At 32.9% G+C, this 57,671-nt stretch carries 55 protein-coding genes (1 of these 55 running past the window's edge); 42 read left to right on the top strand and 13 right to left on the bottom strand.

What is annotated here, in order from left to right; all coding sequences use genetic code 11:
* A protein-coding gene (locus EDB96_RS19090; RefSeq protein ID WP_057115094.1) for a TerB family tellurite resistance protein crosses the window boundary here: on the bottom strand, window positions 1–173 show its start. 259 nt of this gene lie to the left of the window's left edge; 173 of the gene's 432 nt are visible here — the first part of the coding sequence; its start codon is at window positions 171–173; the stop codon falls past the left edge of the window.
* Between the two features lie 169 nt (window positions 174–342).
* Here EDB96_RS19090 and EDB96_RS19085 point away from each other — a divergent pair, with 169 nt between their 5' ends.
* From EDB96_RS19085 to EDB96_RS19065, 5 genes are all read left to right on the top strand, one after another.
* On the top strand, window positions 343–936 hold the full coding sequence (locus tag EDB96_RS19085) for a HupE/UreJ family protein (RefSeq protein ID WP_057115093.1): 594 nt from the start codon (window positions 343–345) through the stop codon (window positions 934–936).
* A gap of 5 nt (window positions 937–941) precedes the next feature.
* The gene (locus EDB96_RS19080) at window positions 942–1,373 is read left to right on the top strand and encodes a deoxycytidylate deaminase (protein WP_008465062.1); all 432 of its coding nucleotides are present in this window, start codon (window positions 942–944) and stop codon (window positions 1,371–1,373) included.
* The gene (locus EDB96_RS19075; protein WP_134142610.1) at window positions 1,373–2,950 is read left to right on the top strand and encodes a S41 family peptidase; all 1,578 of its coding nucleotides are present in this window, start codon (window positions 1,373–1,375) and stop codon (window positions 2,948–2,950) included. The genes EDB96_RS19080 and EDB96_RS19075 overlap by 1 nt, the downstream gene beginning before the upstream one ends.
* Window positions 2,951–2,967: 17 nt before the next feature.
* Window positions 2,968–3,333 carry a nuclear transport factor 2 family protein gene (locus EDB96_RS19070; RefSeq protein WP_134142608.1) on the top strand — a complete coding sequence of 122 codons (366 nt, stop codon included), beginning with the start codon at window positions 2,968–2,970 and terminating at the stop codon, window positions 3,331–3,333.
* Window positions 3,334–3,410: 77 nt separating this feature from the next.
* Window positions 3,411–3,728, top strand: coding sequence for a hypothetical protein (locus tag EDB96_RS19065; protein WP_134142607.1), 318 nt, complete (start codon window positions 3,411–3,413; stop codon window positions 3,726–3,728).
* Window positions 3,729–3,829: 101 nt separating this feature from the next.
* Here the strand turns inward: EDB96_RS19065 and EDB96_RS19060 are convergent, their stop codons facing one another.
* The 3 genes from EDB96_RS19060 to EDB96_RS19050 form a co-directional block, all read right to left on the bottom strand.
* Window positions 3,830–4,435 carry an FAD-dependent oxidoreductase gene (locus tag EDB96_RS19060; RefSeq protein WP_134142791.1) on the bottom strand — a complete coding sequence of 202 codons (606 nt, stop codon included), beginning with the start codon at window positions 4,433–4,435 and terminating at the stop codon, window positions 3,830–3,832.
* A 1-nt stretch (window position 4,436) separates the two neighbouring features.
* A complete protein-coding gene (locus EDB96_RS19055) occupies window positions 4,437–4,640 on the bottom strand; it encodes a hypothetical protein (RefSeq protein WP_057115089.1) in 204 nt (67 codons plus the stop codon).
* A gap of 106 nt (window positions 4,641–4,746) precedes the next feature.
* The gene (locus EDB96_RS19050; protein WP_057115088.1) at window positions 4,747–5,325 is read right to left on the bottom strand and encodes a MarC family protein; all 579 of its coding nucleotides are present in this window, start codon (window positions 5,323–5,325) and stop codon (window positions 4,747–4,749) included.
* A 371-nt stretch (window positions 5,326–5,696) separates the two neighbouring features.
* Between EDB96_RS19050 and EDB96_RS19045 the strand changes: the two genes are divergently transcribed.
* The 25 genes from EDB96_RS19045 to EDB96_RS18925 all read left to right on the top strand — a co-directional run bounded on the left by EDB96_RS19045 (window position 5,697) and on the right by EDB96_RS18925 (window position 32,891).
* The gene (locus EDB96_RS19045) at window positions 5,697–6,266 is read left to right on the top strand and encodes a DUF3109 family protein (RefSeq protein WP_057115087.1); all 570 of its coding nucleotides are present in this window, start codon (window positions 5,697–5,699) and stop codon (window positions 6,264–6,266) included.
* Between the two features lie 336 nt (window positions 6,267–6,602).
* Complete coding sequence (locus EDB96_RS19040) at window positions 6,603–7,580, top strand: ribonucleotide-diphosphate reductase subunit beta (protein WP_057115086.1); 978 nt, start codon at window positions 6,603–6,605, stop codon at window positions 7,578–7,580.
* Between the two features lie 265 nt (window positions 7,581–7,845).
* Window positions 7,846–10,239 carry a ribonucleoside-diphosphate reductase subunit alpha gene (locus EDB96_RS19035; protein ID WP_057115085.1) on the top strand — a complete coding sequence of 798 codons (2,394 nt, stop codon included), beginning with the start codon at window positions 7,846–7,848 and terminating at the stop codon, window positions 10,237–10,239.
* Window positions 10,240–10,369: 130 nt separating this feature from the next.
* A complete protein-coding gene (locus tag EDB96_RS19030) occupies window positions 10,370–10,630 on the top strand; it encodes a histidine kinase (protein WP_134142606.1) in 261 nt (86 codons plus the stop codon).
* A gap of 62 nt (window positions 10,631–10,692) precedes the next feature.
* Window positions 10,693–11,040 (top strand): type II toxin-antitoxin system RelE/ParE family toxin, encoded by a 348-nt coding sequence (locus tag EDB96_RS19025; protein WP_134142604.1) that lies wholly within the window; start codon window positions 10,693–10,695, stop codon window positions 11,038–11,040.
* Window positions 11,024–11,329, top strand: coding sequence for a helix-turn-helix domain-containing protein (locus EDB96_RS19020; protein ID WP_134142602.1), 306 nt, complete (start codon window positions 11,024–11,026; stop codon window positions 11,327–11,329). Before EDB96_RS19025 ends, EDB96_RS19020 begins: the two co-directional genes overlap by 17 nt.
* Before the next feature lie 10 nt (window positions 11,330–11,339).
* Complete coding sequence (locus EDB96_RS19015; RefSeq protein ID WP_134142601.1) at window positions 11,340–11,612, top strand: hypothetical protein; 273 nt, start codon at window positions 11,340–11,342, stop codon at window positions 11,610–11,612.
* 188 nt (window positions 11,613–11,800) lie between these two features.
* The gene (locus EDB96_RS19010; protein ID WP_134142600.1) at window positions 11,801–13,198 is read left to right on the top strand and encodes a DUF1800 domain-containing protein; all 1,398 of its coding nucleotides are present in this window, start codon (window positions 11,801–11,803) and stop codon (window positions 13,196–13,198) included.
* A 12-nt stretch (window positions 13,199–13,210) separates the two neighbouring features.
* Window positions 13,211–14,374 carry a DUF1501 domain-containing protein gene (locus EDB96_RS19005; protein ID WP_134142599.1) on the top strand — a complete coding sequence of 388 codons (1,164 nt, stop codon included), beginning with the start codon at window positions 13,211–13,213 and terminating at the stop codon, window positions 14,372–14,374.
* 60 nt (window positions 14,375–14,434) lie between these two features.
* Window positions 14,435–14,641: an addiction module protein gene (locus EDB96_RS19000; RefSeq protein ID WP_134142790.1), complete on the top strand. Its 207-nt coding sequence runs from the start codon at window positions 14,435–14,437 to the stop codon at window positions 14,639–14,641.
* Window positions 14,641–14,940 (top strand): type II toxin-antitoxin system RelE/ParE family toxin, encoded by a 300-nt coding sequence (locus EDB96_RS18995; protein WP_134142598.1) that lies wholly within the window; start codon window positions 14,641–14,643, stop codon window positions 14,938–14,940. The genes EDB96_RS19000 and EDB96_RS18995 overlap by 1 nt, the downstream gene beginning before the upstream one ends.
* A gap of 371 nt (window positions 14,941–15,311) precedes the next feature.
* Window positions 15,312–16,148, top strand: coding sequence for a prephenate dehydratase (locus EDB96_RS18990; protein ID WP_134142596.1), 837 nt, complete (start codon window positions 15,312–15,314; stop codon window positions 16,146–16,148).
* 72 nt (window positions 16,149–16,220) lie between these two features.
* On the top strand, window positions 16,221–17,366 hold the full coding sequence (locus EDB96_RS18985; protein ID WP_134142595.1) for a pyridoxal phosphate-dependent aminotransferase: 1,146 nt from the start codon (window positions 16,221–16,223) through the stop codon (window positions 17,364–17,366).
* Between the two features lie 118 nt (window positions 17,367–17,484).
* Window positions 17,485–18,345 carry a prephenate dehydrogenase gene (locus tag EDB96_RS18980; protein WP_134142594.1) on the top strand — a complete coding sequence of 287 codons (861 nt, stop codon included), beginning with the start codon at window positions 17,485–17,487 and terminating at the stop codon, window positions 18,343–18,345.
* Window positions 18,346–18,357: 12 nt separating this feature from the next.
* Complete coding sequence (locus tag EDB96_RS18975; RefSeq protein ID WP_029270594.1) at window positions 18,358–19,440, top strand: bifunctional 3-deoxy-7-phosphoheptulonate synthase/chorismate mutase type II; 1,083 nt, start codon at window positions 18,358–18,360, stop codon at window positions 19,438–19,440.
* Between the two features lie 312 nt (window positions 19,441–19,752).
* Complete coding sequence (gene rsgA, locus EDB96_RS18970; RefSeq protein ID WP_057115076.1) at window positions 19,753–20,730, top strand: ribosome small subunit-dependent GTPase A; 978 nt, start codon at window positions 19,753–19,755, stop codon at window positions 20,728–20,730.
* A 120-nt stretch (window positions 20,731–20,850) separates the two neighbouring features.
* Window positions 20,851–21,303 carry a D-aminoacyl-tRNA deacylase gene (dtd, locus tag EDB96_RS18965; protein WP_057115075.1) on the top strand — a complete coding sequence of 151 codons (453 nt, stop codon included), beginning with the start codon at window positions 20,851–20,853 and terminating at the stop codon, window positions 21,301–21,303.
* A 64-nt stretch (window positions 21,304–21,367) separates the two neighbouring features.
* Complete coding sequence (locus tag EDB96_RS18960) at window positions 21,368–23,275, top strand: DUF3857 domain-containing protein (RefSeq protein ID WP_134142592.1); 1,908 nt, start codon at window positions 21,368–21,370, stop codon at window positions 23,273–23,275.
* Between the two features lie 21 nt (window positions 23,276–23,296).
* Window positions 23,297–25,312: a DUF3857 domain-containing protein gene (locus tag EDB96_RS18955; RefSeq protein WP_134142591.1), complete on the top strand. Its 2,016-nt coding sequence runs from the start codon at window positions 23,297–23,299 to the stop codon at window positions 25,310–25,312.
* A gap of 1 nt (window position 25,313) precedes the next feature.
* Window positions 25,314–27,302 carry a DUF3857 domain-containing protein gene (locus EDB96_RS18950; protein ID WP_134142590.1) on the top strand — a complete coding sequence of 663 codons (1,989 nt, stop codon included), beginning with the start codon at window positions 25,314–25,316 and terminating at the stop codon, window positions 27,300–27,302.
* A 2-nt stretch (window positions 27,303–27,304) separates the two neighbouring features.
* Window positions 27,305–27,631, top strand: coding sequence for a nucleotide pyrophosphohydrolase (locus EDB96_RS18945; RefSeq protein ID WP_012022600.1), 327 nt, complete (start codon window positions 27,305–27,307; stop codon window positions 27,629–27,631).
* A 134-nt stretch (window positions 27,632–27,765) separates the two neighbouring features.
* Window positions 27,766–28,995 carry a 3-phosphoshikimate 1-carboxyvinyltransferase gene (gene aroA, locus EDB96_RS18940; RefSeq protein ID WP_134142589.1) on the top strand — a complete coding sequence of 410 codons (1,230 nt, stop codon included), beginning with the start codon at window positions 27,766–27,768 and terminating at the stop codon, window positions 28,993–28,995.
* Between the two features lie 410 nt (window positions 28,996–29,405).
* Window positions 29,406–30,455: a tRNA preQ1(34) S-adenosylmethionine ribosyltransferase-isomerase QueA gene (queA, locus tag EDB96_RS18935; RefSeq protein WP_057115071.1), complete on the top strand. Its 1,050-nt coding sequence runs from the start codon at window positions 29,406–29,408 to the stop codon at window positions 30,453–30,455.
* Window positions 30,456–30,836: 381 nt separating this feature from the next.
* On the top strand, window positions 30,837–32,114 hold the full coding sequence (kynU, locus tag EDB96_RS18930; protein ID WP_134142588.1) for a kynureninase: 1,278 nt from the start codon (window positions 30,837–30,839) through the stop codon (window positions 32,112–32,114).
* Window positions 32,115–32,450: 336 nt separating this feature from the next.
* Window positions 32,451–32,891 (top strand): YMGG-like glycine zipper-containing protein, encoded by a 441-nt coding sequence (locus tag EDB96_RS18925; RefSeq protein WP_057115069.1) that lies wholly within the window; start codon window positions 32,451–32,453, stop codon window positions 32,889–32,891.
* A gap of 56 nt (window positions 32,892–32,947) precedes the next feature.
* Here EDB96_RS18925 and EDB96_RS18920 read toward each other — a convergent pair whose 3' ends face one another.
* Both EDB96_RS18920 and EDB96_RS18915 read right to left on the bottom strand, forming a co-directional pair.
* Window positions 32,948–34,759: a hypothetical protein gene (locus EDB96_RS18920; RefSeq protein ID WP_134142587.1), complete on the bottom strand. Its 1,812-nt coding sequence runs from the start codon at window positions 34,757–34,759 to the stop codon at window positions 32,948–32,950.
* A 165-nt stretch (window positions 34,760–34,924) separates the two neighbouring features.
* The gene (locus EDB96_RS18915; protein ID WP_134142586.1) at window positions 34,925–36,481 is read right to left on the bottom strand and encodes a hypothetical protein; all 1,557 of its coding nucleotides are present in this window, start codon (window positions 36,479–36,481) and stop codon (window positions 34,925–34,927) included.
* Window positions 36,482–36,597: 116 nt separating this feature from the next.
* On the opposite strand from EDB96_RS18915, the gene EDB96_RS18910 reads away from it, so the two are divergent.
* Window positions 36,598–38,988: a penicillin acylase family protein gene (locus tag EDB96_RS18910; RefSeq protein WP_134142584.1), complete on the top strand. Its 2,391-nt coding sequence runs from the start codon at window positions 36,598–36,600 to the stop codon at window positions 38,986–38,988.
* Window positions 38,989–39,318: 330 nt separating this feature from the next.
* Here EDB96_RS18910 and EDB96_RS18905 read toward each other — a convergent pair whose 3' ends face one another.
* The 4 genes from EDB96_RS18905 to EDB96_RS18890 all read right to left on the bottom strand — a co-directional run bounded on the left by EDB96_RS18905 (window position 39,319) and on the right by EDB96_RS18890 (window position 44,004).
* On the bottom strand, window positions 39,319–39,768 hold the full coding sequence (locus tag EDB96_RS18905) for a hypothetical protein (protein ID WP_134142583.1): 450 nt from the start codon (window positions 39,766–39,768) through the stop codon (window positions 39,319–39,321).
* Between the two features lie 150 nt (window positions 39,769–39,918).
* Complete coding sequence (locus EDB96_RS18900; protein WP_134142581.1) at window positions 39,919–41,379, bottom strand: serine hydrolase; 1,461 nt, start codon at window positions 41,377–41,379, stop codon at window positions 39,919–39,921.
* Between the two features lie 246 nt (window positions 41,380–41,625).
* Window positions 41,626–43,134, bottom strand: a complete 1,509-nt coding sequence (locus EDB96_RS18895) for a serine hydrolase (RefSeq protein WP_134142580.1) — start codon at window positions 43,132–43,134, stop codon at window positions 41,626–41,628.
* A gap of 75 nt (window positions 43,135–43,209) precedes the next feature.
* The gene (locus tag EDB96_RS18890) at window positions 43,210–44,004 is read right to left on the bottom strand and encodes a helix-turn-helix domain-containing protein (RefSeq protein ID WP_057115062.1); all 795 of its coding nucleotides are present in this window, start codon (window positions 44,002–44,004) and stop codon (window positions 43,210–43,212) included.
* A 314-nt stretch (window positions 44,005–44,318) separates the two neighbouring features.
* Here EDB96_RS18890 and EDB96_RS18885 point away from each other — a divergent pair, with 314 nt between their 5' ends.
* Entirely contained in the window at window positions 44,319–45,659 is a 1,341-nt protein-coding gene (locus tag EDB96_RS18885; RefSeq protein WP_134142579.1) for an FAD-dependent oxidoreductase, read from the top strand.
* Between the two features lie 76 nt (window positions 45,660–45,735).
* Here EDB96_RS18885 and EDB96_RS18880 read toward each other — a convergent pair whose 3' ends face one another.
* Window positions 45,736–47,253 (bottom strand): helicase HerA-like domain-containing protein, encoded by a 1,518-nt coding sequence (locus EDB96_RS18880; RefSeq protein ID WP_134142577.1) that lies wholly within the window; start codon window positions 47,251–47,253, stop codon window positions 45,736–45,738.
* A 381-nt stretch (window positions 47,254–47,634) separates the two neighbouring features.
* Between EDB96_RS18880 and EDB96_RS18875 the strand changes: the two genes are divergently transcribed.
* The 8 genes from EDB96_RS18875 to EDB96_RS18840 all read left to right on the top strand — a co-directional run bounded on the left by EDB96_RS18875 (window position 47,635) and on the right by EDB96_RS18840 (window position 54,111).
* Window positions 47,635–48,459: a MotA/TolQ/ExbB proton channel family protein gene (locus EDB96_RS18875; RefSeq protein WP_008464979.1), complete on the top strand. Its 825-nt coding sequence runs from the start codon at window positions 47,635–47,637 to the stop codon at window positions 48,457–48,459.
* A 43-nt stretch (window positions 48,460–48,502) separates the two neighbouring features.
* On the top strand, window positions 48,503–49,114 hold the full coding sequence (locus EDB96_RS18870) for an ExbD/TolR family protein (protein WP_134142576.1): 612 nt from the start codon (window positions 48,503–48,505) through the stop codon (window positions 49,112–49,114).
* Between the two features lie 19 nt (window positions 49,115–49,133).
* Entirely contained in the window at window positions 49,134–49,694 is a 561-nt protein-coding gene (locus tag EDB96_RS18865; protein WP_134142574.1) for an ExbD/TolR family protein, read from the top strand.
* 39 nt (window positions 49,695–49,733) lie between these two features.
* Entirely contained in the window at window positions 49,734–50,537 is an 804-nt protein-coding gene (locus tag EDB96_RS18860; RefSeq protein ID WP_057115057.1) for an energy transducer TonB, read from the top strand.
* Entirely contained in the window at window positions 50,537–50,767 is a 231-nt protein-coding gene (locus EDB96_RS21230; RefSeq protein WP_057115056.1) for a hypothetical protein, read from the top strand. Before EDB96_RS18860 ends, EDB96_RS21230 begins: the two co-directional genes overlap by 1 nt.
* Window positions 50,768–50,769: 2 nt before the next feature.
* Entirely contained in the window at window positions 50,770–51,693 is a 924-nt protein-coding gene (locus EDB96_RS18850; RefSeq protein ID WP_134142573.1) for a PstS family phosphate ABC transporter substrate-binding protein, read from the top strand.
* Window positions 51,694–51,709: 16 nt separating this feature from the next.
* Window positions 51,710–53,377 (top strand): tetratricopeptide repeat protein, encoded by a 1,668-nt coding sequence (locus tag EDB96_RS18845; RefSeq protein ID WP_134142572.1) that lies wholly within the window; start codon window positions 51,710–51,712, stop codon window positions 53,375–53,377.
* Window positions 53,378–53,478: 101 nt separating this feature from the next.
* Window positions 53,479–54,111 (top strand): 7-carboxy-7-deazaguanine synthase QueE, encoded by a 633-nt coding sequence (locus EDB96_RS18840; protein WP_057115053.1) that lies wholly within the window; start codon window positions 53,479–53,481, stop codon window positions 54,109–54,111.
* A 75-nt stretch (window positions 54,112–54,186) separates the two neighbouring features.
* Here EDB96_RS18840 and EDB96_RS18835 read toward each other — a convergent pair whose 3' ends face one another.
* Both EDB96_RS18835 and EDB96_RS18830 read right to left on the bottom strand, forming a co-directional pair.
* Entirely contained in the window at window positions 54,187–54,732 is a 546-nt protein-coding gene (locus EDB96_RS18835) for a YfiT family bacillithiol transferase (protein ID WP_134142571.1), read from the bottom strand.
* Window positions 54,733–54,751: 19 nt separating this feature from the next.
* Entirely contained in the window at window positions 54,752–55,459 is a 708-nt protein-coding gene (locus tag EDB96_RS18830) for a class I SAM-dependent methyltransferase (RefSeq protein WP_134142569.1), read from the bottom strand.
* A gap of 73 nt (window positions 55,460–55,532) precedes the next feature.
* Here EDB96_RS18830 and EDB96_RS18825 point away from each other — a divergent pair, with 73 nt between their 5' ends.
* Together EDB96_RS18825 and EDB96_RS18820 are read left to right on the top strand one after the other, a co-directional pair.
* The gene (locus EDB96_RS18825; RefSeq protein ID WP_057115050.1) at window positions 55,533–56,027 is read left to right on the top strand and encodes a YkgJ family cysteine cluster protein; all 495 of its coding nucleotides are present in this window, start codon (window positions 55,533–55,535) and stop codon (window positions 56,025–56,027) included.
* Between the two features lie 107 nt (window positions 56,028–56,134).
* Window positions 56,135–57,370 (top strand): ABC transporter permease, encoded by a 1,236-nt coding sequence (locus EDB96_RS18820; RefSeq protein ID WP_057115049.1) that lies wholly within the window; start codon window positions 56,135–56,137, stop codon window positions 57,368–57,370.
* The last annotated feature ends 301 nt before the right edge of the window (window positions 57,371–57,671 follow it).

The following is a 57,671-nucleotide window of genomic DNA, read 5'->3' as shown; positions in this document are numbered from 1 at the left end:
AGAATTTCTGTATATTCTTCTGCTGAAATTTCTAATCTTGAAGCTAATTTGTCCAAAAAGTCTTTTTCTTCTGGACTTACATGTCCGTCAGCGAAAGCTACACGCACAATTGCAGAGAAATGACCTCTGTTTCTTTGTTTGAATTCGTTATCAAATAATTCTGAAAATGGCATAATTAAATCGGTTTTTATGCAACAAATATAATCCTATTTTTAAATTATTGTTTTTAAATTTCTCATAAAATTTAACTTATTTTTATTGAAGGAATTAAGTGCTTAGATCTTTAATTTTGAAAATTAATCGTAAGTTTACAACCCCTAATTATTTAATTATAGAATACCTATGTCACAATTTTGGATTTATTTTCAAATAGGATTAAAACACGTTTTGGATATTAATGCCTACGATCACGTTCTTTTTTTAATCGCCTTAACCGTTCCGTATTTATTTAAGGACTGGAAAAGAATTTTTCTCTTAGTTTCCTTGTTTACAATTGGACACACATTAGCTTTAATTCTTTCCGTTTACGGCATAATAGCGATAAAAGTAAATATTGTAGAATTTCTTATTCCAATAACAATTTTAGTAACCGCTCTGTATCATTTGTTTACAGCAGGAAAGACTTCTAAAAATGATGGCGTGAATCTGGTATTTTTCATAACTTTATTCTTTGGTATTATTCATGGTTTAGGTTTCTCTAATTATTTCAAAACAATATTAGGAGGGTCTGCAACATCAAAATTGTTACCTTTGGGAGAGTTTGCTTTAGGAATCGAAGCGGCTCAGCTGGTAGTGGTTTTTGTTGTGCTGGTAATTTCATATATAGTGCAGACTGTTTTCCGTTTTTCAAAACGCGACTGGGCACTAGTAATGTCGGCTTTTATTATTGGAGTTGTAATTCCGATGATTATTGAAAGTCCGATTTGGAACAGATAATATAAATGGAAGTAAAAAAACTGAATAAATACGATAAAGCTTATCTGCGAATTGCAAAAGAGTGGAGTCTGCTTTCGTATTGTAAACGAAAACAAGTTGGTGCCATTATAGTAAAAGACAGAATGATTATTTCTGATGGTTACAATGGTACGCCATCTGGATTTGAAAATTGCTGTGAAGATGAAAATGGTCTGACTCGCTGGGACGTTTTACACGCCGAAGCAAACGCAATTCTAAAAGTAGCAAGATCGACACAATCTTGCGAAGGTGCAACCTTATACATTACACTTTCACCTTGCAAAGAATGCAGTAAATTAATACATCAATCGGGAATAAAAAGAGTGGTGTACAAAGACGGATATCGTGACGATTCTGGAATTCAATTTTTAATAAAAGCAGGTGTTGAAGTAGAACATATTCCTGTTTTAGAAGAGTAATGAAATTTAACTCAAAATATTTACCAATAGTTATAGGAGCGACTTTTGCTCTTGGGACAATTGCCGGAAGCCTTATGAATGCTCCTGCAAGCGACCAGCTTTTGGCTAAAAATTACTCTAAAACTAAGCTTAACAAATTAATTGATTTTATCAATACAGAATATGTTGATAGTGTCAATACAGATTCGATTGTAAATCTTACAGTCGATAATATTCTTTCTAAATTAGATCCGCATTCTGTTTATATTCCGCCAAGCGAACAAGCTGAAGTTGCTGAAAGTATGAAAGGAGATTTCGTCGGAATCGGGATCAATTTTTATATGTATAAAGATTCTGTTGCGATTATAAAACCAATCGAAAACGGACCTTCAGCGAAAGCGGGACTAAAATCTGGAGACCGAATTTTATTTGCCGGGAAAACCAAATTATACGGTAGAAAATTACCTTCAGACAGCTTATTCTCAAAATTAAAAGGTTTGCAGGGTTCGGAAATCGAATTAACAGTTTTTAGAAAATCAGAACAAAAGAAATTAAAGTTTAAAGTAAAACGAGATATTATTCCAATTAAAAGCGTTGATGCTTCTTTGATGATTGGAAATAATGTTGGATACATCAAAATCAATCGTTTTGCCGAAACCACTTTTAATGAATTTAAAACTGGTTTAACAAGACTCAAACAAAAAGGAATCCAATCACTTGTAATTGATCTTCGTGACAATGGAGGCGGTTACATGGAAGAAGCAATAGCAATCGCAGATGAATTTCTAAAAGACAAACAGCTGATTGTTTTTACGAAAAGTAAAAATGGTACGACTGAAAAAACGTATGCAACAAAAGCAGGTAGTTTTGAAACTGGAAAAGTATATGTTTTAATTAATGAAAACAGTGCTTCTGCCAGCGAAATTTTAGCTGGAGCAATTCAAGATAATGACCGAGGTACAATTGTAGGCCGACGTTCATTCGGAAAAGGTCTAGTACAGCGTGAAATGGATTTTAACGACGGATCGGCTGTAAGGTTGACTGTTGCGCGTTATTATACTCCAACTGGAAGATCAATTCAGAAACCCTATAAAAAAGGAAACGAAGAATATTTCAAAGAATCCGAATCTAGAATTGCTACAGGTGAATTATATGCAAGAGACAGTATAAAAGTTGCTGATTCTTTAAAATTCAAAACTCCTAAAGGTAAAATCGTTTACGGCGGCGGCGGAATTGTTCCCGATGTTTTTGTTCCGATGGAAGCTGAACATGGAAATGAAAATGTTGGTTATCTATTGCAAACTGGAATTGTAGGCCATTTTGTTTTTGAAGAATTAGATAAAAATAGAGATGCTTTTGCAGGACTTAGTTTTGCTGCGTTTTTAAACAAAATGAAAACCTCTGATGTGTATTTCAAAAAATTCAAAAACTATATCCTTATGACAGGTTTGGATTTAAAATTAGATAAAACCAAATCGCTTGTAAACCGATATATTACTGCCGAATTTGCGAGACAGTTGTATGGAGAATTGTATTATTATGATGTGATCTTAAAAGATGACGCGATGATTAAAACAATTCTGAATCCTAAGAAGTAACTTCAATTTTTTATACGATGAAAATAGAAACCGTTATTAATGCAGAAATAGAACTTCTAACTGCTATTAAAAATTCGGATGTTTCTGCTTTGGAGACAATCCTGCACGATGATTTATTATTCAATCTTCCAGATGGACAAACAATCAATAAAGAATTTGATTTGAATTCCTATCGTTCGGGGAAAATGAAAATTGATTTTTTAGAAGCTTCAGATCAAATTATAAATGTGATAGATGATTCTGCCGTGGTTGCAGTTACTATTTCATTAAAAGGAAGTTATGATAGTAATCCAATAAATGGTGTTCTAAAATATATCAGGGTTTGGAAACAATTTGAAAGTAATTTAAAAGTCATTGCAGGAAGCTGTATCCAGCTGGCATAAATTTTGAAAAGAAATTTAATAATAACATAAAAACAAAGCTTCGTAAACTTGACTTACTTTGTGACTAAAACTCAAATATGAAAAATTTAAAAAGAATAAGCCTTCTAGTGCTTCTAATGGCTTTTGTAATCTCTTGCACAACTATGAAAAATGATACAAATGGTGCAGTTTCAGGAAAAGTAGAATCTATAGAATCTGGAAAAGACGGTTATACAGCAAAAATTACTACTGACAAAAAAGAAGTATATTTTGCAACAATCAGTATCGTAAACGTGGGCGGACCGCAAAACTATAAGCAAGTAAAAATTGGCGACGTAGTTTCTGTAAAGGGAGAAAAATGGAAAACCGATGATGAAAATCACATTAAAGTCACAGAAATCGTTTCGGTTAAATAAAAAGATAAACCATATAAGTTATATAAGTTCATTTAATATAGATGCGTAAAGCATTATATTTACTTATATAACTTATGTGGTTTATAATTTTGTAAATGTTTTTATCGAATACTATCGTGCGCATGAGTCTGCACGCCGTTATTCCATAAAGTTAGAATATCAGTTGCAACAGCAGCACCGCTTCCGGCAGCAATTGCCAATTGGCTTCTCCAGCCGGCTAAAGTTCCAATCACATAAATGCCGTCGGCAACTTTATGGTCGTCGTTTTTAAGCTGAATGCGCTGTTTTTCTGGAAGTGCTTTTTTATGGGGTTCAACATATTGCATTAAACCTTCAATAGCAAATGTATTAGCAGAGCCAATTCCGACAACTATATTTTTTGTCTTATAAGAATTTTTGTTGGTAACTACAGTAAATTCAGGATAACTGCCTTCAAGTCGAATTACTTTCTCATTCGGAATTTGAGTAATATGCGGATAAGTTATCGCCAAATCCTGTGTGCTTTCAATCAGCAATTCAGAGCCTAATTTGCCTGGTGAAATACCATAAGCATTGTAAAAGATTGCCTCTTGTAAAGAAGAATTTTTCTGATGAGTAAAAATCCCGATTTTTTTGTCAGTAACAAAAGTTTTGTTTTTTGCGGATCCTAAGACAAGAGCACAAGATATACCTGAAACTCCACCGCCAATAATTAAAACGTCAAACATGTTATCTGTTTTCATTCATTTTTTCCTCAATTCTTTTTGAAATCCTAAAGATCAAAAGAATAAGAACAGCGCAAAATGAAGCTGCGATTCCAATAAAAGCTACAATACTGTCTCCTTGAAAAGGATTTTTAAAGTCTAGCAGCGTAATATTAAAAACAATTAGAGCTAATGCTAAAAGCACTAAGATTGAAGTGAAAATTTTCATATGATTGTTTTTGTTTGTCTAAAATAATAAAGTAGAACTTAAAGTGAAAATGAACTCCAAGTTGTATTTTAGAATATTTTACGGGGTAAATTTATAAAAATAAAATTTAGACAAACAAACCTTTAACATTAGCAGCGAATAATTTAACAGCAATTGCTAAAAGTATCACGCCAAACGTCTTACGAACTACTCCAAGTCCGTTTTCTCCTAACAAAGTTTCAATCTTTTTAGACGATTTTAGAACAACATAAACCAAGATTATATTCAATAAAATCGCAATGATAATATTAATAGTATGAAATTGAGATCGAAGTGATAATAAAGTCGTCATAGTTCCTGCACCAGCAATTAGAGGAAAGGCTAGGGGAACAATAGAAGCAGAACCGGGTTCTTCGTCACGATAAATTCTAATTCCTAAAATCATTTCTAATGCCAGAAAGAATAAAACAAAAGAACCTGCCACTGCAAACGAATGCACGTCGATACCTATAAGGTTCAATAAGCCTTCTCCAACAAAAAGAAAAACAATCATAATAGCACCAGCTACAATAGAAGCTTTTTCAGATTCGATGTGTCCCACTTTTGCGCGTAGATTGACAATAATAGGAATTGAACCCACAATATCAATTACGGCAAAAAGCACCATACTAACTGTAATGATTTCTTTGAAGTCTATATCTAACATATCGCTTTGATTTTAAGGGATTAAAAACTGCTGCAAAAGTAGATAATAAAGTTAGGAGTTTTTTCAATACGATTCACTTTTGTTATAAAAACACGTTTTAGTTGTTAAAAAAGTGATATTTATAACAAATGATTCTTTTTACCACAGAGATTCGCAAAGATTTTCCACAGAGTTACATAAAGATTTTAAAGTTAGATCTTGAAACCTTGTGTACTTAAAAAGTTCTGCTCCATAAAACTTTGTGTAACTCTGTGAGAACCTTTGCGTCCTCTGCGTTAAATTTTCCTTCAAACCTGTAGAAAAATTTGAACGTATTTTATCTGCTTTCTTTGACTATCTTTGCACTTTATAAATTAGAGTATTTTAATATCATGTTTCAGTTAGGTAAAACTATTATTTCAGAAGATATTCTGGAGAAAGAATTTGTGTGCAACTTGTCTGCTTGTAAAGGGGCTTGTTGTGTTGATGGAGATGCGGGCGCGCCTTTAAATGAGGCTGAAACGAAAATCTTAGAAGAAATCTATCCAAAAGTAAAACCCTTTTTACGAAAAGAAGGAATCGCAGCAATCGAAGCACAAGGAACTTGGGTAACCGGAACCGATGGTGATCTTGAAACACCGCTTATTGATAATAAAGATTGTGCTTATGTGATTTTTGATGGAAAAACTGCGCTTTGCGGCATCGAGCAGGCTTACAACCAAGGAATTGTAGATTGGAAAAAACCGGTTTCTTGTCATTTATATCCAATTCGTGTCAAAGACTTCACAGAATTTGCTGCGGTGAATTATGACAAATGGGATATTTGCGATGATGCTTGTTCGTTAGGAAAAGAATTGGAAGTTCCTGTTTATAAATTTGTCAAAGAAGCGTTGATAAGACGTTTTGGAGAAGACTGGTATTTGGAGCTTGAAAAAGTTGCTGAAGAACATAAAAATTCTTAAAAAATCGGCTATTCTTAGATAGTCTTTTTGACTATATATTTTGACTCAAAAAAATAAAGTTTTGACTCAAAAAAAACTTTTTAAAACTATTTTAAATCTCTTGCTTTTTATATTAAAAAGTCTATATTTTACGGGGCTTCACGAGATAACTCTTGTGTTTAAATAATTCATTTACAGTAAATTAATTATTTGTATGAAAATGTTTCGAAAATTTAACGTTGTTAAAAACTACGTCAAATTGTGAATAAGTTTGGCTTTCATTTTTGACGTTAAATGACAATCTTTGTAGTCTACTGAATCAGTAAAAATTCAATAAAAAAATTAACAGAATCTGTCATGTCACAAATCGAACCAATATTACAAGAAAATAAAAACCGCTTCGTTATTTTTCCGATTAAACATCATGATATTTGGGAATGGTATAAGAAAATGGAAGCAAGTTTTTGGACTGCTGAAGAAATCGACTTACACCAAGATTTGACAGACTGGAATAACAAGCTAAATGACGATGAAAGATATTTCATTAAGCATATTTTAGCATTCTTTGCTGCTTCTGACGGAATCGTAAATGAAAATCTTGCTGAGAATTTTGTAAATGAAGTTCAATATGCAGAAGCGAAGTTTTTCTACGGATTCCAAATTATGATGGAGAATATTCACAGCGAAACTTATTCTTTATTAATTGATACTTACGTTAAAGACGAAGCAGAAAAAGCAGAATTATTTAATGCTTTGGAAGTTTTCCCTGCAATTGGTAAAAAAGCAGAATGGGCTTTAAAATGGATCGAGTCTGATTCGTTTGCTGAAAGACTTATTGCTTTTGCTGCTGTTGAAGGAATCTTTTTCTCAGGTGCTTTCTGTTCAATTTATTGGTTGAAAAAACGTGGCTTAATGCCAGGTTTAACTTTCTCTAATGAATTGATTTCGCGTGACGAAGGCGTACATTGTGATTTTGCAGTTCACCTTCACAATCACCATTTGGTAAACAAAGTGCCAAAAGAAAGAATTAAAGAAATTATTGTTGATGCACTAGATATCGAAAGACAGTTTGTAACTGAATCTCTTCCGGTAAGTTTAATAGGTATGAATGCTGGTTTAATGACACAGTATTTAGAGTTTGTTGCCGATAGACTTTTGGTTGAATTAGGATGCGAGCGCGTTTACGGATCAGCGAATCCATTCGATTTCATGGACATGATTTCTCTTCAAGGAAAAACTAATTTCTTTGAAAAACGCGTTGCCGAGTATCAAAAATCAGGTGTCATGAACACAGACAGCGATGCTCAGAAAATTTCATTTGATGCAGATTTTTAGACAACAAAAATACTTTTAGCATCTACTCTTCTAGAGGTGCTGAAAAAAAAGATTAACAGAATATTTTAAGGTTGAATCTCTTTCCCAAATCGCAGATTCAATGACAATTTTTGACGTATTTAAATTCGATTTTCGAATTTGAAACGAGTAACTATTGAGAATTCGGTAATTCTCAAAAAATAATTTAAAAACACGCAATGTTTAAGTGCTAGAAGCCGTTTTTCTAGTGTCTTTCATTTTTTCAATAACTAAATTTAGTAAGCTTATGTATGTAGTAAAAAGAGATGGTCACAGAGAGCCCGTAATGTTTGATAAGATTACAGAAAGAATCAAAAAATTGTGCTACGGCTTGAATGAGCTTGTAGATCCGGTAAAGGTAGCGATGAGAGTTATCGAAGGATTGTATGACGGAGTTTCTACTTCTGAATTAGATAACCTTGCGGCAGAAACTGCAGCATCTATGACTATTGCTCACCCGGATTATGCACAATTGGCAGCTCGTGTGGCAATTTCAAATCTACATTCTAATACAAAAAAATCTTTCTCAGAAACGATGAAAGATATGTATCACTACGTAAACCCAAGAAACGGTCAAGACGCGCCGTTAATTGCTGATGACGTATATAAAGTGATTCAGGAAAATGCTGCTTTTTTAGATTCTCACATCATTTACACAAGAGATTTTAATTACGATTACTTTGGTTTCAAAACCTTAGAGCGTTCTTATCTTCTTAAAATAAACGGAAAAATCGTAGAGCGTCCACAGCACATGTTAATGCGTGTTTCTGTTGGAATTCACTTAGACGATTTAAAATCGGTAATTGAAACTTACGATTTAATGTCTAAAAAGTTCTTTACGCATGCAACGCCAACGTTGTTCAATGCAGGAACTCCAAAACCACAAATGTCTTCTTGTTTCCTTTTGGCAATGCAGGATGATAGTATTGATGGTATTTACGATACATTAAAACAAACAGCAAAAATCTCGCAGTCAGCGGGAGGAATTGGCCTTTCTATTCATAACGTTCGTGCAACTGGATCTTACATTCGCGGGACAAACGGAACTTCAAACGGAATTGTTCCGATGTTGAGAGTTTTCAATGACACAGCTCGTTATGTAGATCAAGGTGGAGGAAAACGTAAAGGAAGTTTTGCAATTTATATCGAAACTTGGCATGCTGATATCTTCGATTTCTTGGATTTAAAGAAAAATACAGGAAAAGAAGAAATGCGTGCGAGAGATTTATTCTTCGCGATGTGGACTTCAGATTTATTCATGAAACGTGTTCAGGAAGATTCAACTTGGACTTTAATGTGCCCTAACGAATGTCCAGGATTATATGATGTTTATGGAGATGAATTCGAAGCTTTATATACAGACTATGAATTTAGAGGAAAAGGTAGAAAAACAATCCGCGCCCGTGAATTATGGGAGAAAATCCTAGAATCTCAAATCGAGACTGGAACACCATATATGTTGTATAAAGATGCAGCAAACCGTAAATCGAATCACAAGAATTTAGGAACAATTCGTTCTTCTAACTTGTGTACAGAGATTATGGAGTTTACATCTAAAGATGAAATTGCAGTTTGTAACTTAGCTTCAATCTCATTGCCAATGTTTATTGAAAACGGAAAATTCGATCACGAAGCGCTTTACAATGTTACAAAACGTGTAACTCGTAACTTGAACAAAGTAATCGATAGAAACTACTATCCAGTAAAAGAAGCTGAAAACTCAAACATGCGTCACCGTCCAGTTGGATTAGGAGTGCAAGGTTTAGCAGATGCTTTCATTATGTTGCGTATGCCTTTTACAAGCGATGAGGCTAAAAAATTAAACCAAGAGATTTTCGAAACTTTATACTTCGCTGCTGTAACTGCTTCTATGGAAATGGCAAAAGAAGAAGGCCCATATTCTACATTTGAAGGTTCTCCAATGTCTAAAGGAGAATTTCAATACAATATGTGGGGAATGAAAGATGAAGAATTATCTGGTCGTTGGGACTGGGCTTCATTAAGAAAAGAAGTGGTTGAACACGGAGTTCGTAACTCATTATTGGTTGCGCCAATGCCAACAGCATCAACTTCTCAAATTCTTGGAAACAACGAAGCTTTCGAACCATATACATCAAACATTTACACACGTCGTGTATTGTCTGGAGAGTTCATCGTAGTAAACAAACATTTACTAGAAGATTTAGTAAAATTAGGTTTATGGAACGAAGATTTGAAACAAGAAATTATGCGTCATAACGGATCTGTTCAAAATATAGACAAGATTCCTCAAGACTTAAAAGATCTTTACAAAACAGTTTGGGAAATGTCGATGAAAGATATTATCGATATGTCTCGTCAAAGAGGTTATTTTATTGACCAGTCTCAATCATTGAACTTGTTCATGCAGGATGCCAACTATTCTAAACTAACGTCAATGCACTTCTACGCTTGGCAGTCAGGTTTAAAAACAGGAATGTATTACTTAAGAACAAAAGCGGCTGTAGATGCGATTAAATTCACATTAAACAATGATAAAAAAGAAGAAACAGCTCCATCATTAGTGGCAGAAACTGAAGCAATAAGTGTTGAGGATTACAAAGCTATGCTTTTAAAAGCTCAAGCAGCAGATCCTGAAGATTGTGAAATGTGTGGGTCTTAATTTTTTTTAGAAGAAAGAAAACAGAATAAAGAGGAAAGATTTTATTCTTAATTATAGAAAGCAGTTATTGTAACGATAGCTGCTTTTTTTATTTTATATTTGTTATTTTAATAGTAAAAATAATACAAATATGAAAATGCAAATTGATACGTATAATAGAATTGCAAAACAATTAAAAGAAGAATATTCAAAACTATCCGATTTTGAAATTTTATCATTAGCAATTCAAATACAGAGAAATCAAATTTTAGAAAATGGATTGGTAGTCAGCTCATCGGATAAATATCCCAGTGCGCTAGAGGCAATAGCTATTGCACTAGGATATGAAGAAAGTAATGCCGTTACTATTACTGATGTTTTACGAAATATTGTAAATAGGGAAGAAGCTTAATTATTTTAAATGTTAGGATCAATTAGTTGCACTTTGGTGCAACTTTTATACATTTGTACTTTATGAGTTATAATCAAAAGATTAGAACTGTCATTTTTTTTAAAAATTATTTCAATGAATTTTTTGTCAAACAAAAAGAAAAAGTTCAACAAAAAATAGTTTGGACGATTAATTTAATTGAAGAGCTCGATAGAATTCCTGAAACGTATTTGAAATTTATTGAAAACACAGATGGACTTTATGAAATTCGAATACAACAAGGAAATGATATTTTTAGAATTTTTTGTTTTTTTGATGAGGGAAAATTAGTTGTGTTAGCTAATGGATTTCAAAAGAAAACTCAGAAAACACCAAATAAAGAAATTAAAAAAGCTTTAAAAATCAAAAAGGAGTATGAAAACGAAAAATAAGAACATTACAACTTTAGAAGAGTTTAAAGAGCAACATTATGGAAAAATTGGAACACCAAAACGAGACGAACTAGAATCGGGATATGAAAATTTTAAAATTGGGGTATTGCTTCAGGAAGCCAGACTTCAAAAAGGAATGACTCAAGAAGAACTTGCATTAAAAGCGGGAACAACAAAATCGTATATTTCTAAGATTGAGAATAACGTAAAAGAAGTTAAATTTTCGACCCTGCAGAAAATTGTAGAGCTTGGTTTGGGAGGTCATTTAGAGCTGTCAATTAAATTATAATTTGAAATAAATGAATTTATTAGAAAGAATATTTCAGAATAAAAAAGAGTTTTACAATCTCGCTTTGGAATATTTTTACAATATAAATTCAGCAATATATGAAGATACTAAATTCGATATGATTGTTTCAAAATCAATCTCTATTTTGATTGACCACGATTTTATTCCAACTCCTTGTATTGAGATCAAATTAGAACTTCGCAAGAATCAGATTAAGAGAGGTAATTATTTTCTTTATGTTAGTGAAAATAAAGAATTCATAGATGAGCTTCTAATAACATAACTCGTGGTTGAAACCACAGGCTGATTATGATTGCTCAATATTAAATAAACAATATCCCCAAAAATTCCCCGTTCTAATTATTACCAAAGACTTTAAAAACTTAGCACCTCAGAATCTTAGCGACTTAGCTTCTTTTAAAATTAAACCTTTAAAAGAAAACGAAGTCTTATTGTAATAATTTCTGAATTATGAAAAAAAGCAGTCTTTGGTCCTTACGATTAGGTTTTTCAGGAAAACAAGCCGATAAAATTGAAAAACTCGGATTAGAAAAATTTCTAAAACATTCCTACGATTCAAAATTTGATACAGAATTTCCAGTGTTTCTGCAAGATCAGCCTAAAACTGCTTTAGAGCTCAAGCAAGTTCGGGAATTAGTCAAAACTTCAGATCCTGAAACCAAAAAGGAAATTCAGAAAAAAGAAAATCAAGCAACCGCTGCACTTAAAAAGTGGTGGATTGCCAAAATGCGTAATGATGAATTTCCATTACGCGAAAATATGGTTTGTTTTTGGCACAATCATTTCGTTTCCACTTCTCAAAAAGTAAAAATCAATTACTGGATTTATCAGCACAATATGATTTTACGCGAAAATGCTTTTGGAAATTTTAAAGATTTAACCAAGCAGATTCTGAAATCGAATGCAATGGTGCGCTATCTCGATAATGGCGATAATAAAAAAGGTAAAATCAACGAAAACCTAAGCCGTGAATTGTTGGAATTATTTACCATCGGAATTGGAAATTATACCGAAGATGATATTAAAAATGGAGCTAAAGCTTTAGCCGGTTTGAATATTGGTGATGATGGCGCCGTCTACAGGAAAAATATCGAAGATAATAGCGATAAAACCTATTTCGGTAAAACCGGAAACTGGAAAGCAGACGACTTAGTCGATATTATTTTCGAACAGAAAAACATTCCGTACCTCATTACCAGAAAAATCCTGAAATGGTTTATTTATGATAATCCGCCGGAAGATTTGGTAGTTTATTACGGAGATTATTTTCGGAAGCAAAAGTTTGAAATCGAGCCTTTGCTGACAAAGATTTTTACAGAAGAATTTAAAAAAGAGAATTCGGGAAATAAGATTAAAGACCCGTTGGTCTATATTTTACAGCTTTGCGATGAATTGCAGATTGAGAATGTTGATGATGCCGCAATTATGGCATTTATAAAACAGCAGGGAATGGATTTGTATAATCAGATCAATGTAAAAGGCTGGGATGGCGGAAATTCATGGCTGACTTCGCAGATTTATCTCCAAAGAAACAATACATCCGATTTATTATGCAGTGGCAAAAGCCTAAACAGAAAGGTTTTAAAAACTATGGTAAACGGCGTCGAAAAAGAAAAATCAGAATATGAAAAAACTGCGGTAAAAGTCGTTTTTGATTCAAATGGAAATAACAAAACCATTATCTCTGAATTGTCAGACCGATTGTTGTTTTCTGTCAGCAATTCGGCTCAAAAAGACATGGAAAATCTTTTGAAATATGATTTCGACCCAAAAGATCCTCATGCTGATTTTGCTGTAGTCAGAGTTTTCAATTACATCACAAAATTGCCCGAATATCAATTAATCTAGAAAATAAGAATCATGAACAGAAGAGATTTTCTAACATTAACAGGAACATTTACAGGCGGGATGCTTGTTCTTCCTGATTTTTTACACGCTTTTGGTTCACAGCCCAATTTAGTAATTGGCGAGCAATGTATTGTTTTTGTGCAGTTGAATGGAGGAAATGATGGTTTGAATACTTTTATTCCGTATGATGATCCATTGTATTATGAGCTGAGAACAAAAATCGCATTGAATAAAGATGCAGTTGTGGGAAAAAATAAAGGAATGGCATTTCATCCGTCGCTAAAAGATTTTGCTCAAATGCAGCAAAATGGAGATTTGACTGTAATTCAGAATGTCGGATATCCGGAACCTATTCGTTCGCATTTTAGAAGTCAGGAAATTTGGCAGACAGCAACCGATTCTAATAAATATAGAAATGAAGGCTGGCTGGGAAGATTTTTAGATCTGCAATGTAACGGACATCAGGCGACTGCGGGAATAAATTTAGATTCGATTGATAATTTGGCTTTAAAAGGAGTAGAACCCAATTTTATCACAGTAAAAGATCCGGATCGTTTTAAAGTAAAATCAAAAGAAGAAAATGTGACTTTGTCTAAAAATCCGCATTTAGATTTTGTTCGAAAAATCGCTAATTCGGTTACCGAGGGATCAGATGAAATTCAGAAAGCTTTGGCAAAATCTAAAACAGAAATCAGTTATCCAAAAACTGAATTATCCAAAAACCTGGAATGGATTGCGCGATTGATAAAAGGAAATTTAAATTCAAAAGTATATTACACTTCGCTTAACGGATTTGATACGCATGATAATCAATTATCAATTCACGAACGAAAATTGACAGATTTAAACGATTCCATATATAGTTTTTATTCAGATCTAAAAGAAGCGCAGTTATTGCAGAATGTCACCGTTGTAGTTTTTTCTGAATTTGGAAGACGTGTTAAAGACAACGGAAACGGAACGGATCACGGAACTGCAGCACCAATGTTTATCATAGGAGGAAATAATAAAGGAACGATTTTAGGCAATAATCCAAACTTAGCCGACTTAGATAATGGCGACTTAAAACACGAAATTGATTTTAGGAGTGTGTATGCTTCTTTACTAAAAGAAAAAATGAATTTCGATTATTCCAAGATTGGGATTTCTAATAAGCCGGTTTCGGGATTGTTTTGAATTAAGTTATAACGTAATTTAATTTGTTTAAATTTGTATATTGATAATAATACTTATAAGATGGAAATCAAAAATTTATCTAGATATAGTAATGCTGAAAAAATTATTTTAGCAGAGCAACTGTGGGATAGCGTTTCTAAAGATGATTTAGAAATTTCTGATGATGTTAAAAGAGAATTGGATATTCGAATTCAGAATCTGGAAGAAGGTAAAACTGAATTGTATTCTTGGGATGAAGTTAAAGCGCATTTAAAATCGATAAGATAATGTACAAAATTCGTTTTGTAAAAGAAGCTTTATTTGATATTGAAGATGCTGTTTTATGGTATGAAAAACAAAGAATTGGACTTTCTTATGATTTTGAACTCTGTCTCGAAGCTGGAATTGATTCTGTTTTAAGAAATCCAGATTTATTTCAAAAGAAATATAAAAAAATAAGAATACATTTTATTTCCCGATTTCCTTATGGAATTCATTACTTGGTAGAGAAAGATGAAATTGTTGTAATTGGGGTTTTTCATACTTCTCGCTCTCCGAAAAATTGGTCTAAAAGACTAAGTCTGTAAAAAAAACTTAGAACCTTAGCACGTTAGTCCCGAAGTTTCGGGATAGTATCTCAGAAAAACCAATTGTAAATATCTCATTTCAAGCCGATATTTTTATATTATCCTACAAAACCTCCTAAATTTGTTAAGAAATCCTTTTTTGTTTCATAAAAAGCATTATTTTTTTTGGTGCGGTGAAAATAATTTATACATTCGCAGAGAATTTATTGAAAAACACAAACAAAATGTCTAATAACCGTTTTTATTTTAGCAACTCTTTTTATTTCTTCTTTAGTAGAAGTAAGGATTGTGCTATGGTTATTTGAGAAATATAAAATACAAATAAAACTAATATACAATCCTGATGCAAATCAGGATTTTTTTTTGAATATATGACAACGAAAATTGCAATACAAGGTATAAAAGGTTCTTTTCATCATCAGGTTGTAAAGGAGTATTTCTCTGAAAATGTGGCTATTGATGAATGTTTGTCTTTTGAAGAATTGGTCGACAGCCTTCTTTCTGGAAAATCAGACCAGGCAGTTATGGCGATTGAAAATTCGATTGCAGGGCCAATTATTCCGAATTATGCTTTGATTGACAAGAATAATTTACACATTATTGGAGAGCATTATTTGAGCATCCACCAAAATTTAATGACTTTAAAAGGTCAGAAAATTGAAGACATAAAAGAAGTTCATTCGCACCCAATGGCACTTTTGCAATGTATGGATTTCCTGAAACAATATCCAAACATCAAATTGGTTGAAGATAAAGATACAGCCGAAACAGCAAGAAGAATTCAGGAAAAACAATTAACCGGAATTGCGGCAATAGGAAGTAAAGTAGCTTCAGAAATGTATGATTTAGAAATCATTGCGCCGGAAATTCAAACGATCAAAAATAATATGACCCGTTTTGTGATTATCAAAAAGCAAAATTCATTTTTGCCAGAAAACGAAATCAACAGAGCTTCAATCAAATTTGAACTAGATCATAAAAGAGGAAGCTTAGCAGCAGTTTTAAACGTAATGAGTGACTGCAAATTGAATTTGACAAAAATTCAGTCATTACCAAAAATTGAAACACCTTGGAAATATTCATTTTTCGTAGATGTAACATTCGAGAAATATGAAGATTTCGCCAAAGCCAAAGCATTATTGAATATAATGGCAGAATATTTAAAAGTTCTGGGAGAATACAAGAATACAAAACCTTTTATAGGTTAGATGTTATTAGTTAAAAGTTAGAAGTAAAAAAGAGCCTAAAGCCTAAAGCTTACGGCCTAAAGCAAATAAAAAATGATTACAACAGCAAAAAGATTAGACACAGTTGAAGAATACTACTTCTCATCAAAATTGAGAGAAGTTCGTCAATTGCAGTCTGAAGGAAAATCGATCATCAATATGGGAATTGGAAGCCCTGATTTGAGTCCGTCAAAAGCAGTAATTGAAGCAGTCGCTGCAGCAATTCAAGACGAAAACGGGCATGGTTATCAAAGCTATCAGGGATTACCAGAAATGAGACAAGCGATGGCCGATTTTTATCGTGATCAGTTTGGTGTTGAAGTGAATCCGAATAATGAGATTTTACCTCTTATGGGTTCGAAAGAAGGAATTATGCACATTTCGTTAGCATTTTTAAATGAAGGCGATCACGTTTTAATTCCGAATCCAGGTTATCCGACTTATACTTCGGTAACCAATTTGGTTCAGGCAGTTCCTGTTTATTATGATTTGAAAGAAGAAAATGGCTGGGAACCTGATTTCGAAGCTTTAGAAAAATTGGATCTTTCGAAAGTAAAAATTATGTGGTTGGGTTATCCGCACATGCCAACAGGAGCGAGAGGAAGTTTAGCGTTATTTGAAAAATTGGTTGCCTTTGCTAAAAAACACAATATATTATTGATCAACGACAATCCGTATAGTTTTGTTTTGAATGATAATCCGATGAGTTTATTGCAGGTTGAAGGCGCAAAAGAGGTGGCTTTAGAATTGAATTCACTTAGTAAAACCTTCAATATGGCAGGCTGGAGAGTCGGAATGGTTTTAGGAAATCCTGAAATTATTGATGCAGTTCTAAAAGTAAAAAGCAACATGGACAGCGGAATGTACTACGGAATTCAGAAAGGTGCGATTGCGGCTTTAAAATGTGATAAATCGTGGTTTGAAGACCAAAATAAAATCTACAGACGCCGAAGAGAATTAACAGAAAAACTAGCAGAAAAATTAGGCTGCGAAGTTTATAAAGAAGGAGTTGGATTATTTGTTTGGGCAAAACTTCCGGAAGGAATCGAATCATCAGAAAAGTTCATTGACGAAATATTATATGAAAAACATATTTTCATCACGCCGGGAACAATCTTCGGAAGCAATGGTGAAGGATATATTAGATTCTCATTGTGTGTGAAAGAGGAAAAAGTACAGGAAGCGATAGATCGATTTTAGTAATTGTAGATATCAGATTTTAGATTTTAGATTTTCAGGCTGAGCGTCTCGAAGCTTCGGGAAAAGCCTTTTTTAATTGGAATTTGGAATTTAAAATTTTGGAATTTAAAGAAATAGTATGAAAGTATACGTAATAGGAATAGGGTTAATAGGCGGTTCGATGGTGCTGGACATCAAAGACCAACATCCTGATTCGACAATTTTTGGAATTGATAATAACGAAAAACATTTGCAGGAAGCAATTGATTTAGGAGTTATCGACGAAGCAGGAAGTTTTGAAGATTTGGCTGAAGCCGATTTTGTAATTGTTTCCGTGCCGGTTGATGTCGCATTGACGGTTTTGCCTAAAGTTCTGGATTCGGTTGGAGATAAAACGATTGTTTTTGAAGTAGGTTCAACGAAAAAGCCAATTTGTGAAGCAGTAGCCGCTCATCCGAAAAGAAGAAATTTTATCGCTACACATCCGATAGCAGGAACGGAGTTTTCGGGACCTTCGGCAGCGATAAGAGGTTTGTTTAAAGGAAAAACAAATATTATCTGCGAAGTGGAAAAAACCACTTTTAAATTGCAGGAAAAAGCATTAAAGCTTTTCAGCGAAATCGGAATGAGGATTCGATATATGGATCCGACTTCGCACGACAAACACATTGCTTACGTTTCGCATTTGTCACATATTAGTTCGTTTATGCTTGGAAAAACGGTGATGAACAAAGAAAAAGACGAACAGGATATTTTTGATATGGCGGGAAGTGGATTTGAAAGCACCGTTCGTTTAGCAAAAAGTTCACCGGCAATGTGGACACCGATTTTTAAGCAAAACAAGGAACACGTTCTGGAAACATTAGAAGAATACATTTCAAATCTCAGTCGGTTTAGGGATTTGTTAAAAGATGAAAATTACAACGCCATTTTTGAAGAAATGGAAAGCACAAATAAAATTAAAGAAATACTAAACGGATTAACAACAACTAAAAAGTAAATTAGAATTAAGATGGAAAATAAGAAAGAAATGAGAAAGTGGTTAGAAGATTTCAATTTAAATCACCCACTTGTGATAGCTGGACCTTGTAGTGCAGAAACTGAAGATCAGGTTTTGAAAATCGCTCACGAATTGAAAGATTCAAAAGTTAGCGTTTTCAGAGCTGGAATCTGGAAACCAAGAACTCGTCCGGGAGGATTTGAAGGTGTTGGAGAAATTGGATTAAAATGGTTGCAAAAAGCTAAAGCAGAAACTGGTTTATTAATGGGAACTGAAGTTGCAACTGCAGCTCACTGTAAACTAGCTTTAGAACACGATATCGACGTTTTATGGGTTGGTGCACGTACAACTGCAAACCCTTTCGCAGTTCAAGAAATTGCTGATACTTTAAAAGGAACAGATAAAATCGTTTTAGTGAAAAACCCAGTAAACCCAGATTTAGCTTTATGGTTAGGTGGTGTTGAGCGTTTACACATGGCTGGAATTGAGAAATTAGGAGTTATCCACAGAGGTTTCTCTACTTACGAAAAAACAAAATACAGAAATATTCCAGAATGGCAGATTGCTATCGAATTGCAGAATAAATTCCCTGATCTACCATTGATCATTGATCCATCTCACATTACAGGAGATCGTAAAATGATTTTCGAAGTAACTCAAGAGGCTTTAGATTTGAATTACGATGGTATGATTATCGAAACGCACTACGATCCGGACAACGCTTGGTCTGATGCTGCGCAACAAGTTACTCCAGACGCTTTGAAACAAATCATTAAAGATTTGACTATCAGAAAAACGGATGATACTACAGATGAATACAGTTCAAAAATGACTAAATTAAGAGCTAACATCGATGTTTTGGATGCTAACTTATTAGAGTTATTAGGAAAACGTATGAAAGTTGCTGACGAAATTGGTCAGGTGAAAAAAGATGCAAACGTTGCAATTCTTCAAAACAACCGTTGGAACGAAATTTTAGGAAAAATGATCTTGGAAGGTGAGAAAAAAGGTCTTACTGAAGAGTTTGTTTTGAGAATGTTCAAAGCGATTCACCAGGAAAGTATTGGTCATCAAGAGAAAATTTTCAACGCATAATTTTGCTGAACCATATAAGTGATATAAGTTAATTTTAGTTTTTGAAAACAAGATCCCTAAATTTTCTTATAACATTAATTGAAAATAGATTGTTTTTTAAAATCTCCATTACTTTGAAAGAAGTTTTGGGGATTTTTGTTTTTAGATTAACCAAAGTTTGAATCTTACTAGCGAAACGTTTATCTCAATCAATTTAGAAGGTTGAAACCTTGGGGCTATGTTTAAAATTATTCATTTATCTTTGCAGGGATTTAGTTTTCAATTCTGAAATCTAATCCCGAAGTTTCGGGACAAACAATCTAAAATTAAAGAATGACAGGAATCGTATATAAATCTACAGGAAGCTGGTACACCGTAAAATCTGAAAAAGGCGATTTTATAGAATGCCGTATGAAAGGAAAGTTTAGGATGAAAGGTATCAAAAGTACTAATCCTATTGCTGTAGGTGATATTGTCGATTACGAATTAGAAGAAACTTCAGATGCTGTTACGGGAACGATTTATAATATCCATGAAAGGAAAAATTATATCGTACGTAAATCAGTTAACTTATCTAAGCAGATTCATATTATAGCATCGAATATTGATCAGGTTTTTTTATTGATTACGATTGATAATCCGCCGACAACGACGAGCTTTATAGATCGTTTTTTGGTTACGGCAGAAGCATACGGAATTGAAGCTATCTTGATTTTTAATAAAATTGATACACTCAATGAGCAAACTTTAGACGATCAATTGTATTTGCAGCATATTTATACCGAAATTGGATATAAATGTCTTAGAATTTCATCAACAGAAAATAAAGGGGTCGACCAGTTAAAGGAAATGATGATTGGAAAAGTAAGCATGTTTTCCGGACATTCTGGAGTTGGAAAATCAACTTTGGTCAATGCAATGGAACCAAGCCTGCATTTAAAAACTACTGTAATTTCAGAACAAAGCAAACAAGGACAGCATACGACTACTTTTGCCGAAATGTATGATTTATCTTTTGATGCCCGAATTATTGATACGCCAGGAATTAAAGGTTTCGGAATTGTCGATATGGAGCCATCTGAAATCAGCGGTTATTTTCCAGAATTCTTCAAACTGAAAGACCAATGTAAGTTTAACAACTGTTTACACAAAGAGGAACCTCATTGTGCGATAAAAGCAGCTTTAGAAAAAGACGAAATCGCTTGGTCACGTTACAATAGTTATCTTAAAATCCTTGAAGGAGATGACGAGCATTATCGAACCGATACTTATGGTGAAGATCGTGCAGCTAGTGATGAAACGAGAAAATAAAAAATCAATTTTTAAAATTCCAAATTCCAATTGTAAAGATGTACTGCTGTGTATCTAACGTCCAGAAATAAAATCCAAATAATCTTTTAATCATGGTTTAAAAGCCACTCCAGATAAATAATGAAAATAATAATCCAAAGAGTTTCAGAAGCATCAGTAACGGTAGAAGGTCAAACAACAGCAGATATTCAAAAGGGATTATTAGTTTTAGTTGGAATTGAAGACGCCGACACTCAGGAAGATATTGACTGGCTTTCTGGAAAGATTATAAAAATGAGAATTTTTGGAGACGAAAATGATGTTATGAATTGCTCAGTTCAAGATATTGACGGCGATATTATTGTAGTAAGTCAGTTTACACTTCATGCTTCTACTAAAAAAGGCAACCGCCCATCTTATATAAAAGCTGCAAAACCAGATTTTGCAATTCCTATGTATGAAAACTTTGTAAAATCTCTAGAAAAAGAATTGGGCAAAAAAGTTCAAACAGGAATTTTCGGTGCCGATATGAAGGTTAATCTCTTAAATGATGGACCAGTTACCATAATAATGGACAGCAAAAATAGAGAGTAAAATTTTATTAAACATTTGTTAAGGATTTCTGAAAATAATATATATTTGACGAAAATACCTACTAATGAAAAACCTCTTTTGCGCGTTATTTTTTGTTATAATTACCCCTAATTCTTTCGCTCAAAAGAGCGATTATTCCATTTTAAAAATTTCTGATAGTCTTAAAGAAAACGCCAATGCTGTTCTTCGTTTAGATCAGATGGATATTGTTATTGCTTCGCAACGAAGTATGAATATCAAAGTACAACGAGTTGTTTCTGTTTTAAATAATAAAGGTTTAAACGATATTGACGCTTTTCAGCATTATGATAAAACAACTTCCATAAAAAGTATTGAAGCCGTTGTTTATGATGCATTCGGAAACGAAATAAAAAAAATCAAACGAAAAGATTTTAAAGATCAAAGCGCCGTAAGCGGGAGTACCCTTTTTTCAGATAATCGAGTGCTTTATTTAGATTATACTCCTATTTCTTATCCTTTTACAATTGTTTATACTAGTGAGGTAGAGACTTCAAACACTGCATTTATACCACAATGGTATTTTTTAGGCGGTTATTATTTAAGTGTAGAAAAATGTGCGCTGAATGTTACTTTCCCTAAAGAGCTGGGATTCAAAAAGAAAGAGTTCCGTTTTTCTGATTTTAATATCACAAAAACTGTTGACACAGATACCAAACTGAGTTATACTGCTGTTAATATTTTAGCTCAAAAGCAAGAAGATCTTAGTCCTTCTCAAACAGATCTTTTTCCTAAAGTGATGATGGGACTCGAACATTTTCATTTAGAAGGAGTCGATGGAACGGCTACCACTTGGGAAGCTTTTGGAAAATGGTATGGAGAAAAAATCCTAACTGGAACTACAACTTTACCAGAAGAAACTAAAACAAAAATAAAAGCACTTGTTGGCAATGAAAAAGATCCTGTCAAAAAAGCAAAGATTATTTACGATTATGTTCAAAAAAAATCTAGATATGTAAATATTGCGGTAGGCATTGGCGGCTGGAAACCAATGCTGGCAACAGATGTAGATCGTTTAGGGTATGGAGATTGTAAAGCATTGTCAAATTACACAAAAGCACTTTTACAAGCCGTTGATGTTCCTTCATACAATACAATTTTATACGGAGATCGCTATAAATCAGATATTCAATCGGATTTTGTTTCCATGCAGGGGAACCACATGATTCTTGCTGTTCCAGATAAAGATAATTATATCTGGCTAGAATGTACCAGTCAAGATGATCCTTTTGGTTATCAAGGAACTTTTACAGACGATAGAAATGTTTTGGTAGTAAAGCCAGAAGGCGGTGAAATTGTTCGAACTAAAATTTATGACGATAAAGGAAATACTCAAACAGGAAAAGGAACTTATACAATTGATGAGAATGGAAATTTTTCTGGTACTTTAAAAATAGCTTCCCAAGGAAGTCAATATGCTGCTAAATCCAGAGTTGAGAATTTACAGCCAAATGAGAAAGAGGAACATTATAAAGAATATTGGGATAACATCAATAATTTAAAATTAGGTAAAATAACTTTTACTAATGATAAAGAGAATATTCTTTTTACCGAAGATGTTCAGTTAAGTGCATCAAATTATGGTGCTGTTTCTGGAAATAAAATGATTTTTGTTGTCGATGCATTCAACCAATATACCGGAAATGTAAAGCGCATTAGAAACCGTAAAAATCCATTTCAAATTCAGCGTGGCTATTTAGATACAGATGAAATTGAGATAAATCTTCCAGCAGGTTTTAGTGTCGAATTTCTGCCTCAAAATTATGAGTTAAAAGGAAAATTCGGAGAATATAAAACAGAAATCCTTAAAAAAGAAAACAACAAAATAACCTATAAAAGATCTATGTTCTTAAACAAAGGAAAATATTCAAATAAAGAATATGACGAATACCGTTTGTTTATGGAGCAGGTTTCTAGAAATGATAACGCCAAAATAATACTAACCAAGAATTAAAACTATAACCAAAAACAACCAATGAAAATTATTAAACTTTTTAGCCTGTCTGTGATTTTATTAATCGCTCCCAAAGCGATTTCACAGGATTTTAGATTAGGAAAAGTTTCTGTTGCAGAATTGGAACAGAAAGCACATCCTAAAGATACTTCAGCCGTAGCGGCAATTTTGTATAAAAAAGGAGTGTCTAGAATGGAATTTGACCAAAACGATGGTTTTTACATGCTGACTGATGTAGAAACTCGTGTCAAAATTTATAAAAAGGAAGGATATGACTGGGCCAATCAAGCAGTTTGGTATTACAATACTAACAATCTAAAAGAAAGAGTGTTTTTTTCAGACGCAGTTACTTACAATTTGGTAAATGGTAAAATTGAAAAAACAAAATTAAAAAGTGACGGATCTTTTGATGAAGTCCTTTCGAAATATAGAGGGCAAAAAAAGATTACAATGCCTAACATTAAAGAAGGTTCTGTAATAGAATTTCGATATACGGTAAGATCTCCGAGTGATGCAATGATTCGTGATTGGGATTTTCAATCTTCAGTTCCTGTAAATTATTCTGAGTTTAAAGTAGCATACCCAGAATATTATGTTTTTAAACCAAGACAGAAAGGATATGTTTTTCCTAAAATCACAACATTAAAAAGTCCTAAATCGATAACTATTACTAGTAAAGAAAGAGGAGGAAATGGGATGGTGGCAAAAACTGAATTTTACTCTGATAAAGTAGATTATATAGAAACAGAAGTTACTTATGTAGCACAGGATTTCCCTGCCTTAAAAGATGAAAGTTTTGTCAATAATATTGACAATTACAAATCAAGTGTAGAACACGAACTTTCATTAACTCATTTTCCAAATAGACCAATTAAAGAATATTCTACCGATTGGAATTCTGTTGTTCGAACAATTTATGAATATGAAGATTTTGGTCCAGAGTTAAATAAAACAGGATATTTTGAAGAAGATTTAAAAAAATTATTAGCAGGAATTACTACACCTGAAGAAAAGATGTGGGTAATATTAAACCACGTAAAATCAAACGTAAAATGGAATGGTTATACAGGTTATGGCTGCGATAGCGGAGTTAAAAAAGCGTATAAAGAAAAAACTGGTAATATTGCTGATATCAATTTAATGCTTACAGCAATGCTGCGTCATTCTGGACTAACAGCAAATCCAGTTTTAGTAAGTACCCGCTCTAACGGAATTGCATTGTTCCCGAACAGAACAGCTTTTAATTATGTAATTGCTGCAGTCGAAACTCCAAATGGATATATTTTATTAGATGCAACTGATAAGTATTCAACACCAAACGTTCTTCCTTTTAGAACGCTGAATTGGATGGGAAGATTGATTCGAAAAGACGGAAGTTCAGAAGAAATAGATTTAATGCCTAAAAAAGCATCAAATGATATTGTTTTTATGAATTATGATATTGATGCCGAAGGACATGTTAAAGGAAAAACCAGAAGACAATGCTCAGATTATAATGCAATGATTACGAGAGAGAATTTCGAAAAATTAAAAGAAGAAGAGTATTTAGAGAAACTTGAAAATAATAGTGGTAAAATCGAAATAAGCGAATACTCAAGAACAAATGAAAAAGATTTATTAGCTCCTGCTATCGAAACTTACTCATTTACCGGAAATAATTTGTGCGAACTTATTGGCGGTAAAATTTATGTGAACCCAATGCTGTTTTTTGCTAAAGACAAAAATCCATTTAAGCAGGATGTTCGCGAGTATCCAGTAGATTTTGGTTATCCGTTTTTAGATAAATACAATATTACAATTAAAATTCCAGAAGGTTATACGGTAGAAACGCTCCCAGCGGCAGTTGCTTATAATATGGAAAATAATTTAGGAAGTTTTAAATTTAATATTGCCGCAAACGATAATGTACTTCAATTAAGTATAGCACATCAAATAAATGAAGCAATCGTTACCACAGAACAATATGAAATGCTGAAAGAATATTACAAAGGCATGATTGAAAAACAAACAGAAAAGATTGTTTTAAAACGTATTTAAGATGTTTAGATCTCTCTTAATTTGTATTGCTTTATTTTGGAATACCATAAATATCCAAGCTCAAAATTATGAGCTTGGAAAAGTAACTATTGCCGAATTACAAGAGAAAATACATCCTGTAGATTCTTCTGCGCCAGCTGCAATTTTATTTAAAAAAGGCAAAACTGTATTTAGTTACAATGATAAAACAGGATTTTCTGCCGTTCACACTTATGAGTTTAAAATTAAAATTTATAAAAAAGAAGGCTTAAAATGGGCCGATCAAAAAGTGCATTACTATGTTGGTTACCAGAATTTGAATGAAGATTTATTAACATTTTCAAATGCAGTTACTTATAATTTAGAAAATGGTAAAGTAGAAAAGACAAAGTTAGAAAGCCAAGGATCGTTCAAAAAAAAAATTAATGAATATTGGAATGAAAAAGGAATAACGCTTCCTAATGTAAAAGTCGGTTCTATTATAGAATATAAATATGTTTTAAAATCTGAAAATATCAGCGAGTTTCCTGATTTTGATTTTCAATTTAGCATTCCATTAAACTATTTTGAGTATAAGACAGAATTCCCAGAGTTTTACATTTACAAAACTATTTTAATTGGCGGACACACAATAGAAAATAATTCTAAACTTGTTAATGGAAGCCAGAATTTTACCAATGAATATGGACAAAGCCGCTGGATGTCCTACAAACAAATTGATGCATTTTATTCTGGTAAAAATATTCCAGCTTTAAAAGAAGAACCTTATGTAAATAATATTGAAAACTATAGAGGATCTATTCAGCACGAATTAGAGCGTGTTCGCATGCCAGAACAGCCAGTTAAAGATTTTACTATTACTTGGGAAGGAGTGGCTTCAACAATTTATAAAGAAGATCATTTTGGAAAAGAACTTAATAAAAACAATTTCCTTTTGGCAGATGTTCAAAAATTATTAGTCAATGTTGAATCTCAAACAGAAAGAATGAATATTATTTTTCAATTCGTTCAAAATAAAATGAACTGGAATGAAATTAATAGCTGCCTTACTGATAAAGGTGTCGAAAAAGCATACACAGATCAGACAGGAAACATTGCCGAAATTAATTTTATTTTACTTAATATGCTGAAATGGGCAGGTATAGAAGCTAATCCTGTTTTAGTAAGTACAATTGAAAATGGAGTGCCAGTTTATCCAACAAGAATGGGATTTAATTATGTAATTGTTGCAGCCGAAATAGACGGAAAACAAATCCTTTTAGATGCTTCTCGTAAATTTACATCGCCCAATATACTTCCTTTAAATATCTTAAATTGGAAAGGCAGATTAATCAAAAACGATGGTACTTCTAGAGAGATTGATTTAGTCCCTGTAAAACCTTCAAGAGAAGTTTCAAACTTGACTTTCAAAGTAAATGAAAATGGAAAAATAGACGGCAAAATTAGAATTCAGAAAACAGATTATGAAGCTTATAAGTTTAGAGTTCAAAACGGAAACAGAAATCAAAAAGATTATATTGAAAAACTAGAACAACAGCTTGGCGATTTAAAGATTTCCGATTATCTCGTAACCAATAAAATCTCCAATTTATCCGATCCAATTGTGGAAACCTTTAGTTTTGAAACCGATAATTTTGTTGAAAATATAGGAGGAAAACTTTATATAAACCCAATGTTGTTCTACACACCATCTAAAAATCCTTTTTTACAAGAAACTAGACAAATGGGCATTTATTTCGGATATCCAAAACAAGAAAAAGTTCTAGTCAATGTAGAGATTCCAGAAGGTTATGTCGTAGAAACACTTCCTTCTCCTGCTAGGTTTTCACTCGAAGATAATTCTATAACTTTAGTGTTAAATGTTTTAAATGAAGGAAACAAAATTCAATTTAGCTTTTCAAAAGACATTAACAATAGTATTTTTGCAGCCGAGCACTACAATACATTGAAAATTCTTTTTCAGAAAATGATTGCTAGTCAAAACGAAAAAATTGTTCTAAAAAAAGCTTAAAGATGGATTTAAAAAATGCCCAATTAGATGTTGATACCTGGATAAAAGAACATGGTGTTCGTTATTTTAACGAATTAACAAACATGGCTCAGTTAACAGAAGAAGTAGGTGAAGTAGCAAGAATTATTGCGCGCAGATACGGAGAACAATCAGAAAAAGAAAGCGATAAAAATAAAGATTTAGGCGAAGAACTAGCCGACGTTGTTTTTGTAGTTTTATGTCTGGCAAATCAAACGGGAATCGATTTACAAGCCGCTTTTGATAAAAAAATGGACTTAAAATCGGTTAGAGATAAAGATCGTCACAAAAACAACGATAAATTGAAATAATTGTGAAATATCACTCATAAGTTTTGAATTATGAGTTTTGAATTTTGAATTATGAATGGGGAGTGGTAAATTGCGGGGCTGAATTATGTTTCTAATCATCCATAATTCAAAATTCACAACTTACAATTAAAAAAATGAATTTAAAATTAAGCACGAATTCAATATTTACTATTGAGGATTCGCAACTAAATATCACCGGTTCTAAAAGTGAAACGAATCGCTTACTATTACTAAAAGCATTATTTCCAAATATCACTTTAGCCAATACTTCAAATTCCGATGACAGCGAAGTAATGCAGAAAGCATTAGCAGGAAATGATGAAATTGTAGATATTCATCATGCAGGAACAGCAATGCGTTTTCTTACTGCTTATTTTTCGGTTAACGAAGGCAGAGAAGTGGTGCTGACAGGATCAAGCAGAATGCAGGAACGTCCGATTAAAATTTTAGTTGAAGCTTTGGCTCAATTAGGAGTTGAGATTTCATACGAGAAAGAAGAAGGTTATCCGCCAATCAGAATCAAAGGCAAAAAAGTTACTGCTTCAAAAGTAAAATTAGCTGCAAATGTGAGCAGTCAATATATTTCGGCACTTTTATTAGTTGCTTCAAAACTAGATAATGGTTTAGAATTGACTTTAGAAGGAGAGATCACTTCAATTCCATACATTAAAATGACTTTGGCTCTTTTGAATGATTTAAATATTCAAACTAGTTTTGAAGGAAACGTAATCAAAGTTTTTCCAAAAGAAGCAGTCGAATCAAAAGAAATGGTTGTAGAATCAGACTGGAGTTCGGCTTCTTATTTCTTTAGTTTAGTGGCGTTGTCGGATGCTGCCAAAATAACTTTAAGCAGTTATAAAGAAAACAGCCTTCAGGGAGATTCAGAATTAGTTTCTCTTTATGAAAAAATGGGTGTGAAAACTACTTTCCAAAATAACAAAATGACTTTGGAAAAAGTAGCTGGATTCAATTATCAAGACGTAAATTTTGAATTGAACAATACACCAGATATTGCGCAGACAATTGTAGTAACCTGTTTAGGTTTAGGAATTGGATGTCACTTAACGGGTCTTCATACTTTAAAAATCAAAGAAACTGACAGGCTAGAAGCTTTAAAAATCGAGCTTACAAAATTAGGAGCCAATATTTCTGTAACTAATGACAGCTTGACTTTAGAGCGTTCTGGAAATATTAATCACGATGTACATATCGCGACATACAACGATCACCGTATGGCAATGGCTTTTGCTCCTTTAGCAATTAAAGTTCCAATTATTATTGATGATGCAGAAGTTGTTTCAAAATCCTACCCAGATTTCTGGAATGATTTAAAAGCTTTAAATTTTCAAGTTTCAGAATTGTAGAAATAATTGAACCATATAAGTTATATAAGTTCATTTAAATAAAAGTGCAATAAAACATAGCCTCTGGTTTCAACCAGAGGTTTTTTTATGTTCGAATTTGAGTATAATCGTAAAGTTTGTCATTTCGACGAAGGAGAAATCTTCGTAAGTAACTCCGCAACGAAAATCCAATCTTTGTCGAGCTACTTCCGAAGATTTCTCCTTCGTCGAAATGACAATAATACGTTGAAGAGGTTTGTGTAAGAAAAAAAACATTTTTAATGCTTCCCGAAACCGCACAAAATCAAGGGCTTTTGAAAATAAACGTCAAAACACTTGACAACGCCTATCTCACAATCGTATATTTGCAAGCGATTTAAAATTTTAGATAAAAAAGTCTAAGATTGATATTTTAAAATCTAACTTCAAATATGAAATTATCACACTTCAATTTCAATTTACCGAAAGAACTTTTGGCTGAATTTCCAGCAGAAAACAGAGATGAATCTCGTTTAATGGTAATTGACCGTAAAAAAAACACTATCGAACATAAAATGTTTAAAGACGTTATCAACTATTTTGATGATGGAGACGTTTTAATTCTTAATAATACAAAAGTTTTCCCTGCACGTTTGTACGGAAACAAAGAAAAAACTGGAGCTAGAATTGAGGTTTTCTTATTAAGAGAATTAAATTCTGAGCAGCGCCTTTGGGACGTTTTAGTAGATCCTGCTAGAAAAATCCGTATTGGTAACAAACTTTATTTTGGTGACGACGATTCATTAGTTGCTGAGGTAATTGATAATACAACTTCTCGTGGTAGAACTTTACGTTTCTTATACGATGGTTCTTACGAAGAATTTAGAAACAAATTGACAGAACTTGGAGAAACTCCAATTCCTAAATACATCAACAGAGAAGTAACTGCCGAAGATGCTGAAAGATACCAAACTATCTACGCAAAAGAAGAAGGAGCTGTAGCAGCGCCAACTGCTGGTTTACACTTCTCAAAACACCTTTTGAAAAAATTGGAAATCAAAGGAGTAAATTTTGCTGAGGTAACTTTGCACGTTGGTTTAGGAACTTTCAATCCAGTTGAGGTGGAAGATTTATCTAAACACAAAATGGATTCAGAGGAATTGATTATCAATCAACAAGCTTGTGATATTGTAAATGAGGCAAAAGCAAAGAAAAAACGTATTTGTGCAGTAGGAACAACTTCTATGCGTGCAATCGAAAGTTCTGTTTCTTCTCAAAATACTTTAAATCCGTACGAAGGATGGACAAATAAATTTATTTTCCCTCCTCATGATTTTAGTATTGCAAACTGTATGATTACAAATTTCCACACGCCAAAATCAACATTATTAATGATGATTTCTGCTTTCTGTGGTCATGATTTAATGAAAAAAGCATACGACGAAGCGATCAAAGAAGGATACAAATTCTATTCTTACGGAGACGCGATGTTAATTCTTTAATTAGAATTTATCTTATAAAGAGACCCGACAAGTTTTTAAAACCTGTCGGGTTTTCTGTTTTTATAGTTTTATTTCATGTTTCATGTTTCATGTTGATATGCTTTGTGTGGTTGACCGCAAAGTGCGCAAAGATTTTTATCAAGGTTGACGTTTACAAACGCTAAGTTCGCAAAGCTTTGCGTTCTTCTCTTGGCAAACACAAACTGAGCAAAAAATCTTTGCGCACTTTGCAGTTAAACTGCAGAACGAACTTGAAACCTGAAACATGAAACCTGAAACATGAAACATGAAACCTGAAACTTGAAACCTGAAACATGAAATTTTGAAACTTGAAACAAAACAAACAAATTTTGTTATTTTAGCATCCAAAACAAAAACACAATGACTTTTCAAAATACACGCGAATTCGCGAAACAACTTGATGCTCAAGATGCATTAAATCATTATCAAAACGAATTTATTTTTCCAAAAGTGAATGATAAACGTGTCATTTATTTTACGGGAAACTCTTTAGGATTACAGCCAAAACGCACCAAAGCTTATGTTGATGAAGTAATGAATGATTGGGCAGAATTGGCTGTCGAAGGTCATTTTTATGCGCAAAAACCGTGGTGGGATTATCAGGAAAGATTTGCAGAACCGCTGAGTAAAATTGTGGGCGCACTTCCGTCAGAAGTTACGGTGATGAATACTTTGACGGTAAATCTCCATTTACTAATGGTTTCTTTTTATCAGCCAAAAGGAAAGCGTTATAAGATAATCTGCGAAGAAAAAGCTTTTCCATCAGATCAATATATGTTTCAGAGTCAGGTTCATTTTCATGGATATAAACCAGAAGATGCTATCGTAGAAATTAAACGCCGCGAAGGCGAACACAATATTCGTCTTGAAGATGTTTTAGCAAAAATTGAAGAAGTTGGCGATGAACTGGCTTTGGTTTTAATAGGAGGGGTAAATTATTATACCGGACAAGTTTTTGACATAAAAACTATTACTGCTGCCGGACAAAAAGCGGGTGCAAAAGTAGGCTGGGACCTAGCACATGCTGCTGGAAACATTAAATTAGAACTGCATGATTGGAATGTAGATTTTGCATCTTGGTGCAGTTATAAATATATGAACTCAGGACCTGGAAATGCTTCTGGAGTTTTTGTTCACGAAAGACATCACAACGATCCAGATCTACCTCGTTTTGCAGGCTGGTGGGGACACAATAAAGAACGCCGTTTTAAAATGGAACCTAACTTTGATCCAGTTCATGGAGCAGGAGGATGGCAGATTAGTAATCTTCCAGTTCTTTCTTTAGCACCATATTTGGCTTCTGTAGAAATGTTTGCTGAGGTTGGAATGGACGCCTTAATTGCAAAACGTGATCATATTACCTCTTATTTAGAATTTATTCTGCACGAAATTGACAAAGAAGTAAAAGGGAATTTTGAAATTATTACGCCTTCAAACCCTGCAGAGAGAGCTTCACAATTATCAGTTTTTCTTCATGGAGAAGGAAGAAGTTTGTTCGATTATTTAATGAAAAATGGAGTAATTACAGACTGGCGTGAACCAAACGTAATTCGATTAGCTCCAGTTCCATTATATTGTTCTTATGAAGATATGTACGATTTCGGACAAATTCTAAAAACAGGAATTTTAGGGAAGTAAAAGTTGATGAATCTCGCAAAGGCGCAGAGTCGGAAAGTTTAATCTTAAAGTTTGAATAGCGTCCAGCTTTAGCTGGATGACAATAAAACATAAATCAAAAGGGCTTTAGCCAAACTGTAAAAGTTTGGCTAAAGCCTTTTTTTATATTCCGCAAGAAAGTAGTGATGAGAAAAAAACTTTGTGGCTCTGCGCTTTTGTGCGATTAATAAATCAACTACAATAATTAATAATTAAGTATCAAATCTTCTAATCTTATAAACTTTCGAAAAAATTCTGTAACAATCATTATGGCAGATATTCCTTATTTTGTAATGTATAATTATTAAAACTACAATCATGAAAGGCTTATATATAATAATGGCGGCAATTCTTTTAACTTCTTGTCAAAATCAAAGTAAACAAGATTTAAATAAAGCCAAGCAAGCCAGTATTGATTCAATGAAAGTTGAGATTAATAAACAACGCGTTATCGATTCAATGAAGACAGAAATGGCTAAGATAAAAGAAGAGCAAAAAGTTGAATCTGAAAAAGAGAAAGTTGTAGTGGTGCATCAGCAAGCTGCAAACGGAAATACAGCAACAACAACGACTACAACCAAAAAGAAAGGCTGGAGTGCAACTGCTAAAGGTGCTGTAATTGGTGCTGGAGTTGGTGCCGCAACCGGAGCAATCGTCAGTAAGAAAAAAGGCGAAGGAGCAATTATTGGAGGTTTGGCCGGTGCTGCTTTAGGAACAGGAACTGGTGCTGTTATTGACAGCAAAAATAAAAAAGAATAGATATTAAATCTTTATAATAAGAACGCCGATTTAGAATCCTAAATCGGCGTTTTGTTTTATGCTAATTCTAATGTGGGAATTTGAATGGCATTCAATTCTGATTTATAGAAATTGAATTGATTTCGTATTTTCTCTTCTTCTTTTTTAAAATACAAAGTAGATGAAAGTAAATTTTGATAATATTCAATTCCTTCTAGAATATTTGTTTTAAATGAATTCCATTTTTTAAGCTGATTGGCCGTTACTTCTCCAGAAATAGTTTCAATTTCATTTCTAAAATAATCAACATACATTTTTAATTCCTTCACAAATAAATTCGGACGATCATTGGTTCTCAAAATCGATTTTCCTTGATAAATGTGCTGCAGCATATCTTTTAAAGAAACTTCTTGATCAAAATAAGCCAGATTTGGTCCTGGACAAATTACCACACCCTGCGATTGGCCTTTTATTTTAATATTATTTTCAAGATAAGAAGCATTTGCTAAACCAACGCATAAACAAGATTTCTCTGTTATTTTGATTTTGCTTTTTTCGAATTCTTCTGGAGATAGAGAATCTTTTTTTGCATCTAATTCTTGTAGTTTAATATCCTGATATTTTTTGGATGCCGTACAAATTCCGTGTGGATCGTATTCTTTACTTAGAGCCAAAAATTTCTTTGGGCAGGAACTTCCAGCTTTATTTTCTTCGATGCGTTTTTGTTTTAAGATTTCGTTTGACGTGCCACGCAAAGTATTAAAAGGAACTCCTAAGGGCGAAATGTGACTTAGGTAAAAATCGTCTTCTTTGGCATTCTTTAATAAACTTCTTGTTTCCTGATCTACAGATGTTGCTTCGGGAACTAATAAAAATGGAGATCCCCAGCCAACAGAATCGACTTTATATTCGTATAATAAAAATTCATGTTCTTCTGCAGTTCCAACACCGCCTTGAACTGTAATTTTTAATTCTAAAGGTGTTTCTGGAAAAACTTGATTTTTGAGCTGTAAAGCTTTAATCATTAAATCGTGAGCCGATTGTACCAATTGTTCTTTTTTCTGCTTGAATTCTTCTAAAATAGTGCCTAATAAGAGTCCATCAGTGGCAAAGGCGTGACCGCCGCAGTTTAAACCCGATTCGATTCGGTATTCAGAAACCCAAAGTCCTTTTTTGGCCAAGAAATTTCCCTGAATCATTGCCGATCTAAAATCGCTCACTTTTAAAATGATTTTCTTTTTAAGTTCGTTTTTTTCGTTTGGGAAAAAATCTTGAAAGTTCTCAAAGTAACCGAATAATCTCGGATTCATTCCAGCAGAAAGAATCACAGAAGATTCTAAATTACTTTTTGCAAAACCTCTTAAAGCGGCATGAGCATCGTTAAATTCTATTGGAAGCTGTTCATTTTTAACAAAATTATCTTTATCTAATTTTGTCATAATGTTAACGTCGATTTCGCCGGGAAAAAGATGCGTTTCGATATAATTCTGAATATTTTCTTTAAAAGCAATTCCGTCATCCAGCAAATTTTGAAATCCTTTTTTAATGTCGGAAGTATTCGGCAGCATCGACATAAAGTTTTCAAGTGTCGTTTTGCTTTCGGCTAATTCCTTCTTAAAAATTTCGAATTTTTCTTTTACAATTTTGTCAACTAAATTTAAGTAAGACGTAATTCTTTCGGCGCGGTAATCGTGAAATTTCTGGGTAATTTCTTCGTAAGGAATATTGAATTTAGTGCTGTAGAAATTACGCATTTTTTCAATTAAATCGTCATCGGCAATAGAAATAACAGACGAAATACCATATTGTGCAACACGAATTGGACTGTCAATCGTGTAAGCAAGACCCATTACAGGAATATGAAAAGTATGTAAAGGTGTTTTTGTCATTTGTCTTCGGGTTAAAATAAAGACAAATATTGAAAAAATGATTTTTCTAAAACCTGATAATTGTCAGGTTTAATTTGTTGTCGAGAATTACACGAATTTCCACTAATTTTTATTCGAAATATTTTAAAAATATTTCGTGAAAATTCGTGTAATTCGTTGCAAAAACTATATCAAAATCTTTTTCAAAGATTCTGCAATGCTTCTCCATAAAAAGTTGTAGAATGATTTTTCCTGAATTCTTTCTAATTCAACTTCAGCGGTTTTGGCTTTGTCTTTTGAGTCATTTTTGACTAATAAATTGACAATTGCCGATTTGAGCTTGGCTTCTTTTTTAGGATCTTTTTTCTTGTAAAGTTTTACTTTTAGGTCATCATAATCTAAAGAAGCGTTTCCTTTAGAAATATTATCATTTCCATAAAAATTAAATCGGTACTTATTAAAAACTCCTGTAAACGAGGCATTCATATACGGTTTACTGAATTGTTCCATAGCCCGAACATCAAAATTTGAAATTACACCTTGAATGTGAAATCCGTCATTTTTATCGAGAACGTTAAAACTCCAATCTACATCGAGAGGAGAGGTTTTCATGAAAATACATTTTACTTTAATTTTTACATCATTCGTTTTTTTCAAACCAAAACCACTTCGCAGATTAGTTGCCTGCAGATTGAATTTATCAAAGCTTAAAATTCCCGGACCTTTAGAAAAATCAATTTCTTCTTCGTAAACCAATTTCGATTTAAGAACTTGCAAAGTATCAATTTGAAGTGGGAATTTTATATTTCGCAATAAATGATTGTACAGGTATTTTTTACTCAAATCATCTTTCGGCATTTTTCCACGATAAATATTCGCATCAAAATGATTGATTACAAGTGAGTTCGCTTTAAAGAAAAAACGATCATTTTTAAAACCCCAATCCATTTTTGAAACTTGTGCCGAATCGAATTTTAGCGTATAAATATCTTTTTCTTTATCTAAACGTTTAATAAAATTTGGGCGGTTAAATTGCGGAATATTAGAGAAATTATTAATTTTTAGAAAGTTTTTCTCGGTACTTAATTTGCCAATATTAATATGATAAAAAGCACTTGGTCTGTAAAACAAACTGTCAATTACTAAAGTGTAACTTTGATATTGCAGTGGAATTTTTTCTTTTAAAGTCGCATCCGTCAGCAGAATTCCTTCTAATTTTAGAATGATTTTCTTAATGCTGAAAATTGGTTTTTCGGTATCCAAAGAAACCACATCGACAGTTCCGTTATTGAGATAAATATTAGAAACTGCAACAATTTTACGAAAAGGTTCAAGAATTTCGCTTTTAATACTTTTGCTGTTATTGATAAGTTTCTCGCCTTTTTTGTATAAAATCACTCGAGGTTTATTGATAATAATACTTTCGGCCTGAATAATATCGCGGAAAGCTAAATCCCAAACATTAAAATGCTTGATCGTAATAGATTCAATTTTAGAAAAAAGTCCGTTTTTGCTGTTTTTAGGTTCATTTTTCGGGCTTACCAATAATGTCTGAGCATAGATATTTCGAGAAAAAAGAGAGACTTCAATTTTTTCGTAATTGATATTGTACGCTGTTTTATTTTTCTCGTGAATAATAATCGGAAGCTGTTTTTTAATCCAGTAATTCAAACCTATATTGGCAAAAACCACTAGCAGAAAAAGAGAAATTACACCGATTGCTATTTTTTTATATATGGACATTTATAGGATTGGTTTTAAATACATAAATTTAGGCTTTTAAAAAGAATGATTTTTACATTATTCTTCTTTTCGATTACATCATTTTACCAACTTATCGTTTATACCTTTTGCAAAATATGAGAAGATTTAAAAAATTTCTGCTGGTTTTATTAGTACTTATAATTATAATTGGAGTTGGTTTATGCGCTTATATTTTTCATTTAAAACCCAAGTACGAAGGAGAATTGCAGCTGAAAAATATCCAAGAAGAAACTACAGTTTATTTTGATGAATTTGGTATTCCTCACATATATGCCAATTCCGAAAAAGATGCCATGGCAGCGCTGGGTTATGTTCATGCGCAGGAAAGGTTATGGCAGATGGAATTACTTCGCAGAATTGCGCCCGGAAGATTGTCTGAAATCTTTGGCTCAGTTGCACTGCAAAATGATCAGTTTTTTGCTGGAATTGGAATTGAAGAAGCTTCCGCGAAAGCGATTGCCAAATTAGACAAAAACAGTGAAAGCTATAAATTGGCAGAAGCTTATCTGGATGGAATTAATCAATATTTGGAGGAAGGAACAACACCAATTGAATTTACTTTGGTTGGCGTAAAAAAGCAAAAGTTTACCATAAATGACGTTTACAATATTTTTGGTTATATGTCTTTCAGTTTTGCGATGGCACAGAAAACAGATCCTTTATTGACAGATATTAAGAATAAATATGGTGCCGAATATTTGAAAGATTTAGGAATTAATGGTGAGTTTAATACAACCCAAATTAAAATTTCTAAAGAAAATACAGAAGAATATTCAGAGATTGCAAAATCTGTTGCGGCAATGCTGGATCAATCGCCTATTCCGCCATTTATTGGAAGCAACAGCTGGGTTGTTGGGCCTCATAAATCTAAAAGTGGGAAAGTGATTTTTGCAAATGATCCGCATATAGGATTTTCGCAGCCTGCCACTTGGTACGAAGCTCATATTGTAACACCAAAACATGAATTATATGGTTGTTATCTTGCGGGAACTCCATTTCCGTTACTGGCACACAATCGTGATTACGCTTACGGTTTAACAATGTTCGAAAATGATGACATCGATTTTTATCAAGAAAAGAATAAAGCTGGAGATTCCACTCAATATCAAACACCTACTGGTTTTGCAGCTTATGAAACCAGAAAAAAAGTAATCAAAGTTAAAGATACTTCAGATGTGGTCTTGACAATTAAATCAAGCCGACACGGACCAATTATGAATGATTTTTTGGAACGTTTGGAAAAGAAAACTCCAATTGCAATGTTGTGGACTTACACCCATCAGCCAATTCAGATTCTAGATGCAGTTTACGGACTTTCGCATGCGAGGAGTAAGGACGAATTTAAAAATGCCGTAAAACTTGTCGCGGCGCCGGGACTTAATGTAATGTATGGAGATGCTAAAGGAAATGTGGCTTGGTGGGCAACAGGAAAATTATATAAACACAAAGAAGGTGTAAATACACATTTGATTTTAGATGGATCGAGCGGGAATGATGATATTACCGAATATCTAGATTTTGATAAAAACCCATCATCAGAAAATCCGAAATGGGGTTATGTTTATTCTGCTAATAATCAGCCTGAAGCTATAGATAATGGATATTTGTATCCAGGATATTACCTGCCTGAAGATCGTGCAAAAAGAATTGCAGGATTAATGGATGCAAAATCCGATTGGGATAAAGAAGCAGTGAGTAAAATGATTTATGACAATACTTCTGATGTTGCCGTTGATGTGGTTAAGAATTTGATTTCGAATATTGATCCTAACTCAATTTCAGCAACAGAAAAAGAAGCCATAAAGGTTTTAAAATCATGGAAAGGAACCAACAATTTAGAGGATACTGCGCCAACGATTTATAATAAATGGATTTATTTATATCTAAAAAATACTTTTGAAGACGAAATGGGGGAGGAAAACTTCAATCTCTTTTTAGGAATTTCTGTTGGGAAACAAGTTATTGCCAATCAAATTAAAAATGAAAATTCGGTTTGGTGGGATAATGTTAAAACTAAAAATGTAAAAGAAACTAGAAAACAAATTGTTTCAAAATCTTTTCACGATGCAATTATATCATTACAAAATCAGTTAGGAAATACTGTTTCTAATTGGAAATGGGGAGAAGTACATACCGTTGAGCACGAACATCCTTTAGGAAAAGTAGCGGCACTTCGAAGATTATTTAATGTCGGACCATTTAATTCGCCAGGTTCAAATGAGGTAATCAATAATTTGTTTTTCGGATTTAATGACGAAGGAAAATATTATACAAAAGGCGGACCTTCAACCAGAAGAATTGTTGATTTCTCTGATGTCGAAAACAGCTGGAGTATTCTGCCTACGGGACAATCTGGAAATCCGTTTAGTAAACATTACGACGACCAAGCCGAAATGTACAACGCTGGAAAATTCAGAAAAATGAAATTGAATAAAGAAGAGATTATAAAAACTTCAACAAAGTTGGTTTTTAAACTGAAGGAATAGTTTTGTTTCAAGTTTCAAGTTTCAGGTTTTTTTACTCTTTGTAAAAGTTTAAAACCAAAATTTTAAAGAAATTTGTATTAAACAAAATAACCAGAATATTGTCATTTCGACGAAGGAGAAATCTCCGTAAGTAACTCCGCAAAGAGAGTTTAATCTTTATAGAGCTTCTCGCGGAGATTTGCTCCGCCAGTCACTATCGCTCGAGTCTCCTTCGTCGAAATGACAAAAATGAGAAGACAACTTAAAATTGAATCTTTGAGTCAAAGTTTAAAACTTTGACAAAGAGTACAAAAACTTAGAATCTTAGCATCTTAGAACCTTAGCACCTTTTTATTTAGAAATATACTTCCCCTTCACAATATCAGCAGCAAAAATATTCAGATTATTAATAAGCACTTTATTATTAGTCATTACATTTTTAGTCTGGTAAGCCGTGTCTTTTTCATATGCTTTTAATAAAGTTTCCAGTTCTACTTCATCAAAAACAACAAAACTGTTGTAAATCGCATCCCTAAAATTTTTATAATTAATGCTTTGACTGATCTCCATTGTTTTCTGGTCATTCCAGCCTTCTTTTGCCGAAGTTTCGTTTATTTTCGATAAACAAAAATCAATCACATAATTTTTATAATGTGCTGCTTCGACGATTTTATCAATTATAATTCTGTTTTGCTGTGAAGGCATTGCTGGAGCTTGCGAATTGTTTTGTGATAAACAGTTTAAAGAAATAAATAAACATAAAAATACAGCCAGAAAGCCTTGTTTCTTAAAATTTTTCATAGGTTAAATTGTTATTTTGGGTCGGGCTAAAATAATATTTTTAAAGCTAAATTATCCAATTTGAATGTTAGAAATTGTAACAAAAAAACTCCGATAAAAAAGATTTGAATCTATTTTATCGGAGATAATTTTAAAAGGATTTTTTAAATGTTATTTAGTTTTACTTTTTGAAAGTTCATCTAATACTTTTTTCCCGTTTTCATTTGAAGGATCTAATTCGACTGATTTTTTGTAATTCGCGATAGCTAATTTTTTATCACCATCTGCTAGATAAGCTTCACCTAAACTATCAAAAGCATTTCCTGATTTTGGGAAAGTTTCAACGTTAATTTTGAAAACTTCAATTGCTTCTTTCTTTTTTCCGTTTTGTAATAACTGATATCCAACTCGATTCATATCTCCTTCTTTAATAGCGTATGTAGGATCATTTTTCAGTTTTTTATAAGTTTCGGTTCCAGTCGCTGCGCCTTTTTCATTATAGATATCCAATAAATCTAATGCCAGCGATTTTTTAGGCTGATCAAACGGCTGATTGTATAAAATAGCACGAATAGCAGTGTTCATTTCGCCTAAAACGGTTCCGCCTGTATTGTTTAATAAAACTACAAGATTCTTATCTGCAGGAATACGAGAAATGATTGTATTAAATCCGTTAATACCGCCTCCATGCTCAATAATATTCAATTTACTGGTTTCTCCATTCGGAGCTTCATAAGTTGACCATCCATATCCATAAAAACCGCCCCACGCTTTAATATATGGTTTGTATAAAGATTCTATGGATTTTTCTGAAAGCAGTTTGTTTGTATAAAGCGCCTGATCCCACAAATACAAATCTTCTACCGTTGAGTACAAGGATCCAGCGGCATACGGAATGCTCATGTCAAGATATGCAGCGTTTACAATTTTTTTCCCCTGTTTTTCGTAACCAGCCGCTCTGTTTTTTAAAATGACATCGCTGTGGTCATAACCAGAATTAACCATTTTTAAAGGCGTAAAAATAATTTCCTGTAAATATTGTTCGTATGTTTTCCCTGAAATTTTTTCAATAATATAACCCAATAGAAAATAACCAGAATTGCTATAATTGAATTTTTCGCCAGGAGTAAATTCAAGCGGCAGACTTGAAAACGTTTTTACGAATTCTTCTGGAGTATACGGATTTCGAGCTTTATCTTTAAAAAAGTTTGGCGCACTGGTATAATTCGGAATTCCAGACGTGTGTGTCAATAAGTGATGAATTGTAATTTTACCACCATTTTCTTTTGGATAATCTGGCAGATAAGTTGTGATTGGAACATCTAATTTCAGTTTTCCTTCTTCAGCTAGTTTTACTATTAAAAGTGCTGTAAATTGTTTGCTGATAGAACCTAATCTGAATTTAGTATCAGGCTGATTTGGAACATCCCATTCCATATTGGCCAAACCAAAACCTTTTTTAAAAATTACTTTCCCATTTACGGCAACGAGAGCGGAGCCGTTAAATTGTCCATATTCGTTGTATTTCGCTAAAAGTTGTTCAATTTGCTGTGCTTTATCTTGTGCAAAAGTGCTTAAAGCCGAGATTTGAAAAACTACAAAGAGTGCAATAAGTTTGATTGATTTTTTCATAATGATTGATAATTGGTTGAAATAAATGATTCGTTTTTGATTGATGATTGAAACCTGCTAACCATTAGATATTCAGTGTTTTGTGTCGAAATTACGATTTTTTACTGAAATAAATGTAAGGTCTTAAAATGTTAGACGAGCGATTTTCGATTTGGTTTCACAATCAATCAATTTTTTTTTCATTTAATTTAAAAAACGAATTCGAGCATAGACTAAAAGCTACTCTTTATACGGTCTATATTGGCTTTATTTCGTTTCGATATCGACTATTTTTCTTCCATTTTTTCCTAGGTAATGCACAACGATATCTTCATAAATTTTATAGCCGTCATCAACATTGGTAAAAATTACTAATCCATGTTTTGTTTTTGGCAACAGTAAAAAAATAGTCTGAACACCTTTGTCTGCACCACCATGCGATAAAGCATAGTTTTCATTTCCTAAATCATAAATTTCAAAACCCAGACCAAAGTATTTGTCTTTTTTTGTTGAAACCTGATGTGATTTCATTGCTTCAAAAACTTTTTTGCTTAAACCGTCACCGTTCATAACGCTGCACAAAAATGTTCCGTAATCTTCAATAGTTGTTAGTAAATCGTCTGCGGCACTGGCAGTTTTATTTTTTGTTGGTTCATAGGCATTTCCTTTGTTGTCATAATTAATTGCATATCTCAAAAGATCGATTTTATCATTCCAAATAAGTTGAGAGTCATTCATTTTCAACGGCTCAAAAATTAATTCTGAAGCCAGCTGATCTAATGTTTTGTGAAATTTTTTCTCCAAGGCTTTTCGTAAATACTCAAAACCTTCTCCAGAATATTGATATTGAGTTCCAGGTTTAAATTTAAAATCCAGTTTGTTAGAATCATTAAAAGACCTCCAATTCGGAAAACCAGTCTGATGACTTAAAACAATTCTGGTCGTCAATAATTTTAAATAGGGATTTTTTGCAATATCTGGATCTGTCCAATATTTATAAAGAGGTTCATCTAAATCCCATTTTCCAGAACTTACTAACTTTAAAGTTACAACAGCCGTAACCGGTTTAGTTAAAGATGCGACATTCCAAATCGTATTGTAAGGTGCCGAAACACCTTTTTGAAGTTCGCCAAAAACCTTTACCTGTTTTAGTTTACCATCCGTAATAATGCCGATTCCTAAAGTGGGAACATTATTTTCTTTAAGCCATTTTTCTGTTTCTTCAACATTGTCAAAAAGGCCAGCTTTATTGGCTGTAGAACTTGTCATTTGATGATTGTAACTCAGCGATCGGGCTAATTTCCATTCTTTATTTTTTAAAAGCCAAAGATGAGTAAACTTGGCAAAGCTTCCTGCTTCTTCGGGTTTTTCAGCAGTGCTTTCAAAAAATCGATGCGTGCCCATTTGTATGGCGCCATACAAAACGCCTTTTTTGTAAAGCGGATAAATTTCAGTACTTCCATCAACTAATTCTCTGCGGTAATTGTATTTTCGGGGCGTTGCACAAATTCCGTTTTTTAAGTTTTTTAAAAATAGCGCCTTGTCCGAAATACTGTCTTTGTCGTGAAAAAACTCAAAATCGTCCGTGTATAAGTTCTCAAATTGTTTAATGTCGCAAGTATTAAAGCCAATATTAAAAAGAAGACTGTCTTTTGACATAATGGTCTTGTACAAAGCCGAGCTTTTTTCTTCCTGCGAGAATGCGATTTGAATTTGGATGAGAAGTACTCCAACTAAAAAAGTTTTTAGTTGAAAAAAAGTGTGATTGATTTTCATTTTGATTGATGAATGATGATTGATTTTGCAAAAGTAAGTCAATCATTATTTGCAAAATTGTATAAATGCGAATACTTATCTTTTTTGAGAAAGAAAATACGAATCGGGATCGAACGTTTTTGGAGTCGTTTTGGTGACATCTTTAAACTTTTTTATAAAATGCGACTGGTCAAAATATTTGTTGTAAAGAGCGACATCAGTTAGTTTTAATTTTTCTAAATCAGAATTCACCATTTGGTCAACCGATTTTCTGAACTTCAAAATCTGAATGTATTTTTTAATTGTAAGTCCAGTTGCGGTCTTAAATTTGATTTGCAGTAATCGCTGTGATAAATTTAATGTTTTGCTAATTTCCGAAACCGAAATTTCTTCGTTATTAAGTTTAATGATTTCACATATTTTTTCAACTAGATCTTTGTCTGGATTTGAAAAAGTCAATTCTTCAAAATATACATTAATTGTATCTAGCAAAGTTTTAATATCTAAATAAGTATGAATTTTAAAAGGTAATTCTTCGCCATTAATATGAACAATAGAATCTGTAAAATCGCCTAAATCATATTTCGGAAACATCGAAAGCGTCCAGCCATGAAACTGTATAATTGTAACTTTAGTTTTGTGCTGGATATTGACCAAAACTTTATTGGTCATTTGCGAACAAAAGTAAATGCCTTCGTTCATCTCGTATTTCTTTTTACTCGTATGAACTTCTATCGCATTTCCGCTTACAATGGCGAGATTAAAACAGCCGTTTGGTAAAACGAGTTTGTTTTCGATCAGGTCTTCGCCGATGCTGTTGTCCAGACACCAAATTTTATTAACGAACCTTTCCGTTTTTTGAGTTACGTAATGTTCTGAGTAGAGGTTCATTTTTTTCGATTTGCCAATATTTTGTTTAATAATTCTAATTATACTAAAGTAGTATTTTTAATTAAGATTTTTATTGACATTGGAATCTATAAAATATATTATACATGATTTAGTTATGAAAATAGATGCCGCATGAGGGATAGAGGCAGTATCCTTTTATGAAGAGAAACGGAATAAAAGATATAGCCGAAAGCCCGGCCCGAAGGGACATGCCCAAGTAAATATTAGACTTGATGGGCAAATATTTGGTTTATTTTAAAGCTTATGTGTAATTATTACTTATTTTTACGTTCTTATATATTAGATTTTCCCTGATGCAAACTTCACTAAAAATTGCAGTTGTAGGTTCTGGACTTGTAGGATCACTGCTGGCAATTTATCTTAAAAAAGCTGGTCACACCGTTCATGTTTATGATCGTAGTCCTGATATTCGAAAAATTAATTTTTCTGGTCGCTCAATTAATCTGGCAATGTCCAACCGAGGCTGGAAAGCGCTCTATGCAGTTGGAGTTGGAGATTCGGTAAGAGAAATTGCAATTCCGATGGACAAACGTGCAATTCATCTAGTAGACAAACTGAATTTTCAGAATTACGGACAAGAAGGCGAATCTATATACTCAATTTCCCGAGGAAAGCTAAACCGAAAAATGATTGATCTTGCTGAAGAAGCTGGAGCCGAATTTCATTTTGAGCAGAAAGTCTGGGATGTTACTTTAAGCGACGCGACGCTGCATATTGGCGAAAGCGAAAGAGGAGAGTGGGAAGAACGAAAATTTGATATGGTTTTTGGTGCAGATGGTGCTTTTTCAAGAATCCGCCACAGAATGCAGCGTCAGAGTATGTTTAATTATTCGCAGGAATTTTTAAACATGGGTTACAAAGAATTGAACATTCCCGCAAATGCAGACGGAACACATAAATTAGATAAAAATTCTTTTCATATTTGGCCGAGAGGTGAGTACATGTTAATTGCGCTTCCTAATCTTGACGGAAGTTTTACCTGTACTTTATTTATGCCTTTTGAAGGTCAAAATTCTTTTGAATCACTTGTTGATCGAAAAATGGTAGAAGATTTTTTTGAGAAAAATTTCCCAGATTCTATTGAAGTAATTCCAGAACTGGCCAATGATTTCTTTAAAAATCCAACCAGTACTTTGGTGACCATGAAATGTTTTCCGTGGACTTACGAAGATAAAATTGCTTTGATCGGAGATGCCTGCCACGCAATTGTTCCATTTTACGGACAAGGAATGAACGCAGGTTTTGAAGATATTACGGTTTTAAATGAAATGATAGAGAAATTTGGAGACGACTGGAAAAAGATCTTTACCGAATATCAAATTTCCCGTAAACCAAATGCTGATGCAATTGCAGAACTTTCATACCGAAATTTCATGGAAATGAGCACAAAAACGGCAGATGAAAAATTCTTATTGCAAAAGAAAATAGAAAAGATATTTTCAGATAAACATCCAGATAAATGGATTCCGCTTTACAGCCGTGTAACTTTTAGTGATCGTCCGTACGCAGAAGCTTTGGCAATTGGAGATTTCCAAAACGGAATTATGGAAGAAGTTTTAAAATTAGATAACATCGAAAATATCTGGAATTCTACAGAAGTTGAAAATAAAATTTTGGACTTATTATCTAAATAATTTTTAATGAAAATGTCAATATCAATTACAATTTTAACTTTGTAATTGATATTGATTTTTGTTATTGAAGAGTTGTTTATTTCTTAAAGATTTTATTTAAAACGCCAAAAACGCCTCTTATAAAAGTAGCACTCGTAACAACTTTTAAAACCGATTTGCCAACAACAGTTGCTGTACTAGGTTCTGTTTTTGAAGATCTTGTTGGTGCCTGCTCTTCTTGCTGAGAAGCTGCTTCAGTAGCATCGGCTATTTTTTTGTTCAGAATTTCAAAAGCACTTTCTCTGTCAATTTCTTCGGCGTACTTTTTAACCAATTTCGATTTGTTGTTTATTTCATCAATTTCTGAAGAAGATAAAATATCCATACGACTTTGTGGCGCACGCATCATTGTCGCAACAAGCGGAGTTGGAACACCTTTTTCGTTGAGCGCTGTAACCAAAGCTTCTCCAATTCCGAGACTTGTCAGTAATTCATCTGTTTTATAAAATTCAGAAGTTGGGTAATTGTCCGCTGTTTTTTTAATCGCCTGGCGGTCATTTGCCGTGAAAGCCCTAAGCGCATGCTGAATCTTTAATCCTAACTGAGCCAAAACACCGCTTGGAACATCCATCGGATTTTGAGTTACAAAATATACGCCAACACCTTTAGAACGAATAAGTTTTACAATAGTTTCAATTTGATCTAATAAAGCCTTACTTGCTTCGTTAAAAATTAAATGTGCTTCATCAATAAAAATTACTAATTCTGGCTGATCTGCATCTCCTTTTTCAGGCATTTTTTGATAAATTTCCGCCAAAAGACTTAGCATAAAAGTAGAAAATAATTTAGGCTTATCCTGAATATCCGTCAAGCGGATGATATTTACGTAGCCTTTTCCATTCTCATCAATTCGCATTAAATCATCAGTTTCAAATGATAATTCGCCAAAAAATATGTCACCGCCTTGTTGTTCTAATTCAATTATTTTTCTGAGAATTGTACCAGTAGTTGCAGTTGAAATTTTACCATAACTTGCAGTAATTTCATCCTTGCCTTCTTCGGTGATATAATTGATAACTTTCTTTATGTCTTTTAAATCTAATAAAGGCATTTGGTTATCATCACAATATTTAAATATAACCGCTACAACTCCAGCCTGAGTATCATTAAGATCCAATATTCTAGAAAACAAAACAGGTCCAAATTCAGAAACCGTGGCACGCAGACGAACACCATTTTGTTTAGACAAAGACATTAGTTCAACTGGAAATGAAGCTACATTATAAGGTATGTTTATTTTTGCATGCCTTTCTGTAATAAAACCCTCTTCTTTTCCTTCTTTAGCAATACCACTAAAATCACCTTTAATATCCATCATTAAAACGGGAATTCCCGCATTCGAAAGCTGCTCAGAAAATACCTGGATTGTTTTGGTTTTTCCTGTTCCCGTTGCACCGGCAATTAATCCGTGCCGGTTTAAAGTTTTTAATGGAATTTTCACATGCGCTTCTGCAATTGGCTCACCGTCAAGCATTGCGCCTCCAAGGATAATGCTATCTCCCTTAGAAGAGTACCCTGTGTTAATAGCAGCAATAAAATTATCTTTTTTATTCATGTTTTTATTTGTAATTTAGATGGTTATATGAGTATTGCTTTGTTTTTGGGCATTTTTATTGTGGTTTTTTTTAGTAAGAAAAAGCTTTTTTTGATTGAAAATTTAATAAAAAAAAAATTCGCAGCTTTTTAAGAAGATATCAATGGAATCTTTGAATATTTACTAAAACGTTGTAATTTTTCTAATTATCTACCTTTTTTTTGTTTTATCTAAAAAATGATGGTGGCAATTTAATGAGATATTTTTTAAATTGAAGTTAAATTTCGGTCAATAAAATTAAAAAAAGTTTTTTTATTTAAACTAAACGTATAAATTTGCTCCTCTACAAGTTAAATATAACTAAAAAATAAAAATTATTTAAAACTATTAAAATTAAAAAAAATGGCAAACGTTAAAGTTAAAAAAGAAAGCACTTCAAATGGGGGAGGAATGATTACAGGAATCATTATTGTAGCGTGTATCTTAGTAGGGGTGTTTATTTGGAAAGTAATCATGGGGGATTCTGCTAACTTCGAAGGAGGTAATCCAGAAACAGGACATCCAATCAATACATTAGGACAAGTATATAAAGGAGGTTTCATCGTACCAGTATTATTAGGTATGTTTTTAATGGTTGTTGTTTTTTCTATTGAAAGATTTATTGTTATCGGTAAAGCTGCTGGAAAAACTAATCTTGACAAATTCATGAAAAGTGTTCAAGGTAGTATTAAAGAAGGAAACATCGAAGCTGCTATCGCTTCATGTGACAAACAACAAGGTTCAGTTGCAAACGCAATTAAATCTGCTTTGGTAAAATACCAAGATGTTAAAAAAGAAGGATTCAACAGCGAAGAAGCTTCAGAAGTAATCCACAAAGAAATTGAAGAGGCAACTTCATTAGAAATGCCAATGTTAGAGAAAAACATGACTATTATCTCTACTTTAGTATCTTTAGGTACATTAGGAGGATTATTAGGAACTGTATCTGGTATGATTAAAGCGTTTGGTGCGTTAGCTTCTGCTGGTACTCCTGACCAAGCTGCTCTTGCAACAGGTATCTCTGAGGCACTTATCAACACTGCAACAGGTATCTCTACTTCTATCTTAGCAATTGTTTCTTACAACTTCTTTACTGCTAAAATTGACGATTTAACTTACTCTATCGATGAGGCTGGTACTACAATCGTGAATACTTACAGAAAATTCAGAGGAAGTTTAAGACAATAATTAATTTTTGATATTTATATCAAAAAAATAAAATAAAAAGATAATGGCTAAAATAAAAATGAAAAAAAAGTCGACATCGACAGATATGACTGCGATGTGTGATGTTGCATTCCTTTTGCTAACGTTCTTTATTTTGACCGCTACTGCTAAAGTGCCAGAAGCACTTCCTGTAGATACTCCAGCATCTACTGTACAAACTAAATTGCCAGATACAGATTTGGCGATTATTACAGTAGGAAAAGGAAAAGTATTTTTCGACATCAAAGGTAGAGAGGTTCGTAAAAGAACTCTTGAAGGAATTGGTGCAAAATATGGTATTACTTTCTCTGAAGAAGATAAAGCCAAATTTGCATTAATGGACGATTTTGGTGTGCCAGTTACAGGTTTAAAGCAAATCATTGACATGAAAGCGGCGGACAGAACCAAAGCAAATCAACCTGGAATTCCTTTGGATTCATTAGATAATCAATTAAAAGAATGGCTTTTAATCTCTAGAAGAGCTACAATTGATTTAGATGATAAAGAATTGCAGATTGCTATTAAAGGAGATGCTAAGGAAGAATATCCAAAAATTAAAAAAATTATGGATATTTTGCAAGATCAGAAAATCAATTCCTTTAACTTAGTTACAGGTACGAGAGGAAAAGACTTTTAATTAAAAAATATACACTAAAATGGCTGAATTAAATACCGGCGACGGTGGCGGTGGTAAAGGTGGTAAAGTAAGAAGCAAAAAACAGAATTCTAAAGTCGATTTAACGGCTATGGTGGATTTGGCATTCTTATTGATCACATTCTTTATGTTGACCACTTCGTTGTCAAAACCACAATCGATGGATTTGTCGTTGCCAGATAAAGACGATGATCCTAATAAACCGAAAGTTGATACCAAAGTGGATGAAAATCGTACTATGACAGTAATGTTAGGTGGAGACAATAAAATGGTTTATTACATGGGGTTATTGGCTAGTCCTAAAGTAGGACCAAAAGACATAACTTATGGTAAAGATGGTATTCGTAGAGAATTATTAAAACAGAAAAAGAATGTTTTAGCTTATTCTGCTGCTTTAGGGAAACCTAAAAACGGTATCATAGTGATCATTAAACCAACTAAAAAATCAAATTACCGTAATTTGGTTGATATATTGGATGAGATGGCAATTTCAGGAGTAGATACTTATGCTATTGTTCCTGAGTTTTCACCAGAGGAAACGAAATTGATAGATAAAAAATAAGAGCAATCTTAAGTTTTATCAACTTAAAAATCAAGAGATATGAAATTAGATATTATAAAAAATCAGTGGCTTGATATCGTATTCGAAGGACGTAATAAGATATATGGAGCATACGAGCTGAGAAAATCGAACGGTAAAACAACTGTGAAAGCACTTGTGATCGGTTCACTTATTTTTAGCTTCGCAGTTGCTGCCCCTCTTATTGCAAGTTTCTTACCTGATTCTTCTGAAGAGGAAGTAAACAACGATATTAAGATTGCAACGGTAAAATTACCTCCAAAGAAAAAAGAGGAAATTAAACCAAATACACCACCACCTCCGCCACCTCCGCCAAAAGTGGATCAAGTTAAATTCGTAAAACCAGTGGTTGCGAAGGCAGAGGAAGTTACTGAAGATCCACCAAAAATTGTGGATTTGAAAGATAAAAAAGTTGGTGCTGAAACTATCAAAGGAGATCCAGATGCAGTTTTAACTGTTGATGAACCAGTTGGTAAAGGACCAGTATCAGAGGTTGTACAAGAAGATAACACTGTATATAATACAGCAGGTATCGAAGTAAAACCAGATTTTCCAGGAGGAATTGATAAATTCTACAAATTCGTAGGAAACAATTATAAAACTCCAGAAGAAGAAGGTCTTAAAGGTAAAGTTTACGTTACGTTTGTAGTTGAAAAAGACGGTTCATTAACCGACATTAAAGTTTTAAGGGATATCGGTTACGGTACAGGAGCAGAAGCAATTCGTGTTCTTAAAAAATGTCCAAAATGGACTCCTGGCGAGCAAAATGGTAAAAAAGTTAGGGTACTATACTCTCTACCTATTACTATTCAATCTGCAGAATAATGTTAAAAGATATGCTTAATAATATTCAGAAGAAATCGCTCAAAGAGCGATTTCTTCTTGTTTTAGGAATACTGTTTTTTTTAATTTATCTTGTACTCGGTTTAATGATTATGTTTTGGAAAAAGCTGCCGCTTAACATGGAGCCAAAATATAGATATGCTTTCGGTGGATTATTGATTGTATATTCGGGAATAAGATTTTTAAGATTAATTAATTCAAAAGAAGAATAATTATGTTGAAATATAGTAAGGCTTTAGGTTTGGTTATTTTTGTCTTTTTGTTTGCCATGTGTAACCAAAAAAACAAGAGTGAAGCTGAAAAAGAAACCATTTTAAAAGGATCGCTTGATGTTGCTGTCGATGAAACAGTTAAACAAATAGTAGACGATCAGGTGGCTGTTTTTGAAGGCACTTACTATGAGGCAAAAATTACAGTTAAACCAAAGTCAGAAGCAGAAGTAATAAATGATTTGTTGAATCAAAAAGCTAAAGTCGCGATAACGACCAGAGATTTAACAAGAGAAGAAAAAGCTCGTTTTGAAAAAAGCAAAATTAATCCGCGTGTCACACCTTTTGCGCACGATGCGATTGCATTTATTTCCAGCAAAAACAATAATGATACACTAATTGCGTTGAAAAGTGTAATCGATTTTATACAAGGAAAGCCAGATTCTAAAATCAAGGGATTAGTTTTTGATAATCCTAATTCAAGTACAGTTCGCTATATGAAAGAATTAGCGAAAGTTAATGAAGTTCCTAAGACAGGAGTTTTTTCTTTTAAAACAAATAATGAAGTAATCAAATTTGTTTCTGAGAATGAGGGAATGGTGGGTGTTATTGGTGTTAACTGGTTGTATCAGCCGACACCTGATATGACGGAGGTCATCAAGAAAATAAATGTTTTAAGTGTAAAAGGATTAAATAGTGATAAATATTATAGTCCGACTCAAGATGACTTAGCATTAGGGAAATATCCTTTGGCACGTGATTTGTTTATTATCAATTGTCAAGGCTATTCAGGTTTAGGAATGGGATTTGCTTCATTTGTAGCCGGAGATATTGGTCAACGTATAGTTTTGAAGTCAGGATTATTGCCATACAAGACTCCTGGGCGTAAACTTAAAATAAGGAATGAAATTATAAAAGATAACGAATAAATTAATTACGATAAAGATGAATAAATTTAAAATTTTTAGTCTTGCATTAGTAGCTTCGGCGACTGCGGCAACAGCGCAAGACATCAACCAAGCAAAAAAAGCGATTGATGCAGAACAATTTGATAAGGCAAAAACAATCCTTAAATCAATCATCAAATCTAAACCTTCAGATGGTGAAGCAAATTTTGTTTTAGGAAATGTTTATTTAAATCAATCTGTTGTAGACTCTGCTAAAATCTATTATAATAATGGATTACAAGCTTCGGATAAGAAAAACTTAAACTACATTGGTTTAGGACAATTAGATTTAGATGCTAAAAATGCAGCTGCAGCTCAGGCTAATTTTGCTTTAGCAACTAAAGACATGAAGAAAAAGGATGTAAATGAGTTTATTTATATCGCTAGAGCTTACATGAATTCTGATAATCCTGATTATAAAAGTGCTGTTGACGTTTTAAAACGTGCTTTACTAGTTGATCCTCAAAATGCTCAAGCACTTTTAGCTATTGGTGATGCATATTATGGATCTAATAATCAAAATGATGCTTATAAAGCTTATCGTGATGCTTTTACAGCTGACAATACTTTACTAAGAGCAAAAATGCAGTTAGGAGTTTTATTAAAAGGTGCTAAATCATATGATGAGGCAATTAAATCTTTCAATGAAGTTATTGCATTAGATGCTAATTACGGACCAGTTTACAGAGAACTTGCTGAAACGTATTACAAATGGGCAAGAAACAAACCTTCTACTGCTAAAGTTAATTTGCAAAATGCAATTACAAACTACGAGAAATATTTAAGTTTAACTGATTATTCTCTAGATTCTAAAATGCGTCATGCAGATTTCTTAATCTTAGTGAAGGATTACAAACAGTTAGAAACTGTTGCAAACAAAATGATTGCACAAGATAAAGTTAATCCTAGAATTTACAGATATTTAGGATATGCTGCTTACGAAAATGGTAACGTTGATGTAGCTATCAAATCTATCGAAGATTTCATTAAAGCTCCAGGAAATAAAGTAATTGGAAGAGATTACTATTATTTAGGGTTAGCAAAAATTAAAAAAGGAACTGCTGCAGATGGTACAATTGATCAAGCTGCGTTTGATGCAGGTTTAGCAGATATTAAAAAAGCAATTGAATTAGAGCCTTTAGTAGTTGAGGAATTTGCTGATTTTGGAAAAGAATTGTTTGGTAAAAAACAATATAATCAAGCAGCATCTATTTTTGAACTGGGAGCAAATAATAAAGAATCTAAAAATTATTTGGATGATGCTGTTTATTATGGAATTTCTGTTTACTATGGTAATGCTGGTAAACCTCTAGAAAGCCGTGATAAAGTTGCTTTAGAAAAAGCAAATGCTACGTTTGATAAAGTTCTTGAAGCGTCTCCAACATACGATGAGGCTTATTTGTACAAAGGAAGAATCAATAGTGCATTAGACAAAGATGATTTGATTATCAAAAACTATGAAGAATACGTAACTAAAATTACAGCAAAAGGTGCAGAGGAAGTGGCTAAACCTGCAACGGCTAAAAAAATCGTTGAGGCTTACAATGCAATCGGAGCTGCTTATGCAAATACTGATAAAGTAAAAGCTTTGGAGTATTTTAATAAAACTTTAGTTTTAGATCCAGCAAATACTTACGCTGCACAATCAATAAAATCTTTAAAATAATCTAGATTTTTTTAAATAAATAGAAAACCGATAGTTCAATAAACTATCGGTTTTTTTGTTCCGTATATTATTGACTATCTTTGCATTCTTAAAATAATAAAATGTTACCAAAAGAAATACAATTAGAAGTAAATAAAGGAGCAATGCTTCCTTTGATGGAGGAATTTTATACCATTCAAGGTGAAGGCGCGCATACAGGCAGAGCTGCTTATTTTATTAGAATTGGAGGATGTGATGTGGGATGTCATTGGTGTGATGTAAAAGAAAGCTGGAATGCAGCAATTCATCCGCCAACAAGTATTGATTTAATTGTTGAAAATGCAGCAAAATATGCTGATACGGTTGTTGTAACTGGAGGTGAGCCTTTATCTTGGGATATGACGCTTTTGACAGAACGCTTAAAAGAAAAAAACTTAAAAGTTCATATAGAAACTTCAGGCGCTTTTGAATTATCTGGAACATGGGATTGGATCTGTCTTTCTCCGAAAAAGAATAAATTACCAACTCAGACTGTTTATGATAATGCTCATGAATTAAAGGTGATTATTTACAATAAACACGATTTTATTTTTGCGGAAGAGCAGGCAGAATTAGTAAATGATGATGCAATCCTATTCCTTCAGCCAGAATGGAGTAAAAAAGAGGAAATGACTCCTCTTATTGTTGACTATGTTATGAATAATCCGAAATGGAGAGTTTCATTACAAACACATAAATATTTAAATATACCATAACAAAAATCCTCTTCATATGAAGAGGATTTTTGTATACATGAAGTAAACAAATGTATAAATGATATACATTTTGTGTTATTTCCAGTTTTTATATTTTTTTAAAGTTGTAATATGTGCTAAATGATGATTCCCATGCCAAGCATATGATCCGATAATCTTTTTGATTTTATTTTCTGAATTATCTGAAGGATGAACAAAAGTTTTCTCCAAATCAGATTCTGATAAATTTTTCATTATATAAGCTAATCTAAAATGAAGTCCTTTCAATAAATCAAGTGTTGGCTGTATTGGCATCGTTAGATTGTCATTCAATTCAGACCAAAGAACTTCATCATAAGCTTTAATCACTGGATTGTTTTCTGTTAAAGCCCATTTAATTCGAATGTAACAATTCATATGACTTTCTGCACAATGATGTATAACTTGTCTCACTGTCCATCCGTCTGGACGATATGGCGTGTCTAATTGTTCGTCGGTTAAATGAAGTGTTTCATTTTGTAATCTCTTTGGGAAACTTTCTATTTCTTCAATTTTTTCTGAAAGATATGTTACAGAGTAATCATTAGGAGTTATAAATTTTCCAATCGGATATTTTAATTTTTCTAAATCTAATTCGGTCATATTTTAATTGGTTTATTTTTTAAATAGAAAGTTTAGCTAAATAATCGTAATGTTCACCTTCGAGAATCAGCTCACAATTTAATCCATTCGCAATCGCAGCATTTTGAAGTGTGTTATAATCTAAATATAACCAATTAAAAGCTTCTTCTTTTTCGTTTTTGTAACTTAAATTAAAAACAAGTTCTCCATAATAATCATTTTCAGAAGGTATCCATTTACCGCCATCTTCATCCTCATCAAACATATAAATGATATCGGAGCTGTCAATTAAAATTTGTCCGTCAGGATTTAGAAGCGATTTTAATTTTCCAAGATATTTATTGCAGTCCTTTAATTTACCAAAAATTCCAGTTCCGTTCATTAGAAGTAAAATGGTATCAAATTTTTCACCTTCAAAATCTAAAATGTTTTCAACTTTAGCATTTTTAATTCCTCTAAGAAGACAAGTTTCGATTGCTTTTTCCGAAATATCAATTGCGGTTACATCTAAATTACGTTCATTTTGTAGTGAGAGGGCATGGCTTCCTGCTCCGCAACCAACATCGAGTGTTTTTCCTTTTGCCAGCTGGAGTGCTTTTTGTTCAATTAATGGCATTTCATTATAAGAGCGAAAAAGATATTCAATGCTCATTTCATCTTCTTCAGAAATCGAAGTTTCTGTAGTAATATCTTCAGGCGAATTATTGGTATAGAAATCAAATATCGCTTTTCCAAAAAGATCTTTCATTGTTTTTATTTCAAAGTTTAAGGTTTCAAGTTTAAAGTTGTTTAATTTTGCAGATCAACTTTAAATTCTAAACTTGAAACAGATTTTAAATAACTTAAGTAAGTTAGCCAAAGATAAGCATATCGAGAATAAAAAGTATTTCGATAAGCTCAAAAAGAAACAGCCGAAGAATTTAGATTACATTATGCAGGATTTGCACAATGCAGAATTTAAAAGAACCGATTGTTTGAAATGCGCTAATTGTTGTAAAACAACAGGCCCATTATTTACTTTGGCTGACATTGAGCGTATCTCAAAACACTTAAGACAAAAGCCACAGCAGTTTATTGAGCAATATCTTCGAATTGATGAAGACAAAGATTATGTTTTACAAAGCGTTCCTTGTACTTTTCTGGATAGCGAAAACTATTGTATGATTTATGATGTTCGCCCAAAAGCCTGTAGAGAATTTCCACATACTGATAGAAATAAGTTTCATCAAATATCTCACTTAACATTAAAAAACGTTGAAATTTGTCCAGCAGCATTTAATATAGTAGAAGAGATGAAAAAGAAAATTCCGTTGTAGTAGAATTAAAAAAAATGGTAATTGTTTTCAAGAGAATCTAGTTTTCTCTTTTTAAGATGTACTTTTGAAAAAGGAATAGTTGTAATAATTAAAGAAACATTTGTAATTTGAATTTAGAATATTTTATAGCTACAAGACTTATTACTGCCAAAAACTACAAAAGCAGTATTTCAGCTCCCATAATAAAAATTGCTATTTCTGCAATTGCAATAGGAATTATTATGATGATTGTTTCGGTTGCAACTGGAATAGGATTGCAGAAGAAAATCCGTGATAAAGTTTCGGCATTTAACGGACAGATTATAATTTCTAATTATGATAATAATAATTCTGAAGTTACTATAATTCCAATTTCAAAGAAACAAGATTTTTATCCAAATTTTAAATCAGTTCCAGAAGTTAGCCATATTCAGGCAATAGCAAGTAAGGCAGGAATTATTCGAACTGAAAATGCATTTGAAGGAATTGTGTTTAAAGGAGTAGGTGCCGATTATGATTGGAATAATATTAATGAATACATTGTAGAAGGAAAACTGCCTGATTTTTCAAAAGCATTAAATGAAGATGTTATTATTTCTAGATTTCTGGCAGATCGATTAAATTTAAAAGTAGGAGATCAATTCAATACATTCTTTATTAAAGAAGAGCAGGGAAAACTTCCTAATAGTCGTCGATTCAAAATTTCGGCCATATTTAATTCGGGGTTCCAGGATTTCGATGCAACATATATAATAGGAGATATTCGTCATATTCAGAGAATCAATAAATGGAATGAGGATCAAATTGGAGCATTTGAAGTTTTTGTAAAAGACTTTAACGATATAAAATCTGCAGGTGATCAGATTTATGAGCAGACGTCTTCGAATCTAGATACCAAAACCATTATAGAAAAGTATAGTTATATTTTTGATTGGCTTCAGTTGTTTGATTTCAATATCGTAATCATCTTGGCAGTAATGATTCTAGTGGCTACAATCAATATGGTTGTTGCTTTATTAGTACTTATTCTAGAGAGAACTCAAATGATTGGAATTTTAAAATCGATGGGAGCAAATAATTGGACAGTTCGCAAAATATTTCTTTACAATGCATTCTATTTAATCCTTCGCGGATTATTCTGGGGAAATTTAATTGGGATTTCAATTTTATTAATCCAGCAGCACTTTGGAATAATTCAGCTTAATCCTGAAAATTACTATGTAAATCAAGCTCCAGTTTATCTAAATTGGATTTATATACTTTTATTGAATTTACTAACTATTGCTATTTGTTTTTTGGTATTATTAATACCATCATACATAATAACCAAAATATCTCCAGTAAAAGCGATTCGTTTCGATTAAATTATAAATTAAAGTATTCATACAACCCGACAGGTCTTAAAACCTGTCGGGTTTATTTTTTCTACTTATGTACTAATAGTAAAAAAATCCGTCAGGCTGAGCGAAGTCGAAGCCTCTCACAATGATTTGGAATTTAAAATTTGGAATTTGCTTTTAAATAAGAAGCATAATCCCGCTGTCCGTTCCAGTCTTCTTCTTTTTAAAGAAAAAAGCAGAAGGATTTTCTCTGAATCCTCGGGACTGTCAGGGCTGGGGCATATATTTTTAAAAGAACATTAGAATAAATAAGGAATATAAAATC

This window comes from Flavobacterium sp. S87F.05.LMB.W.Kidney.N (assembly GCF_004366435.1).
GTDB lineage: Bacteria > Bacteroidota > Bacteroidia > Flavobacteriales > Flavobacteriaceae > Flavobacterium.
This window is presented reverse-complemented; position numbering and strand designations above follow the sequence as displayed.

Bases quoted from the DNA above. Each gene is read 5' to 3' on its own strand.
- EDB96_RS19040 (WP_057115086.1), top strand. From the start codon at position 6,603: ATGTCACAAATCGAACCAATATTACAAGAAAATAAAAACCGCTTCGTT.
- EDB96_RS19030 (WP_134142606.1), top strand. From the start codon at position 10,370: ATGAAAATGCAAATTGATACGTATAATAGAATTGCAAAACAATTAAAA.
- EDB96_RS18865 (WP_134142574.1), top strand. From the start codon at position 49,134: ATGGCTGAATTAAATACCGGCGACGGTGGCGGTGGTAAAGGTGGTAAA.
- EDB96_RS19000 (WP_134142790.1), top strand. From the start codon at position 14,435: ATGGAAATCAAAAATTTATCTAGATATAGTAATGCTGAAAAAATTATT.
- EDB96_RS19050 (WP_057115088.1), bottom strand. From the start codon at position 5,325: ATGTTAGATATAGACTTCAAAGAAATCATTACAGTTAGTATGGTGCTT.
- EDB96_RS21230 (WP_057115056.1), top strand. From the start codon at position 50,537: ATGTTAAAAGATATGCTTAATAATATTCAGAAGAAATCGCTCAAAGAG.
- EDB96_RS18980 (WP_134142594.1), top strand. From the start codon at position 17,485: ATGAAAGTATACGTAATAGGAATAGGGTTAATAGGCGGTTCGATGGTG.
- EDB96_RS19085 (WP_057115093.1), top strand. From the start codon at position 343: ATGTCACAATTTTGGATTTATTTTCAAATAGGATTAAAACACGTTTTG.
- EDB96_RS18880 (WP_134142577.1), bottom strand. From the start codon at position 47,253: ATGAATAAAAAAGATAATTTTATTGCTGCTATTAACACAGGGTACTCT.
- EDB96_RS19060 (WP_134142791.1), bottom strand. From the start codon at position 4,435: ATGTTTGACGTTTTAATTATTGGCGGTGGAGTTTCAGGTATATCTTGT.
- kynU (WP_134142588.1), top strand. From the start codon at position 30,837: ATGACTTTTCAAAATACACGCGAATTCGCGAAACAACTTGATGCTCAA.
- EDB96_RS19005 (WP_134142599.1), top strand. From the start codon at position 13,211: ATGAACAGAAGAGATTTTCTAACATTAACAGGAACATTTACAGGCGGG.
- EDB96_RS19075 (WP_134142610.1), top strand. From the start codon at position 1,373: ATGAAATTTAACTCAAAATATTTACCAATAGTTATAGGAGCGACTTTT.
- EDB96_RS18915 (WP_134142586.1), bottom strand. From the start codon at position 36,481: ATGTCCATATATAAAAAAATAGCAATCGGTGTAATTTCTCTTTTTCTG.
- EDB96_RS18910 (WP_134142584.1), top strand. From the start codon at position 36,598: ATGAGAAGATTTAAAAAATTTCTGCTGGTTTTATTAGTACTTATAATT.
- EDB96_RS19010 (WP_134142600.1), top strand. From the start codon at position 11,801: ATGAAAAAAAGCAGTCTTTGGTCCTTACGATTAGGTTTTTCAGGAAAA.
- EDB96_RS19015 (WP_134142601.1), top strand. From the start codon at position 11,340: ATGAATTTATTAGAAAGAATATTTCAGAATAAAAAAGAGTTTTACAAT.
- EDB96_RS18870 (WP_134142576.1), top strand. From the start codon at position 48,503: ATGGCTAAAATAAAAATGAAAAAAAAGTCGACATCGACAGATATGACT.
- EDB96_RS18950 (WP_134142590.1), top strand. From the start codon at position 25,314: ATGTTTAGATCTCTCTTAATTTGTATTGCTTTATTTTGGAATACCATA.
- EDB96_RS18960 (WP_134142592.1), top strand. From the start codon at position 21,368: ATGAAAAACCTCTTTTGCGCGTTATTTTTTGTTATAATTACCCCTAAT.
- EDB96_RS18895 (WP_134142580.1), bottom strand. From the start codon at position 43,134: ATGAAAATCAATCACACTTTTTTTCAACTAAAAACTTTTTTAGTTGGA.
- EDB96_RS18850 (WP_134142573.1), top strand. From the start codon at position 50,770: ATGTTGAAATATAGTAAGGCTTTAGGTTTGGTTATTTTTGTCTTTTTG.
- EDB96_RS19025 (WP_134142604.1), top strand. From the start codon at position 10,693: ATGAGTTATAATCAAAAGATTAGAACTGTCATTTTTTTTAAAAATTAT.
- EDB96_RS19020 (WP_134142602.1), top strand. From the start codon at position 11,024: ATGAAAACGAAAAATAAGAACATTACAACTTTAGAAGAGTTTAAAGAG.
- EDB96_RS18975 (WP_029270594.1), top strand. From the start codon at position 18,358: ATGGAAAATAAGAAAGAAATGAGAAAGTGGTTAGAAGATTTCAATTTA.
- EDB96_RS18845 (WP_134142572.1), top strand. From the start codon at position 51,710: ATGAATAAATTTAAAATTTTTAGTCTTGCATTAGTAGCTTCGGCGACT.
- EDB96_RS19045 (WP_057115087.1), top strand. From the start codon at position 5,697: ATGTTTCAGTTAGGTAAAACTATTATTTCAGAAGATATTCTGGAGAAA.
- EDB96_RS18920 (WP_134142587.1), bottom strand. From the start codon at position 34,759: ATGACAAAAACACCTTTACATACTTTTCATATTCCTGTAATGGGTCTT.
- EDB96_RS18985 (WP_134142595.1), top strand. From the start codon at position 16,221: ATGATTACAACAGCAAAAAGATTAGACACAGTTGAAGAATACTACTTC.
- EDB96_RS18905 (WP_134142583.1), bottom strand. From the start codon at position 39,768: ATGAAAAATTTTAAGAAACAAGGCTTTCTGGCTGTATTTTTATGTTTA.
- EDB96_RS18900 (WP_134142581.1), bottom strand. From the start codon at position 41,379: ATGAAAAAATCAATCAAACTTATTGCACTCTTTGTAGTTTTTCAAATC.
- EDB96_RS18860 (WP_057115057.1), top strand. From the start codon at position 49,734: ATGAAATTAGATATTATAAAAAATCAGTGGCTTGATATCGTATTCGAA.
- EDB96_RS19080 (WP_008465062.1), top strand. From the start codon at position 942: ATGGAAGTAAAAAAACTGAATAAATACGATAAAGCTTATCTGCGAATT.
- EDB96_RS18995 (WP_134142598.1), top strand. From the start codon at position 14,641: ATGTACAAAATTCGTTTTGTAAAAGAAGCTTTATTTGATATTGAAGAT.
- EDB96_RS18835 (WP_134142571.1), bottom strand. From the start codon at position 54,732: ATGACCGAATTAGATTTAGAAAAATTAAAATATCCGATTGGAAAATTT.
- EDB96_RS18925 (WP_057115069.1), top strand. From the start codon at position 32,451: ATGAAAGGCTTATATATAATAATGGCGGCAATTCTTTTAACTTCTTGT.
- EDB96_RS18830 (WP_134142569.1), bottom strand. From the start codon at position 55,459: ATGAAAGATCTTTTTGGAAAAGCGATATTTGATTTCTATACCAATAAT.
- rsgA (WP_057115076.1), top strand. From the start codon at position 19,753: ATGACAGGAATCGTATATAAATCTACAGGAAGCTGGTACACCGTAAAA.
- queA (WP_057115071.1), top strand. From the start codon at position 29,406: ATGAAATTATCACACTTCAATTTCAATTTACCGAAAGAACTTTTGGCT.
- EDB96_RS19070 (WP_134142608.1), top strand. From the start codon at position 2,968: ATGAAAATAGAAACCGTTATTAATGCAGAAATAGAACTTCTAACTGCT.
- EDB96_RS18840 (WP_057115053.1), top strand. From the start codon at position 53,479: ATGTTACCAAAAGAAATACAATTAGAAGTAAATAAAGGAGCAATGCTT.
- EDB96_RS18955 (WP_134142591.1), top strand. From the start codon at position 23,297: ATGAAAATTATTAAACTTTTTAGCCTGTCTGTGATTTTATTAATCGCT.
- EDB96_RS18885 (WP_134142579.1), top strand. From the start codon at position 44,319: ATGCAAACTTCACTAAAAATTGCAGTTGTAGGTTCTGGACTTGTAGGA.
- EDB96_RS18875 (WP_008464979.1), top strand. From the start codon at position 47,635: ATGGCAAACGTTAAAGTTAAAAAAGAAAGCACTTCAAATGGGGGAGGA.
- EDB96_RS19055 (WP_057115089.1), bottom strand. From the start codon at position 4,640: ATGAAAATTTTCACTTCAATCTTAGTGCTTTTAGCATTAGCTCTAATT.
- EDB96_RS18945 (WP_012022600.1), top strand. From the start codon at position 27,305: ATGGATTTAAAAAATGCCCAATTAGATGTTGATACCTGGATAAAAGAA.
- EDB96_RS18890 (WP_057115062.1), bottom strand. From the start codon at position 44,004: ATGAACCTCTACTCAGAACATTACGTAACTCAAAAAACGGAAAGGTTC.
- EDB96_RS19035 (WP_057115085.1), top strand. From the start codon at position 7,846: ATGTATGTAGTAAAAAGAGATGGTCACAGAGAGCCCGTAATGTTTGAT.
- dtd (WP_057115075.1), top strand. From the start codon at position 20,851: ATGAAAATAATAATCCAAAGAGTTTCAGAAGCATCAGTAACGGTAGAA.
- EDB96_RS19065 (WP_134142607.1), top strand. From the start codon at position 3,411: ATGAAAAATTTAAAAAGAATAAGCCTTCTAGTGCTTCTAATGGCTTTT.
- EDB96_RS18990 (WP_134142596.1), top strand. From the start codon at position 15,312: ATGACAACGAAAATTGCAATACAAGGTATAAAAGGTTCTTTTCATCAT.
- aroA (WP_134142589.1), top strand. From the start codon at position 27,766: ATGAATTTAAAATTAAGCACGAATTCAATATTTACTATTGAGGATTCG.